Raw genomic sequence first — 57515 nt, 5'->3', positions numbered from 1 at the left:
ACAACCTGAGGAAATTCGGGAGGGCCTTGTGACAGCGATCGAAGTACCCCTCGTGGAGCCCGGCCGCGCCGCGGCGGACGGCGGCGCGCGGAGCGCTGCTCCTCTCGTGGGCCGGCTGCGGCGCGGCGTCGCGCGCTCGGCGCGGTGGGCTCCCTACCTGTTCCTCGCGCCGTACCTCGCGCTGTTCGGCCTCTTCGTCGTGGTGCCGCTCGTCCTCGGCGTGTGGCTCAGCCTCCATGACTGGGACCCGTTCCTGCCGACGAAGCCGTGGGTGGGGCTCGACAACTATGCCGATCTGTTCCGGTCCGGCTCGCCGATCCGCGGCAATTTCTGGCATGCGCTGCGGGCCACGGCCCTCTTCACGGCGCTGAGCGTGCCTGTCCTGGTGACGCTCCCGCTGGCCCTCGCCCTCGCGCTCAACCAGCGCTTTCCCGGCCGGTCGTTCTTCCGGGCCATGTTCTTCGCGCCCTACGTGCTCGGCGTGGCGGTCGTCGCCCTGATGTGGCGGCTGTTGCTCGACCCCCACATCGGCGTGATCAACCACCTGCTGGGCAAGGTGGGCTTGCCCGCCGACACGGGCTGGACGACGGCGGTGCCGTGGGTGTGGGTCTCGCTGGTCGGGATGACGGTGTGGTGGACCCTCGGCTATAACGCCGTGATCTACCTGGCCGGGCTGCAGAACATCCACCGGGAGCTCTACGACGCCGCTCGCATCGACGGCGCGACCCGCTGGCAGCAGTTCCGCAACGTCACCGTGCCGGGGCTCAGGCCGGTGTTCGTCTTCGTGGTGACCATGACCGTCCTCGGGTCGGCCAACATGTTCGGACAGGCGTACCTGGTCACCGGCGGCGGGCCTGGCAGCGAGACCCGCACCACCATCATGTACATCGCCGAGGAGGGGTTCCGGAACTACCGGCTCGGCACCGCGGCGGCCATGAGCTACGTCCAGGCCTTCTTCCTCGCGCTCGTGAACGTCGGCATGTTCCTCCTGTTCTTCGGGCGGGGCAGCGACGAGGAGCTCCACTGATGCTCCGGCCGCTCGGGCTCTTCGAGCGCACCTGCCCTGTCCGCCGCCGGCAGGTCGGAAGGGCCCTGTCGTATGCCGCGCTGATCGTGCTCGCCGTGGTCTACCTCGCGCCGGTGATCTGGATGGCGCTCACCTCGCTGAAGTCGCCGCCGGAGGCGACGGCGGTGCCGCCCACGCTGGTGCCCGCGCGGGCGACCATGGAGAGCTACGAGGCGCTCGCGGGCCCGAGCTCCGAGGCGCCGGTGTTCCGCTGGCTCCTGAACAGCATCGTGGCCGCCGCGGCCCACGCGCTGCTCGTGCTGGCCACGGCGGCGCCGGCGGCGTACGCGCTCGCGCGCATGGAGTTCCGCGGCAAGCGGCTCGTGCTCGCGGCGATCCTCTCCACGCTGTTCATTCCGCCGATCATGTTCCTGCCCGCGAACTACCTGATCGTCAGGGCCCTCGGCTGGCTCGACAGCCTCCCGGCGCTCGTGGTGCCGCCGGCCGCCTCGGCGTTCGGGGTCTTCTTCCTGCGCCAGTTCTTCCTCGGGCTCCCGCGGGAGCTCGAGGAGGCGGCGGCGCTCGACGGCGCCAGCCGACTCGAGGTGTTCTGGAAGATCGTGCTGCCCCTGTCCAGGCCGGCCCTGGCGACGCTGGCCGTTCTCAGCTTGCTGAGCAACTGGAACGACTTCCTCTGGCCCATCTATGTGCTGTTCAACCCGGAGAAGCTCACGCTTTCACCGGGCCTCGCGCTGCTCCAAGCGGCCCACGCCACGGACTACGCGCTCGTCACGGCGGGCGCGGTGGTGGCGAGCGTCCCGATCCTCGCGGTCTTCATCGCCGCGCAGCGTTACGTGATCGAGGGCGTCGCGCGCACCGGCCTGAAGGGGTGAGCGGAGCGCGGGCTGAGGCGTCCCCTCAAATTCTTCGGAAAATTCACAGGGAGGCGGGGAGACGGGGAGGGAAATCTTCAAAATACTCCCCGTCTCCCCGCCTCCCTGTTCAATTTCTCCGATGAAAAGGGCTGCACATGAGGGGATTCCTCAGGAGCGCAGGGCAGCGCAACGACGCGGGTGCAACGACGCGGGGCACAACGGCCTGAGACCACGCGAGATGCCGTGAAACGCCGCGCAACGTGAGCGAGATGGCGACGCGGCGGAATGGACATTTCCTGTCCGCGCACGTCCCCAGCGTTGCTTGACCTGGAGTCGCTCTCGGGGGAAACTATCGGTCCACGGCGGCTGACGGCGCCCCCTGCGCGCTGCCTCGTACCGCGTTGTGAAGGCTCGTCCCTGGTTTCATGAGAGAAGAAACCACAGAGGCACAGAGGGCACAGAGGAGAGAAAGAAAGACTCTGTGTCCTCCGTGTCCTCTGTGCTCTCTGTGCCTCTGTGCCTCTGTGACTCGTCTCCTTCTCCATCACGGAGCCGGGGACGAGCCCGGGCGACGCGGTAGACAGACGCCGCGAATCGCCTGTTGCCACGGACGACCGGCGTGCTCTTGGCTTATCTTTTCTTACCTCTTGCCCTGGTGGTTGAATGACCGTCGTCTTCTTCTGGTTCCTTCAGCGCGGTCTCCGCGCGAGCTCGGCCATGAGGCCGAAGAGATCGAGCTGGCCGGGCGGCGCGAGCCGGCCCCCGCTGAACTCGCGGTAGAGCGTGTGCACGTTCACCGCGATGCGCTCGGCGTCGCTCCAGCTCGCGTAATCGCCGAGCGCTATATCGCGGGCGGCGTCGGCCGGGGACATGCCGGCGTCATAGCGGCGCCGCGCCTCGTCGCGGATGTACACGAGGTAGTCGCGGACCGCGCGCACGCCCTTCCGGTCCGTGAGGGGGCCGTGTCCGGGCACGATGACGTCGACGTCCGCCGCGAGGATGGTATCGCAGGCCTTGATCCAGTTGCCGACAGGCCCTGCCCACATGATCGGCGTCACGTCGATGAAGAGGATGTCGCCGGTGTAGATCACGCGGTCCGCGGGCACATGCACGAGCAGGTCGCCCTGCGTGTGCGAGGGGCCCACCTCGATGAGGCGGACCTCCTTGTCTCCGACCGCGAGCGTCAGCTCTCCGTCGAAGACCCGGGTGGGCGGGGTGGGGGCGATGCCGTCGAAATCGAAGGCGCCGAAGCAATGGAGGAGGTAGTCGCCCAGCGGGCCGGCGGCGCCGCTGCGCGCCTGTCGCATCACCGCCGCGAGCATCGGCGCGGGGACCTCGTCCATCTCGGCGGCGCTCGCGCGCGTGGCGACGATCGTCGCGCCGGCGACGAGCGCGTTGCCGTAGCAATGGTCGCCGTTCGCGTGGGTGTTCACGATCGTGCCTATCTGCGCCGCGGCGGGGGTCGCCGCGCGCATGGCGTCGAGCATCTCGCGCGTGTGCTTCAGGTCGAAGAGCGTGTCGACGAGCAGCGCCTCGCCGCCGGAGGTGACGAGCCCCGCGTTGCTGAGCCCCCAGGTGCCGGCCGGCTGGAGATAGGCAAAGCAGCCGTTGCCGACGTCGTGCAGCCCCTGTTCATACCGCCATTGGCCCATGGATATCCACCTGTGCCCGAGCGCCCCTGTCCGCGTCTCCGGGCCTCGAAGCGTAGGTCATCCGCCGGCCGCCTTGGAATCGAAATCGACCCGTCCGGCGGCGTCGCTGACGCGTGCGGGCGCGGCGCGCGCGTGGCGCGAGGCGGGCACGCGTGGCGCAGTGGCGCAGTGGCGCATCACCGCGCGCGCCGCGCGAGCAGGGGAGGGCGAGCGGGGGACCGGGGGGGCGCGAGCGCTGGCTGGAGCGCTGCTACCAGGCGTAGGCCTCCGGCGCCTCACCGCCGGGGCCCGGGAAGATCTCGTCGAGCCGCTTCATGTGCTCCGGAGTCAGCTTGATCTCGAGGGCGCGCAGGCTGCCGTCGAGCTGCTCGGCGGTGCGCGGACCGATGATGGGCGACGTCACGACCGGGTTCTGGAGCAGCCAGGCCAGGGCCACGTCGGCCGGCTTCTCGCCGAGGACGGCGCAGAACGCCTCGTAGGCCTCCAGCCTGGCGCGGTTCTTCTCGATGCGCGCCTGCGCGTCGGCCGAGGCGCGCCGGCCCTCGCGCGCCTTCTGGAGGGCGCCGCCGAGCAGCCCGCCGGCGAGCGGGCTCCAGGGCAGCACGCCGAGGCCGAACGCGCGGCACGCGGGCAGGAGCTCCAGCTCGACCATGCGCGCGGTGAGGTTGTACAGGCTCTGCTCCGAGACCAGGCCGAGGAAGTGCCGCTTCGCGGCGAGGCCGTTGGCCTGGGCGATGTGCCAGCCGGCGAAGTTGCTGCTGCCGACGTAGAGGACCTTGCCCTCGCGGACGAGCTGCTCCATCGCCTGCCAGATCTCGTCCCAGGGCGTCTCACGGTCGATGTGGTGCATCTGATAGAGGTCGATATGGTCGGTCTGCAGGCGGCGCAGGCTCTCCTCGCACGCGCGGCGGATGTGGTAGGCCGAGAGCCGCCTGTCGTTCGGGCCTTCGCCCATGAGGCCGTAGACCTTCGTGGCGAGGACGATGCGGTCCCGCCGCCCGCCGCCCTGGGCGAGCCAGCGGCCGATAAGTTGCTCGGTGACGCCCTCTCCGCGCTTCCGGCCGTACACGTTGGCCGTGTCGAAGAAGTTGATCCCGTGCTCCAGGGCCCGGTCCATGATGGCGAAGCTGTCGGGCTCGCTGGTCTCCGGGCCGAAGTTCATCGTGCCCAGGCAGAGGGGGCTGACCTTCAGGCCAGTGCGTCCGAGGTTGCGGTAGTTCATGGGCGCGGAGAGTAGCAAGCCGGCGCGCGAGCGGGCCATGCGCGCATGCTGAACGCGGTGTAAGGCTCCGCCGGAGCCGCGCGGCCATGAGCCGGCTCGACGGCGGCGGAGCCGACGCGGCGGGGCCATCGGAGCGGAGCCGCGCTTCAGGCCCCGTCGGGGGGCGGCGAGCGCGCGATGTGACGGCAGCTCGCGGCCAGCGCGGCGCGTCGCTTCCTTGATGCGCTGCCGTGCTTCACATAGGCTCTTTTCGCCGGCGTGAGGAGACGACCATGTGGCAGCACGAGGACACGGAGATCGAGCACTCGGAGGACGTCCACGACGAGGCGCGCGGGCTGCGCGGCGTCCGGTTCGCGATCGATATCGGTCCCATTGACCCGCTCGACGCTGCCGCCCTCTATTGGGATCAGCACGGCCAGGCGCGTGAGCTCTTCCCCGGCGCCGAGTGCGCGATGCAATCGGGATCGTACCGCGAGCCGAGCTTCGTTCTCCGGATGAGCGTGCCGCTCCCGGGCGCCGGGGCCCTCATGCAGACATCGCGGTACTCGGCGCAGCGGGTCTCGCCCGATGTCGTCGAGGTCAGCGTCGATGCGTTCGAGGAGAACATGCTGTGGTCGCGAGGGCTCGGGACCTACCGCTTCTCGCCGGGCGCGGGCGGGACGACGCAGCTCGAGGTGACAAGCCTCTACGCGCCCAGGGTGCCGATCAAGGTCCTGAACCAGGCGTCACTCGCCGCGGCCCGCGCGCACCAGCGGCGCTACCTGTCCGGGCGCCGCCCGACGGCCGAGGAGAGGGAGCAGTTCCTGGCGGCGATCGGCGTCGGGTAGGGGCTCCCAGGGCGGGTGCGGGCGGGTGCGGGCGGGTGCGGGGGCGGGGCGGGGGCGGGGCGGGGGCGGGGCGGGGGCGCGGCGGGCGGGGTGGAGGTCGACGCGCGGATCAGCCGCGGCGCTTGCGGTGGGGCGGTGACGGCGGCTCGGCGCGCGGCGTCGCCGCCGCCAGCACCGCGGCCTCGCGCGCGGCGAAGCGCTGCTGGAGGAAGTCGACGAACAGCCGCGCCCGGGCGGGCAGGAAGCGCCGGCTCGGGTAGATGACGTTCACGGCCGAGCTCGGCGCTGGAAGGTCGGTCAAGAGCGGCACGAGGCGCCCGGCGTCGATGTCGGCGGCGACATCCCAGATCGATTTGAAGGCCAGCCCGTGGCCGGCCACGGCCCAGTCGCGCACCAGGTCGCCGCTGTCGGCCATGAGCTGGCCGGAGGGGCGGACGGTGTGGAGCCCCTGCTCGGTGCGGAAGGTCCACGCGAGGGGGCGCATGCCCGGGCGCTGCAGCACGATGCACGCGTGCGCGTCGAGGTCCGCGAGCGTGCGCGGCCACCCGCGCCGCGCGAGGTAGGCCGGCGCGCCGCAGACGACGCGGCGGCTCCGGGCCAGCCGGCGCGAGACGAGGCGCGAGTCGGAGAGCGCGCCGATGCGCACGGCCACGTCGACCCCGGCCTCGAACAGGTCCACCACGCGATCCGACAGGCTGATGCGCACGCGGAGCTGCGGGTGCGCCGCCGCGAAATCGGCCGCGGCCGGCCCCACCCACTGGCGGCCGAGATCCACCGGCGCCGACACGTGCAGGAGGCCGCGCGCCTCGGCCTGTCCGGCGGCTACCGCGAGCTCGGCCTCGCTGACGTCGGCGAGGATGGCGGCGCAGCGCTCGTGGTAGGTCGCGCCCTCGCTGGTGAGCGTGAGGCGCCGCGAGCTGCGCTGCAGGAGGCGCACGCCGAGCGCCGTCTCGAGCCGCGTCATGCGCTTGCTCGCCACGGCCGGCGAGAACCCGAGCTCGCGCCCCGCGGCCGACAGGCTGCCGCTCGCGACGGCGCACACGAACAGCTGCATGTCTTCCAGCTCGACCATCGCGCGCGCTCCAGCGAATCGGGGGCAGGGTAGCTCGCGGCGGCGCATCTTCAACTTCTTGGAAAAGCTGGTTCGTTGATCACGGCCGTTCTCATCGCTGGCGGAAAGGATCAAGGTGGTCCTGCCGCCGCGCCGGGGCCGGCCTCCGGTGCTTGTGCCGCGGGGCCCGCTGCGCCCGGCGCGGCGACAGGACCCTTCAGCCTGGCAGCGCTGCCGGTCTTCGCGCTGGAAGGCAGTCAAGGCTCGTTGTTTTAAGGAGACATGTCATGAGAAAGCCCGTCTTGATCAGCGCCCTCTCCCTGTCGCTCTTCGTCGCCGCGAGCGCCTGCTACGTGCAGGGCGCCGGCGCGGAGGACCTGCCGGCGCCGCGGTCGCTGGTCGTCGACGCGAGCCTGCCGAAGGCGCAGGCCGACGCGGAGATCCTCGCCGCGCGCCGCTTTTACGCGTTCTGGAGCACCGGCGACACGAGCTACCTCGACGCGGCGATCGCGCCGAGCTTCACCGATCGTACCCTGCCCGAGGGGCGCCCCCAGGGCCCGTCCGGCCCGGCGTTCGCGTCGAAGGGCTTCCGCGCCGCGGTGCCGGACCTGACCTGCGAGGTGGAGCAGCTGATCGTCGCCGGCGACCGCGTGGTGGCGCACCTGCGCTTCCGGGGCCACTTCACCGGCACCTTCGGCGACAGGAAGGGCGCCGGGCAGCCCGTGGACTTCATCGCCACCGACATCCTGCGCGTGCAGGAGGGGCGCATCACCGACAACTGGCACATCGAAGACAACCTGACGCTGTTTCAGCAGCTCGGGGTCGTCGCGCAGTGATGAGCCGCGTTTCGTGAGAGCACCCACCGGCTTTGGCCATCGGGTCTCTCGGCCGGTACCCGAGCTCTTCCGCGGGAGCGAAGCCTGCCTGGCGCCGCGCGGACTCAACCTCGAATCGAGCTCTACCGTTCGCGGAGCGCACGGGGCTCAGCCTTGATCCGGAAGTCAAGCGCCTCGTGGAGCCGGAACACCGTATAGCCATGCTGCACCGCGTCGGCTGTATCGATAGATCCCATGCGATCCGCTCCCGCGGGAAAGCGACACTCTATCAATAATTGTCCCGACACCGGGGGGGCAAGTCCCATCTTGACCCCCTGTTTCTTGACGGGTAATGTTCAGAGCCGGTCGGCAACCCGTCGGCGTTGCTTGTTTGTGAATTCCGCGCAGGGGCGACTTGGAGCGCGAGCAAACGTTGAACTTGGACTGGCCTACGGTCGAACCACGGATGCGATCGCTCGGACCGTGTACCGTGCGCTGAATTTGTCTTAACGAAAAGAGCGGAGCCTATGAGAATCAGAGGAAGCCATATCTTCTTGTGTTCCTTGTCCATTGCCGGGCTGCTGGCCATCGGCTGCGGCGGTGACAGCTCGAGCGGCACCACCGGGGGCGACACGGGCACGGGCGGCGCGAACTCGAGCGGCGGCACCGGCGCTGGCACCCCCACCAGCAGCGGCGTTGGCGCTGGCACCCCCACCAGCAGCGGCGTTGGCGCTGGCACCCCCACCAGCACTGGCGTCGGCGCTGGCACCCCCACGGGCACTGGCGCGGGCGGCGGCACCACCAACCCGGACGGGAAGCCCACGCCGGAGACCGCTGGCGTTCCGGGTAAATTCCGGGTCAAGCGCGACAACGGCCGCCTGACGGACAACGGCACGGAGTTCCAGGTTCGCGGCGGCAACTGGTTCGGGCTCGAGGGACAGGACGATCTCGAGCGACCCGGCGCCATGGAGCTCTTCATCGGGTCGATGTGGTGGGCGGAGAACTCCGCCCCGCGCACCATCGAGAAGACGATGAAGGAGCTCACGAGCTCTGCTCTCAAGTTCAACACGATCCGGCTCCCCATCGCGCCGCAGACCCTGATCGAGGGCCACGAGGACGGCGATTACAGCATCATGACCCCCCGGATCAAGAACAACGATCCGGACGTCTACCCGTACGCCAACGCGTACGAGGCGTTCACGGACTTCCTCAAGCAGGCCGACGCGAACGGGCTGTACGTCATCATTGGCATCCACTCCTGCTCGAACCATATCGGGTGGCGCAAGGGCAGGCTCGACGACGCCCCGCCCTACGTGGACAGCGCTCGCGAGAACTACGATTACAACGCGGACGCCTACAACTGCAAGACCGGCGAGGACGCCTACAACTACGACAAGTGGCTCGCCGACATCCGCACGATTGCGCAGCTGCCCAAGAAGCTCGGGATCGACAACATCCTCGGCATCGATTGCTTCAACGAGCCGTGGAAGTACTCCTGGCCCGAGTGGGCGGATATGGCCAAGGCCTGCTACGACACGATCGCGGCCGAGAACGACGACATCATCGCGGTGGTCCAGGGCGTGTCGGGCAGCCACCAGATCCCGGGCAAGGAGGGCCTGGAGCTGGAGCCGGAGCCCCACGGCGATGAGAACCTCAACCCGAACTGGGGTGAGAACCTGACCGGACAGGCGACCTACCCGATCCAGATCCCCAGGGATCGCCTCTGCTTCTCGCCCCACACCTACGGGCCTGCCGTGTTCGTTCAGAAGCAGCACGTCGATCAGTCCAAGCCCGAGTGCGTCGGGCTCGAGGACGAGGCGGCCGCCGCGGCCAAGTGCGGGCTGATCACGGAGCGGAGCAACGCAGCTGCCGTCGCATTGCTGGAGAAGCAGTGGGACGAGCACTTCGGGTACCTGCACGACCAGCAGTTCTGCGTGCTGACCGGCGAGTACGGCGGCGTGAAGGACTGGCCGAAGAACGAGATGGATCCGATCCTCGCCCAGCAGTGGGCGCACTTGCCTGCTGGCAAGCGCTACGACTGGGAGTGGCAGAACATGTACACGGACTATCTCATCAAGAAGGGGATGACGGACTTCACGTACTGGTCCATCAACCCCGAGTCGGGTGATACGGGTGGTATCTACGGCCACAAGTACACCGATGCCGACAAGTCGGGCTGGGGCACCTGGACGGAGCTCGACTCGGAGAAGGTCGAGATGCTGGCGCGTCTCAAGTAGACCGAGTCGCGGATCATGAAGACCGCCCGCAGGCCTGGACCTGCGGGCGGTTTTTTTTTGCGGGCGGAGCCTGTGACCGAGGCCTCCGCCGTTCCGGCCCGGGAGCTTGCGGCACAGAGGAGGTCATCGGCGAACGTCGCCGAGCCGCGGCGCGAACGCTTTGCCGGGGGGGCCGCGGCTCCGGTGCGCCGTCGTGCGGGCTCGCCCAGGCCGTGTACCCGCCGAGGCGAACGAGCAGCGCGGTCGCGGTCGTGGCCGGGATGCCGGGGGCCTCGCTGCGCCCCCTGGCGACCCGGCGACCCCAACCTGGGTCGGCGGGGGCGACCCCAACCTGGGTGGGGCGGACCCGAACCTGGGTGGCGGACCCTAACCTGGGTCGCTTCGAATCGACCTTAACCTGGGTCGGGTCGCCCAACTTGGGTCGGGTCGCCCCGCTGGACCGAGGCGCAACCACGGCCGGGGGGATTCCAACCTGGGTCGGCTGGGCTTTGGGCTTCGAATTGACCTTAACCTGGGTCGGGTCGCCCAACTTGGGTCGGGTCGCCCCGCTGGACCGAGGCGCAGCCACGGGCAGCGCTGCGCCGTCGGCGGATGGCGGCGCCTGGCGGACACCGGCGGCCGCCACCTACCGAGTCGGGCAAATCCTTGAAACTATTCACGCCGACTCACGGCACGGCGCGTGTCTATGCGCTCCGGCGATGAGCCAGCCTCGTGAGATCGCTCCAGGCACGACCTACCTGATCACCCGCCGCGTCCTGCGCCGGCATTTCCTGCTACGCCCGGATGCGGCCATGAACCAGCTGTTGGTTTACGCTCTCGCTGTAGCGGCGCGCCGCTATGGCATCGAGGTTCATGCCCTTTGCGCGATGTCGACGCATCTGCACCTCGTCGTGACCGATGTGCGGGGCGTCCTGCCGCGCTTCCTGCAGTTCTTTCATCGCTTCGTCGCACTGGGCACGAAAGTGCTGCGGACATGGGACGGGCCGGTATGGGACCATGAGCCCACAAGCGTGGTGCGGTTGTTGACGCGGGCGGCCGTGGTGGAGAAGATCGCGTACGTGCTCGCGAACCCAGTCGCTGCTGGCCTGGTGCGGCATGCAAGGCAATGGCCGGGGATCAAGGTAGATGTCAGCGAGCTCGGTTGTGGCGTGCTGCATGCGACACGTCCCTCGGCGTATCTCGACCCAAAAAATCCGCAATGGATCGAGGACACGACGCTCCCGCTCGCGCTACCGCCGGTCGTCGAGCAGGAGCACGCAGAGGGCTTCCGCCATCAGGTAGCCGACGAGCTCGCGCGCCTGGAAGGGCGAGCCCATGCGGAGCTGGAGCGAAAAGGGCTCCGTTTTTTGGGTGCCGAGCAAGCCAGCAAAATCTCTCCCTACGAGCGAGCCACGAGCTTCGAGGGGCTGCGTGATCGCAATCCGACATTCGCGGTCGGTCGTGATCAGGGCGATGCGTGGCGAATCGCTGCTGCCGCTGTGAGTGCGTTCCGAGCATCGTACCGGGCGGCGCTCGAACGATGGCGTACTGGCATACGCAATGCCGTTTTCCCGGTGGGGACGTGGTGGATGCGGACGTTTCACGGTGTCGATGTGAACGACATGGCGCTTGCGGCGTAAGACCGCCCGGCGCGACAGCAAGTCGGGCAGGGGCGAGCGACAGCTTCGACGCGACGTCGTGGCGGACGTGCGTTCGCAGGCGACCGAGCTGGTGGCGGATCCTCGATGCCGCATTGCGGGCATGAATTGCCACATGTGGCAGTACGAGATCCAGATTACCGAAGGTTCCGCTTGGACGGCGGGACTGCTCGGCGCGGGGGAAATATATATATCAATGGCTTAACCGGGACCGTGGCGGGGCGCGCAACCTGGTTCGGGTCCGGGTCCCCCAACCTGGTTCGGGTCTCCCGCCCGGCCCGCCCCGGCCCGGCCCGGCCCCGGCCGTCCGGCCCGCCCCAACCTGGTTCAGGTCTCCCCAACCTAGTTCAGGTCTCCCCAACCTGGTTCAGGTCTCCCGGGTTCAGGTCTCCCGGTTCAGGTTCCCCGACCTCCAGGCCCGAAACGGCGACCGCTTCTGGGTGGCGGCGCTCGACGTGACCGAGGCCGCCGCGGTTCGCCGCGTCGTCGATCCCACCTTCTCCGACGGCGGACGCATCGACGTCGTCGTGAACAACGCCGGCTACGGCCTCTTCCGCGCCGCCGAGGAGGTGAGCGACGAGGAGATCCGGGCATCAGATCGACACCAATCTCATCGCCTCGATCCAGATCATCCGTGCCGCCCTGCCGCACCTGCGGGCCCAGGGCGGCGGCCGCATCCTGCAGGTGCCGTCGGAGGGCGGGCAGATCGCCTATCCAAAATTCAGCCTGTATCACGCCACCCAACGGGTATCGAGGGCTTCATCGAGGTAGTCGCCCTGGAAGTGGCGCCCTTCCCGGTCGAATTCACGATCGCGGAGCCGGGCCCCTCGCGGCCGTCCCGTCGTACAGCCACGCTGCACCCGCCGGCTGCCGCTCGAGCCCCCTGCGCGCCGCCTTCGCAGGAAATCGTCGATGTAATCCATGATGCATCCGCGCCTCGGAGCGTCGCGCATCAGCGTCACCTCAATCGTCGACCACCCCGATTCGCCAATGCAGTCCTCCCCACGAAACGCCGCTGTCACGGGCACGACCGTCGGGAGTTTGCCTCGGCGACTCCACGAAACACTTGATTCCAGCGCGCCACCGTGCGGTCCTATGCTGAGGGGATACTTCGCTCTACCCCGATTACAAGGAGGTCAGGATGCTCCCACATTACCACCCACGCTCTCCCAGTTCCCTGCTCATCGCGACCGCCATCCTCGTGTGCCTCGTCGCCGCGCGCCCGGCGGAGGCGGCTCCGTCATATACCCTCTTCGAGAGCGGCCAGGTCCGACCGCTCGCGCTCTCACCGAGCCGCACGCTGCTCCTCGCAGCCAATACCCCCGACAACCGCCTGGAGATCTTCCGCGTCACGTCCGGTGGGCTGGCACACCTCTCCTCCGTGAGCGTGGGCCTGGAGCCCGTCGCCGTCGCCGCGCGCAGCGACAGCGAGGTCTGGGTCGTCAATCACCTCTCGGACAGCGTCAGCGTCGTCGACGTCTCGTTTCCCTCGCGACCTCGGGTCGTGCGCACGCTCCTCGTCGGGGACGAGCCGCGCGACATCGTCTTCGCAGGTCCCGGGCGCTCACGCGCGTTCATCACCGCCGCCCACCGCGGCCAGAACGCGCCCTTCGATCCGCAGCTGACCACGCCCGGGGTCGGCCGCGCGGACGTCTGGGTGTTCAACGCGAACGCCGTCGCGAGCGACCCGTCGCTCGGAGGTGCGCCCCTCACGATCCTCACCCTCTTCACCGACACCCCACGCGCGCTCGCGGTCAGCCCGGACCTGACCTCGGTGTACGCCGCCGGCTTTCACACCGGCAACCGCACGACCGCCGTGCACCGCGTGCTCGTCGAGGAGGGCTGGGGGCTGCCGCCGCCGCTCACCAATTTCCTCGGCGAGCCGCAGCCGCAGACGTCGCTCATCGTTCAGCACGACGGCGCCCACTGGGTCGACATCGCGGGCCGCAGCTGGGACGACGAGATCAGGTTCTCGCTGCCCGACAAGGACGTCTTCGTCATCGACGCCACGGCCAATCCCCCGAGCCAGCGCCCGGGCAGCGCAGGCTTCTACACCGGCGTGGGCACCATCCTCTACAACATGGCCGTCAACCCGGTGAACGGGAAGATCTACGTCTCCAACACCGAGGCGTTCAACCTGGAGCGCTTCGAGGGCCCGGGCACCTTCGCCGGATCGAGCGTCCGAGGACACCTGCACGAGAGCCGGATCACCGTGCTGGGCGGCGGCTCGGTCGCGCCGCGGCACCTGAACAAGCACATCGATTACACGACGTGCTGCGCTCCCGTGCCCAACCCGGAGAACGCAAAGAGCCTGGCCACACCGCTCGACATGGCGGTGACCCATGACGGGTCGAAGCTGTACGTCGCCGCGTTCGGCTCGAGCAAGATCGGGATCTTCAAGACGGCCGAGCTGGAGAGCGACACCTTCACGCCGAGCCTCGCGAGCCAGATCCCGGTCAGCGGCGGCGGGCCGAGCGGGCTCGCGCTCGATCAGCCGCGCGGCCGGCTCTACGTGCTCACGCGCTTCGACAACTCCATCTCGATCATCGACACCGCCGCGCGCGCCGAGATCGCGCACCTCGCGCTCCACAACCCCGAGCCGCCGAGCGTGGTCCGCGGGCGGGTGTTCCTCCACGACGCGAGCTTCACGTCGAGCCACGGCGACTCGTCGTGCGCGAGCTGCCATGTCTTCGGCGATCTCGACAGCCTGGCGTGGGACCTCGGCAACCCGGACGACACCACCCGGACGAACGCTGGGCCGTTCACGAGCATCAACCCGCCGTTCCCCGCCGACACGACGCTGAAGCCCATGAAGGGGCCGATGACGACCCAGAGCCTGCGCGGGCTCGCCAACCACGGTCCGATGCACTGGCGCGGCGACCGCACGGGCGGCGACGACGAGCCCACCGCGCAGCCGGACAGCGGGGCCTTCGACGAGCGCGCGGCGTTCAGGCGGTTCCAGGTCGGCTTCACGAACCTGCTCGGCCGGCACGCCCCCATCCCCGAGGACGACATGGAGGCGTTCACCGACTTCATCCTCCAGATGACGTATCCGCCGAACCCGATCCGGAACCTCGACAACTCACTCAACCCCGATCAGCAGGCCGGGCGCGATCACTTCGTCCGCGAGGGCGTCGACGGGACGTTCTCGTGCGCTTCCTGCCACAGCCTGGATCCCGACGCGAACGCCGATACCGGCGAGCCTTTCCCTGGCTTCTTCGGGACGGACGGCGCGAGCGTCGGACAGGAGAACGGCCAGAGCTTCAAGAATCCGCACCTGCGCAACCTGTACCAGAAGGTCGGCATGTTCGGCATGGCCGCGGTCCCGAGCCTCTTCTTCCCGGGGGACAACGGCTTCATGGGCGACCAGATCCGCGGGTTCGGGTTCATGCACGACGGCGTGATGGACACGCTCTTCCGCTTCCATCAGGCGATCGGGTTCGAGGAGAGCGGCTTCACGCCGAACGGCTTCCCCCTCGACGCCTCCGGGGAGATCCTGCGCAGGCAGGCCGTGGAGTTCATGCTCGCGTTCGACTCGAACCTCGCGCCGATCGTCGGGCAGCAGGTCACGCTCGGCGCGCACAACGCGGCGGCGGCCTGGCCGCGCATCGACCTCCTCCGCCAGCGCGCCGAGGCCGAGGAGTGCGACCTCGTGGCGAAGCTCCCGTTCTTCCTCGAGGAGGTCGGCCTGCTCTACGCAGGAGGTGGCCAGTTCATCACGGACCGCAGCGCGGCCGCGCCGGTGAGCGATCTCGGGCTGCGCTGGTTCTCCGTCCTCACCGGGCACCCGGTGACGTACACGTGCATGCCGCCCGGCTCGGGCGCGCGGTCCGGCGTCGATCGCGACAGCGATGGGATCCGCGACGGCGACGAGCGCGACGCCGGCACGGACCCAGCGGATCCGTCGAGCCCCGGGTGAGCGAGCGCCGCGCTCCGGTGCGCGGCGCGACGGGCGCGGCGCGGCGCCTCAGCCGCGCCGCGTCCTGCTCATGCACCAGCGCAACGCCTCCTTCAGGCTGCGCAGCGTGCACACCTGCGAGAGATCGAAGCCCAGGCCGACCATGGTCTGGGCGACCGGCGGGCGGATGCCCGTGACCACGCCCCGGCAGCCGAGCAGCGTCAGTCCGTTGATGATCTTGATCAGGTGCTGAGCCGTCGTCGTGTCGACCGAATCGATCCCGGTGAGGTCGAGGATGGCGAAGGACGCCTGCCTCTCCACGACGGTCGCGAGCAGCGACTCCATCACCATCGCCGCGCGATCCGCGTCGACCGCGCCGATCAAGGGGACGATGAGCACGTCCTGCCAGACCTCGATGATCGGGCTCGAGAGGCGCGCGATCGACTCCTGCTGATCCTGGGTCAACCGCAGCTGCTCCCGCAGCTGCTGCTCGACGTGGCGCTGCTGCGAGACGTCCTCGCTGATGGCGCCGACGCCGGTGATCACGCCGAGGACGTCCTTCTGGGGAACGAACCTCGTCCGCCAGATCCTGTCGTGCCGGATCTGCTCGATGTTCGCGATCACCCCGGAGAGGGCTTGCTGGAAGGCCGCGCGCACCTCCTCCGTGTCGCCGCAGACGGCGAGCACGTGCTTACCCATCTCGTTTCGCTCGGTCGGGGCGAGCTGCGCGAGCGCCCCGCCCTGCGCCACCACGCAGGTGCCGGCCTTGTCGAACGCCCGGATGACGATCGGCATGCTGTCGATGCACGTGCGGAGCAGCTCCGCCTGCGCCGCGAGGGTGACATCGTCGGCCAGGTTGATGCCGAACACCTGGACGCCTTCGATCTCGCCGTCGTCGCCGCGGCGGGGCGCGTAGTGCACGATCCAGTGGACGCCCTCGTTCACGGTGTCCATGCGGATCGACTCGCCGGCGAGGACGCGCTTGCAGAGATCGAGGACCTGCGAGTCGGCGCCGTAGAGGTCGAGCATCTTCATTCCGACGAGCTGACCTGGCTTGATCCCCAGGTGGGCGAGCCCGTTGCCGTCGGAGACGTGGAGGGTGCCCGCCCGGTCGCACCACCAGATCACCGCATCCATGGTCCGGAACACGTCGACGAGGATGCGCGCCTGGGTCTCCCACGCCTCGCGATCGGGCTTCACGGCGGCCCAGAGCCCCGTGTCGTCGGCCCGCCACAGCGTCCATTGCAGCGGGACGATGTTGCCGCGGGCGTCCACGAGGCGCGCCGCCGCGGAGACGCTGCTTGCGGCGGCGCGCGCGGCCTCGATTCGCGCTGACAGCTCGCCGCGGTCGCCCTCGTGTACGCGCTCGAGGAGCTGCCCGGCCGGACCAACGCGCTGCTCCCAGGCGGGGTTGCAGGCGAGGACCTCCCCCGCGCCGGAGAGCAGCGCGAGCGGCGTGGGCGTGCCGTTCAGCAACGTCAACCATGAGATCGAGGCGAGTTTGTCGTCCATTGCTTCCCTGCAGCAAGGCCAGAGATCGAGAGCCTCGGCGCGTCCTCCTCAAGCGTCACGTGATGGGTGAACGAGCTATCTCGGAGGGCGCCATCACCAGGTGCGAAGAGGTAGGATGTCGCCCTGATCCTGGTGCCGAGACGATCGAGCCTGGCGACAAGGCGAGCCGTGCACCGTTGAGTACCATTTGATCCCGCAAGGATGCCAGCCTCATCCGCAGAAGCTCCGGGGTGGATCGTGGTTCGGCCCAGCCTCGCCCGGGCGGCGAGGGCCCGCTGCCCCGCGGCCTGTCCGAGGTTCGACCACCCCGCCAGGACAACCATCACAGCGGAGCGGCGAACAGTCCTCGGCATCCTGATGGATGCGAACCAGGTGAATCGCTGTCGGCTCTGGCAAAGAACGAAAGCTATTGCGCGTGCGACGTGCGTCACCGGGGCATCCGCCGATCGGCGCTGGCGGCTATCGCAGCGTCATCCTTCGGTTCCTTGCCCTGGTATCCCGGCGCGGCGGAGATCACATGCGACCAGATGGGACCACTGCGTCTCCATCGCGGACACAGATCTTCTGATATTTTACCTACCTGGCACTCGGTATAGCAGGAGCGCGGGATGGGCGAAACAGGATTGTGGGGGTGCACACAGGTGGCGCCGTCCCTGGCGGGCCGCGGGGCCTGGGCGATCCGACGGCATCCCCCCCGGGTGGAGGTCCACGTGTCGCTGGCCGGATCATGGATCTCGGACGTGCTGGGATGCCCATCGTTCCTGCTCGAAACGACGGACACCCAGCCGTCCGGCAGACGGTCGCCGCCCCCCGACCTGGATGGACTCACCCCCGACCCGGGTGGGGTCTCCTGCACCGGGGCCTGGGGGCGAGCTCCGCCGCCGCAACCCGGGTGGGGTCCGCGAGCTTCTCGCTTCGTCAGTGCGGCACGAAGACGTTTTGCTGGTGGGTCAGCTCCTTGAAGACGACCTCGACGAAGGCGTCGGCCGAGACGAACCCCTTGCCGAGCTCATCGTACTTCGCGAGCACCTTGGCGTCCTGGATCTGCTTCAGGGTCCGCTTCTTCTTCACCTCGGCCTCGACGAGCCTCACGCAGTCCTTGAGCGTGGCCGAGAGCTTCTTCATGTCCTCGACCCCCGAGACCTTGCCGTGCCCGGGGATCACCTTCACGTCAGCCGGCAGCTCCTTTACCACCCTGTCGATCGCGGCGATGAGCCCCTTCACGCTGCCGCCGCTCACGAGATCGACGAACGGGAAACCATAGGTGACGAAATCGTCGCCCATGTGAACGACGTTGGACTTCGTGAAATAAACGACGGCGTCTCCGTCGGTGTGCCCGCTCGGGATGTGGATCGCGCGGATCTCCTCGCCGTTCAGGTGAATGGAGATCTTGTCCTGGAACGTCACGACCGGGAGGGCCTCCTTCGACGCCGGCGGGATCGCGTCGATCGTCTTGTCGCCGACCGTGGCCTTCGGGCCGCCGCTCACGAGGCGCTTTCGTACGTTCTCGTGCGCGACGATGGGGGCACCGGCGCCGAAGATCGCGTTGCCGCCGGTGTGATCGAAGTGCCAGTGCGTGTTCAGGACGAACCGCACCGGGCGATCGGTGATGCCCTTGAGTGCTGCCTTGATCTTGGGCGCGAGGGGGGCGAACTGATCGTCGACGATGACGATGCCGTCGTCGCCGACGGAGACGGCGATGTTCCCGCCGGAGCCCTCGAGCATGTAGACCGCGCCGGCGACCTTCTCCGCCTTGATCTCGACCTTGGCGAACTGGTCGTCAGCGGCCGGCGGCGGGGCCGCGGAGGCGCTCGCCGCAGGAGGAGCGCTCGTTGCGGGCGGCGCGGGGGCTGCGCTCGCCGAGACCGTGGGGGTCGGCGGAGTCGGGGCCGACGCCGGCGGCGGCGCAGGCGGGGGAGGGGCGCCGCAGCCCGTGAGAAATCCAAGAATCCCGAGGAGTGCAATGTTCGTCTTGCGCATGCTTGTTCTGTCTGGACGAATTCTTCCAGCCGGGCCTGGACGTCAAGGGGGCGTGAGCGTCGGCCGCGTCGGTCGCCAGACCCGGGAGCCAGGCGCAACGCGGCGGGGATTCCGAATTGTGTGCTTCCTCACGCATGAGCATGAGCACCTCAACCTGGGTCGGTGCGCCCTCACGCGTGAGTACCTCAACCTGGGTCGGTGCTGGGCACGCGTGAGCACCTCAACCTGGGTCGGTGCTGGCCACCTCAACCTGGGTCGGTGCCGGGCATCTCGGGCATTTCAACCTGGGTCGGTGCCTGGGTACCTCAACCTGGGTGAGTGCTGGCGGGCGGAGGGAACCTCCGGATGCCGGTGGGCAGGGCACCTCAACCTGGGTCGGTGCTGGCTGGGCAGGCAGGGCACCTCAACCTGGTTCGGGTCGCCAACCTGGTTCGGGTCGCTGCGCTGGGCGCCCATGCGCCCTGGGTCTGCCCCATCCCCACCTCCGGATGCCGCAGGAGTGCGGCACCGGCGCGAGATGCCGCTGCCGGTGGATCCCGCGTCGGTCATGCGGCGCCGCTGGCAATGCCGATCAGTCCGCGGTGCTGCTCCGGCCCCTGGCGGGGCTGGCCCCAATCAGAAGCAGATCCCGAACTCGGTGTAGCCGATGTCGGTGCAGAATCCGCCGTCGGCGCACGGTGATCCGAGGCTGCTGGCCGGGCAGAGCTCGATGCAGACGGCGCCCGTTCCGTCGAGATCGCCGCACAGCGCATTGGCGACGCACCAGCGGGCAGGGTCGTCACAGGCGCCTCCGACCGGGATGTCGCCTTCCGCGAGGCAGAGCGGCTGTCCCGCCGCCACCTCTCCAGGAACACACCACTCGCCGCCGCTGCAGCCCGCGCCGAACGGCGTGCACACACCTCCGACCTCGGTCACCTCGATGGAGATATCGAGCTGACCATCCCCGATGGTGATGATCGTGCCGTCCGTCTGGAACTGGTACACAAGCGCCGTGGTGGCCCCATCGTAGATGGTGAATAGCGCAGGGTTGCCGGAGACGAGCGTCGCCTGCACGGGCACGAACGTGCCGCCGTCGTCGCGCTCCAGGACCCAGCCCGACTCCAGGAAGCTCGTGTAATCGCCGACGGGCAACGCCGCCGTGAGCGCCGTCTCGCCCGGATCGCCCGAGCTGCTGAGATAGGTGACGATCGGCCCCTGCAGGGTGAAGACCGCGTTGCTCAACCGGTACACGCGTCCGTTGGTCTGCGTCACCAGGGACATGCTCGCGCGGCCGGTGATCTCCGCCTCTTCCGTGCCGTCCGGACCGCTGGTACATGCCGGAAGGAGCGGCGCTGCCGCAAGAAATGCCGCGAACCCGAGCTTGACAAGTGCTGATCGCCTCAATTGGGACCTCCTGGGATGGAAAGCACCGCCGAGCATAACGGATGTCAACCACGCGGGGGCACGCGAAGCAGGAATCGGATCGCCTGGACGGCGCCATCCCGACCAGACGGTGATCGCTCACCCCTGAGGGGATGAGCCGCCACGGCCCATCGCTTCCGAGACCGGCGCGTCGGGCTCGCACGCGCCCCGCACGCCCTCAGGCGCCCGGCCCGCTCGCGGCGCCGGAGCTCATCCCACGATCTGCGCCCCCGTACACTGTGTGTCCTTGGCATGGCCAGTGCAGCATGGCGCATTGGCCATCCGGCCGTTCTTCACCCCATGGAGCTCGCGAACGTCATGTACCGTTTCAACAACATGGCTGTGCGACGGGCCCACCCGCGCCATCCTCGTGGAGCCCGCCGAGGCGCGGTGACAGACAGCTTGAGTGTCCCCGGCCGCAGGAATGACCGTGGGCGAGGAGCGCGAACATGGTAAGCTCGTCGAAGCACCTGTGATCGGTCCCCACGGATGAGGAACGAACGCGAGTCCATCGCCGGCATGGCGGCCTTCCTCGCCTCGGTCGAGGAGGGATCGTTCTCCGCGGCGGCGGAGAAGCTCGGGCTCACCCCGTCCGGGGTGAGCAAGCTCGTCTCCCGGCTGGAAGAGCGCCTCCGGGTCCGGCTCCTCCAGCGCACGACGCGCCGGATGCAGCTCACGCAGGTCGGCAAGTCATATTACGAGCGCGCCCGGCGCATCTTCGAGGAGCTCGACGCGCTCGAGCGCGAGGTCGAGAGCCACGACGACGCGCCGCGCGGGACGCTCCGCGTGACCGTGCCCACCGTGCTTGGCCATGTCCGCGTGCTCCCGCTGGTCCTGTCGTTCCAGGACATGTTTCCGGAGGTGAAGGTCGAGCTCCTGCTCAACGACAGGGTGGTTGATCTCGTCGAGGAGAGCATCGATGTCGCCGTCCGCATGACGGCGAGCCCGCCGCTCTCCTTCGTGGCGCGCAAGCTCGGCGACGACGCGCGCGTGCTCTGCGCCAGCCCCGCCTATCTGTCGCGCCGCGGGCGCCCGAGCCGCCCCCGCGACCTCGCGGACCACGATTGCATCGTCTTTCTCGCCGGAGGCGCGGTCGACGACACGTGGCGGCTCAAGCCCGACGCCCGCTCGGGCGCGGTGGAAGGCGTGCGCGTGAGCGGCCGGTTCCAGGCGAACAACACGCTCTCGCTCCGCGAGGCGGCCCTGAGCGGGCTCGGGATCGTCAACCTCCCGAGCTACCTCGTCGGCGATGATCTCCGGTCCGGCCGGCTCATCGCCGTGCTGGAGGGCTTCGTCCCGGTCGAGCGCGCCATCTATGCGGTGTACCCGCAAGCGCCCTTCGTCCCTGCGAAGACGCGTGAGCTCGTCAGGCACCTCATCGAAGGGTTCGCGCCGAGCGCGCGCGACGCCGCGGCTGCCGCTCGACCGGCCGCGCGGCAGAAGCCGCGGTGATCTCGCCCTCGCGAGGTATCGAGGCCGAGCTCCCGCGAGCGTCGCGCGGCGCGCACGCTGCTATTGCGCTCTCCGCCGCGGCCAGGTCGCCGCGGCGTTCAACCTGGTCGGGCGCTGCTTAGGAGGAGAAGCGGGCGATCAGGTTGGCGAACTCTTGCTGGACGACCTCGCTCAGCGGGCCGAACGAGACACCTTCCGACATGCGGAAGTCGCGCACCCAGACGAGCTCCGTGCGATTGCCGCAAGGGCGTAGCGTCAAGGTAGATTCGAGCTCCTCGATCCCGAGCGACGGCTCGATGAGCCGGTACTGGAATCGGTGCTCTTGCTGGTCGCGATCCACGACGAGCAACCGGATCTGGCCACCGTCGAGGATGAAATTGAGCTCATCACCGACGGACTTGCCGTTGCCCACGACCCAGTGCAGGTCGGTGGCATTCGGCAGCGCGATCTCGAAGAAGGTCTCGAGCGAACCCAGCTTGGCCCAGACCTTACCGACCGGAGCGTCGAGCAGGACCTGTTGTTCGGAGCGATAGCGGTCCGGTCCGGTGTTGGTGATGACAGCTTGCGTGGGGAGATCGCACACGAGCGCGGCGGACTGTTCAGCCGTTTCCTCGGCCGTCGCCTCCAGCGCGCAACCCGCGATCATCAAGCTCGAGCCCACGATAGCAGCCGTAGAGGCCGCGTTCTTCAGTCGTGAAATCACTGCTAGACTCCCTTCGATCTCGATCGCCTGCGCCATCGTGCCGTCAGTGGGCAACGCGTACGCCCCCTACCGGGCACGGGACCTGGCCATGTCGCAAGGCGCTTCATGGCGGTGCGCGTACGTCCATTCAGATTTTCCTGGCAATCAAGAAAGTCGCGCGAACGATAACATGAGAAGAGCGTCGTGCAAGACCTGAACGCTTGATAGGGGCATCCGACCCGGTTGGCTGCGCAGGGGAGCCGCCCGACCCGGGTTGGCAGTGGAGCGACTGACCCGGGCCGGGTGCGCGGTTAGGTTGGGGGAGCGCAATGGGCTCGACCGAGGGTGGCGGCGCCGGGCGGGAGCTGGCGGCCGCCACCCGCCGAGCGGTGCAAACGCGTCGAAATATTGCCGAAGGCTCTGCTGAACCGAGTGAGAGCGTTCCGCACCGGCAGGCGTACATCGCTACCGGCCAGCGCAACCTGGGTCGGGTCGTCGAAGTCAACCTGGGTCGGCGATGGTTACAGCCTCTTACACAGCTTTACCCGGCGGCGCTGCCCTGAGAAGGTCGCAGAGGAGCCGGTGCACGCCCCGCGTGCGCAGCGCCATTGCATCGGGCTGCGGAGGATCTCGATCGCAGCGAAATTTTCCGCGGCGGCGGCCCGAGCCGGGTTGAGCCATGGTTGTTGGCGGCCCAACCTGGGTCGGGTCGCCCCAACCTGGGTCGGGTCGCCAACCTGGGTCGGGTCGCCCCCGGGTCGCCAACCTGGGTCGGGTCGCCAACCTGGGTCGGGTCGCCGGTCGCCAACCTGGGTCGGGTCGCCAGTCGGGTCGCCCCCCAACCTGGGTCGGGTCGCCCCCGGGTCGCCAACCTGGGTCGGGTCGCCAACCTGGGTCGGGTCGCAGGGTCGGTCGCAGTGTTCGCGGTATGACGAATCGCCGCAGATTCAGCGCCTTAGCGCCGCACGGCTCGCCCATGATGCCGGTGCAGCGTGTACCCTGTAGCCGGTCCGCAGAGGTTCGTGGGAGGGCGGCCTGGTTGTGGACAGGAGCCGTTGAGCATGGGTCAGGGTGGCCAGGGCGACAGAGTTCCGGTGCCGGATCAGTGGGACGAGCTGCCCGGCACCGCAGGGCACGCCAGGCGAAGGACCGGCCTCTCTGCCCCGGATGCGCGCCGGGCCGAGGTCCCGTCGCCCCGCGGTCCGGAAGCCCACGCGGGAGCCCGCCCCCGCACCGTCGGCATCATCGCCCCCTTTCTCGCCGGCCAGTTCTGGGGGCCCGTCGTGAACGGCATCCATGAGTCGGCGCAGCGGCGCGGATACCGCACGCTGGTGCTGCGCGGGACGCCGCACGAGGTGCAGGCCCCCTCGCTCGCCAGGGAGCAGGTGGACGGGTGGATCGTCATCATCGAGCTGCACGGCCTCGAGGAGCTCGCGCGCGCCGGGGTCCCGTTCATCACGGTCGGCACCCGCCCCGCCGAGATCGACTGCCCGGCCGTGATCCCGGATAACCGCGGCGGCATCCGGAGCGCGGTGCTCCACCTGATCGGACACGGACACCGGCGCATCGCGTTCGTCGGCAACTTCGCCGCGTACGACGTGCGCGAGCGCCGCGACTCCTACATAGACACGCTCGCCGAGGCGGGGCTCCCCTTCGATCCCGATCTGATCATCCCGTGCGACAACAACTTCTACAGCGGGGGACGCGCCGCCGCGCCAGCGCTCCTCGCGCGGCGGCCTGCGTGCACCGCGGCGGTCTTCGGGACGGACAAGAACGCGCTCGGGGCGATGTCTGCGCTGAAGGCGGCGGGCGTCCGCATCCCCGAGGACCTCGCGGTCGTCGGCTTCGACGATGTCGTGGAGGCGCAGAGCGCAGATCCGCCGCTGACCACCCTGCGCCAGCGGTTCGAGATGATGGGTCACGCGGCGTGCGATCTCATCACGTCGATGATCGCCGGCGAGGCCTTCCCTCGCGAGGGCGTGCACACCGCCAACGTGCTCATCCAGCGGAGCTCGTGTGGATGCAACGTGATCCAGAGCTTCCTCGACAGCGAGGACACCCCCTCTCAGGGGGATGTCGACGGTCTCCTCGCCCGGCAGATGGTCGAGCTGCTCCTCCTGCCCCGGTCGCTGCCTCCGGACACCCCGCCGGCCGCGGTGTGGCCAGACGTCACGCGGGTGATCGACGCGTATACGGCCGTGCTCCGGGGCACCGCGCCGCCCCCCGCTGCCGAGCTCGAGCGCGCCTATCGGCAAGCCCTCGACGTCACGCCCGATCTGGGGACCTTGATGGCGATGGTCCGACTGCTGTGCCAGTCCCACGAGCGGCGCGGCGTGCCCGTGGACGCCGCGGCGAGGCGGCGTGTCGACGACTTCCTGGCGCTGTCGTGCCTCGCGGTCGCGCGGCTCCGGCTGGAGGCCGAGACGCATCACGTCCACCAGCTCGGCGCGCTCGCGAGGATCAACCACGACGTGAGCTTCGCGCTGCTCGGCGGCACGCAGCAGGAGTCCCGATCGCTGGCGTGGCTCGAGACGACCCCCGTGGTCTGGAGCTCCCTCGCGTTATGGGACGACCCGGAGACGCGCGCGAGCCTCGTCGTCGCGGGCGCTTACAGCCGTGATGGCAGCCCGACCCCTGCGATCGGCAGCCGCTGTCCGCTGGAGGCGTTTCCGCCCGCGGAGGTGCTGCCGCCCTCGGCCGCGGACGGCACGTTCATGGTGTTGCTCCTGCCGATCCGCTCTGCCCAGCGCGACTGGGGGATCCTGGTGCTCGTCGGCCCGACCGTCGTCGCGATGACCGGGGACGAGGGCACTGTCGCGCTCTGGGGGACGCTCCTCGGCGCGGCCCTCGAGCGCGACGCGCTGCTGGAGTCGCTGTCGGCGCAGCACGCTGACCTTCAGAAGGCCTATGAGATCGAGCGCGCGCTCTCGGAGACGGTGCGTGAGCTGGGCTGTCCTATCCTCCCGCTCCTGCCCGGCATGCTGCTCGTGCCGCTGACAGGCATGTTCGACGGCGGCCGCGCCCAGCAGGTGCTCGAGAAGGTGGCCGAGGGGGTGAGCCGGCACGAGGCGCGCTGCGTCCTGATCGACATCACGGGCGTCCCGTTCGTCGACGCGCAGGTCGCCCACCTGCTGGGCATGACCAGCCGCGCGGCGGCCCTGCTCGGCGCGCGGGTCCACCTGGTCGGCGTGCGACCCGAGCTCGCGAAGAGCCTCGTCGACGTCGATCTCGGCGAGCTGACCACGTTCGCCTCGCTGTCGGCGGCGCTCCAGAAGCTCGCGCCGGCCGGGGGGCGCGCGCTCCAGGCGAGGCCGCGCTAGGTTGATCGACGGCACCATTCGCGACGTCCACAGCATGACCGTGAACAGCTCGTTCACGACGACGGGCTAGCCGACGGCGCCTTGGCGCGCGGCCTCTGTGGCCGTGCAGGCCAGCCTCGCTCCCAGCCGCGGCGCTCAGCGCGGGGAAAGGAGCCAGGCGCGGGCGGCGTCGATGTCGTCGAACTGCGCCTGGACGAGATCCTGGTCTTCGAACCTGAACACCGACCGCGTCAGCGACATGCGCGCTACCGCCGAGTGCGGCAGCACGTAGGCTATCTGGCGCACCCCCAGGGCCGCCGTGCGCGGAAGCCAGCTCTCGTTGGCCCACCGCTGGTCGTCCTGCGTGGTGGGCCCGGCGCGGCGGCAATCCCCGAGGCACCGGGTCGCCTTCCTCTTGCGGACGAGATCGAGCGCCGTGTCGAGCGCCGAACGCAGCTCCTTGCTGTCAGCGAACCCCTTCCACTCGACCACCACGGCCTGAACGTCGGCATCCCAGGAGATGGTGGCCCAGCGCTCGTCGAAGTGGATCAAGCGTTCCTCCTACCTCGACCATTCTAACCGGAAAGTCCGCCGATGTCGCGGGCGTCGGGCCACCCGTCGCCGCGCGGATCCCCGGCGCTCCTGGCCGCCGCGCCCCGACCGGCCGCGGGCGAGCGCCCGCCGGCCGGCAGAGGTCGTGTACTCCCTGGGGTACTGCCCGCGCCGCCGCTCACTCGGCGCGCACGTTGTCGATCTGGAAAGTACCGCCCTTCAGGTAGACCCAGATCCCGGTGACCTGGGTGAGGTCCAGCTCGACGCCCTGCGGGCACTCGATGCCGCTGATCGCGGCCTTGATCGTCTTGCTGGCGTTCGCGTTGGTCCACGTCCAGAGACCGCCCTGACACCAGGCCGGATCTCCTGTCTCCCTGCCAATCTGAACGGCGATCTCCCCGGAGGTCCCGGTCTCTCCCGTCTTGACATCGAACTTGAACACCGTGTGCCCGCTGAGGTCGAGGGGCTCGGCCAGCGCGCGACCGAACCAGTTGCCGTCCGTTGGGGAGACGACCTCCAGTCCGTGCTCGCCGTCGGTGTGGAACAGCTCGGACTGGCTGACGGTCCCGCCGGTATCGACGTTGGCGATGCCCCAGCCCTCGGTGCCGGACTCGAACGAGAAGAGGGTCTGCTCCGGAGTCGTCGGCTCGGCGCTCGCGCCGCACACCAGCAGGGGCACCGCCCAGTCCGCGTGATCGCCGTCGCTGGCGTCGCCGGAGTCGGTCACGAGCCGCAACCACGTGGCGCCGGCCAGGTCCGCGGTGAGCGTCTTCGGCCCGTCATCCCCCGTCACGACCCCGCTCTCGGCCGCCACCTCGTCGTCGGCGTAGATGGTGAACGACGCCGCGCCGGCCGCCCCGACCTCGTCGTCGATCCCGACGTCGGTGGTGAGCGTCGAGCAGCGCCCGCCGAGGTAGTAGACGATCTCGCTCGAGGCGTGGGTGCCGAGGCCCCTCGTGTAGACCTTGCCGCCGAGGGTGATCAGGTTGCCGTCTTCCGGGGTCTCGCCGCCGTTGCTCATGTCGAGCTCCACGGGACCGACAGCGTTCTCGGAGGTGACCGGAAACAGCTTGCTCAGGTGCGTCGTCCCGTCCAGCGGCGGCGCCACGACCACGCTGAGGAGCTCGCTCGAGAAGGATGTCTCACCGCCCTCGCCCCAGGTGTAGGCCGTCGTCACGAGGATCGTGTAACGGCCCGCCGGCGTGCCCTCGGGCACCACGATGCTCCACGTCGTCTCCAGCGATGCGTCGCTGCTCAGGAGCTCGCTCGTGCTGGCGTCCTCGGCGGTGACCTCCCAGCCCTCCGGCGCCGTGACGCGGACCGCGACGTCGGCGGCGTCGCTGATGCCCTGATTGGTCGCCTTGGTGGTCAACGTCGCGCCGTCGGCGAGCCCGGAGATCAGGGTGCCCAGCTGGGCTCCGAGGCTCACCGCCGGCGCCAGCGTCTCGGGCTGCGGCGTGGGGCTGACCCGGTACACGAGCGTGCCGTGGGCGGGCACGCCCGCGGCGATGACCTCCTTGCTGTGCGTGCTCTTGCCGGTCCACACGTCGTCGAGGCGGTAAGCTCCGGCGTCGTCGAGCCCGGCGTCTGTCGCAGGAACGCTGATCACCGCCAGGGAGTCCGTGGAATTGTAGAGCGCGATCGCCCGGGTGCCGTCGGACAGGGGCCTGGCGAGCACCATCAAACCGTCCTGCTCCGCCACGATGGTCGCCTGCTCGCCGAGCGGATCCTGGTCGATCGCGATGATGTCCTTGTTGCTCAGGATGGCCAGCGTCTCCTCCGTGGCCGTCCGCAGATCGGTGCCGATGATCAGCGGCGCGGCCATCATCGCCCACATCCCCATGTGCGTGCGGTACTCCGTCAGCGACATGCCGCCATTGCCGATCTCCAGCATGTCGGGGTCGTTCCAGTGCCCGGGGCCGGCGTACTGCGCGAGCTTGACGTTGCTCGCGATGATCGAGCGCAGGCTCGACCAGTTGTCGCTGATGTCCCCGGTGGTCCGCCACAGGTTCCCCACCCCGACGGCCCACTCCCAGGGCTGGGACTGGCCCCACTCGCAGATCGAGTACACGATATCGCCGCCAGCCTGGTCGAGCGCCTCGCGCATCGCCGTGTAGCGCCGGACGTAGTCCTCGCGCGAGCCGTCCGACTGGTTGTAGCAGTTGTCGTATTTCAGGTAGTCGACGCCCCACTCGGCCCACGTCTGCGCGTCGATCTCCTCGTGACCGAGGCTGCCGGGGTAGCCCGCGCACGTCTTGGTGCCAGCGTCGCCGTAGATCCCGAGCTTCAGGCCCTTGCTGTGCACGTAGTCGGCGAGGCCCTTGATCCCGGAAGGGAACTTCTCGGGATCGGGCACCAGCCTGCCGTCCTCGCCGCGCTCCTTGAGCGACCAGCAATCATCGATGTTGACGTACGTGTAGCCGAGCTCCTGCAGCCCGGAGGACACGAAGAAGTCCGCCGTCTCCTTGATGAGCGCCTCGTTGACGTCGCAGCCGAAGGCGTTCCAGTTGTTGAACCCCATGGGCGGCGTCAGCGCCAGACCATCGATGGGGTCCGGCTGGTTGTCGCCGCCGCCGCCCTGGTTGCCGCCGCCGCCGCCGCTGCCGCCGCTGCCGCCCTCGTTGCCGCTGCCGCCGCTGCCGCCCTCGTTGCCGCTGCCGCCGCTGCCGCCCTCGTTGCCGCTGCCGCCGCCGCCCTCGTTGCCGCTGCCGCCCTCGCCGCCGGGACCATCATCGCCCCCGCAGCTCACGGATCCAGCAGCGAACATGGCCAGGAGAACGGCCGTGATCGCACCCGGCGCATGGCGCGCGCGTCTCTGTATCATGTCTGTAAACCCTTTCGGTGACGGTCCGCGACGGGAACCCCGGTCGCTCACGGTTGAGCCTGGGACCCTGTTCCGACAGGCCTGGTCGCCGGTGGCCCGGTCCCCGTGTCCTCAGCACATCGCATTCAGTAGCAGCTCGAGCCTGAACCGGTTCACCACAAAGGCAAATACTGCTGAGGGTAAATATTTCCCATCGCAGCGTCGCGAGGGGAGGGCCCGCCGGAGATGCTTCAGGACCGGCGCTTCGAGCGCGCGCGCCGGCCGAGCGCGTGGGCCACGCCGGCCTCCAGCGTCCCGAGCGTGGTGATCCCGCTCAGGTCGGTCCCGATCTCCACGAGGGCGCGCGCGACCTCGGGCGAGATGCCGGTGAGGATGACCTCCGTGCCCAGCAGGCGGGCCGCTCCGGCGGTCCTGAGCAAGGAGCTCGCGACCTGCTCATCCATGCTCCGCACGCCGGTCGTATCCAGGATGGCCACCGCGGCCTGGTGCGCCGTGATGCCCCGGAGGAGGGTCTCCAGGATCTGCTCGGATCGGACGCTGTCGATGGTGCCCACGAGCGGCATCACGACCAGCCTGGCGGCGAGCGGGATGAGGGGCGTGGAGAGCTCGCGGATCGCCCTTTGCTGCGCCGCGATGAGGTCCTCCTGCAGACCCTGCCGCTCCTGCTCGACGCGCCGCTGCTCGGTCAAGTCGCGGATGATGGCGCCTTCGGCGTCGATCTGCCCGTCCTCGTCACGGATGGGGAACGTCGAGATCTCGCCGGGGAAAGTGCTCCCGTCCTGGCGGCGGCAGGTGGCGAGGGCGCGGATCGCGCCGGGGGGCGCGCCCTCCTGGCGGTGCGCGCCGAGGCGCGCCAGGCTCTCGTCGTCGATGAGCTCCAGCAGCGGAGTCCCGACGCCCTCCTGGCCATACCCGAACATGCGGCGGAACGCCGGATTCGCGTACGTGATCTGGCCGCGCTCGGCGACCACGATGCTGTCCGGCGCGTTCTCGGCCAGGGCGAGGAAGGTGCGCAGCCTGCTGTTCAGCGACTGCACCTCCTGCTGCGAGCGCAGCTGCGCAGTCACGTTCATGCCATGGAAGACGATCCCGAAGATCTCGCCGCTCTCCCGGCGGAGGGCGGAGTAGTGGAACGTGAGGAAGGTTTGCTCCGTGGCGCCGGGGAACGTGAAAGGGACGTTCGCGGCGACGAGGGGCTCGCCCGTCGCGAAGACACGATCGAGCGCCACGGCGACGCGCGGGCCCAGGGGCGGCGGGATGACGTCGATCAGGCGCCTGTCGAGCGGCTCATAAGAAGGCTCGAGGGCGCGCCACGCGTCGTTCACGATCTTGAACACGTGCTCCGGGCCGGTCATCACCCCGATCGCGGCGGGCATCCCCATGATGGCCGTGCGCAGCTCGTCCCGCTCCAGGCGCGCGTCGTCCCGCGCCCGTGTCATCGCCGCGATCTGCTCCCGCAGATCTGCGAGCTCTGCCGTGAGATCCTCGACGGAGGTCATGCGCCAGCTCTATCACAACGCCGCAGGGCGCGAGCGCGCAAGCAGCGGTTGTGGGGGACCACGTCGACCGGCTGTCGGTGGGATATGCGTCGCCGCCGCGGTGGCGAGGTCGGAGACCGCGCCGCGGCCGGCGGGCTTGCCGCGCACGCCCTGACACGTGATCACCTCGGCCCGGACGTGGCAGCTTGCCTGGTTCCTCCTGCGCTCGCTCCTCGTCTCCGGCAGGCGCCTGAACGGCGAGGTGGCCGTCTCGATGATCGGCGCGAACCGGCGCAAGCCCGCGGGGAGAGGCGACGTCGACGGGCGCGGGACACGGTCGAGGCGCGTTCAGCCCTTCCAGCGGAGGCGCTGCCCGGAGGCGGAAGCCTCAGCGATCGTGTCGACCAGGCGATGGAGCTTCAAGGCGTCACGGAACGTCGGCGCGAGCGAGGTTCCTTCCGCGAGATCCTTCGCGAAGGCCGCATAGACGTGCGCTATCTGATGCGCGTCGTCGGACAGGCTCGATCTCGGGGTCCAGGACAGGTGCTCGGGCGTCGGGATCGGCTGGAGCGGCTGCCCGTCGCCGCGGGCGCCCGAGATGCTGAGATCGTGAGACAGGACGAGATCGCCCTCGGTGCCAGTGAGGGTGCAGCTCATGACGGGGCCGTTGCGCTTTCCGGTCTCGAAATGGGCCGACAGGACCGCGCCGTTCGCGAGCGTCCCGGAGATGAGCGTCTGGTCCGGCGCCGTCACCGGCAGGACCTCGCCCGTCTCGATCACCGTCATCTCGTCGAGCTGGCGGGCGACGACGCTGGACAGGCTCTCGAGCTCGCCGACCGCGGCGAGCACGGTGTCGAGGAAGTGCGCGGCGAAGATCGTGAGCACGTGCGCGCCGTTCTTCTCGTCGGCCGAATACGCGTCGGAGCGCGCGCGCCGGGCGCCGGCGAGCGGCGACGCGACGTGGATCGTCACCGAGCGCAGCTTGCCCACGTATCCCTGGGCGATCAGATCCCGCAGGTGGCGCACGCTCGGCGCGAGGCGCCGCTGGAGCCCGATCAGGGTGCGAACGCCGGCGGCCTCGGCGGCTCCGGCCAGCTCGGTGGCCTCGGCGAGCGAGACCCCGAGCGGCCACTCGCAGAACACGTCCTTCTTCGCGGCGACGGCGGCGCGGACATGCCGCGCGTGCTCGGGCGCGCGGACGGAGACGACGACGAGATCGACGTCGGGGTGCTCGATCAGCGGCTCGGCGCGGTCGAACGCGTGGCGCGCCCCGAAGCGGCGCGCGCTCTCGTCCGCGCTCGCCTGCCTCGTGGTGCTCACCGCCGCGATCTCGTATGCGTCGAGCGACGCGAGCGCGGGCAGGTGCGTCGCCAGCGCCCAGCCCCTCTCCGGGCTCGCTCCGATGATTCCGACGCGGATCTTGCTGGGGTCTCTCGTACCGCTCATGAGCTCTCCTTGACGAGCCTTCCGAAGTAACCGGAGGTGTACTCCGTTTATATGCGGAGGGTTCATCCGTTTGCAATGCCTCGAGCGCGGATTTCTCCGGAGAGGCGCCCCTCTGCTCGAAGGAGGCGCTGCGCAGGGGCGCGCAGGCGGGCGCGCAATGGGACCTCGAGCGGGCCCCTCGTCACCGCCGGCGATGTGTTGTCGGAGGGCGGCGCAGGCGCGCGCTGCCGGCGGCTGCCGGCAGCGCGGGAGGGCTGCATGCATGGCCGCGACGGCATGGCCGCACGACCGAGCGGCGGCGGTGAGCGCGCGGGGGCGTCAGGGGACGGCGGCGCCGGGTCTCGCCGGCGCGGAGCGGCGCCGCGCTCCGCCGAGCGGGCTCACGGCGCGTCGAAGCGATACGGGGTCGCCCGCGCCGATGCGCGCTGGCCGAACTCGTCGCAGAAGGCGGTCAGGGCGCGATAGCCGCTCGTGTCCAGCATCTTCCGGAACTCGAGGTGCGTGACGAGGCAGAACGTGCAGACCTCCATGTAGCTGACGTCGCGGTCCTGGGGCAGCGCTGCGCGGGCCGCCTCGATGTTGTCGTCGAGCCAGGTGAGCATGTTGAGCAGGCTCGTTTGCGGCTTCGTGAGCTGCGCGTCGTCCTTGGGCGTCCCCGCGAGCTGGCTCATGATGAGCGTGACCTCGGTGGCCATGGCTTGCGTGGCGAGCTCCTGCGCGTTCGCCGCCCGCGCGTCGGTGAGGTGCTCGGGCCAGACCACGTGCCGCTTCGCCGGCGCCCGGCGGGCGAGCTCGCGGCAGATGTTGAGCGCACCGAACCACGCTGTCGCCCCCGTTCGCAGGATCGGCAGGCGGAGCGCGGGGTTACCGGCGTAATCCGCGGCGTTCACGGAGCGCAGGTCCGGGACGACCTCGAGGGCGTAGGCGACCCCGAGCTCCGAGGCGAAGATGCGGGTGACGCGCGTGAAGTGGGAGCTCGAGCGACCGACGAGCGTGGGGGTGTGGCCAGGATCGGGTGTGGGCTCGGTCACCAGATCCAACTAGCACAAGCCCGGCGCGCGGGCCGGGATGTTTGAAGGCCATCGGGGAGGGGACGGCCGAGGTCCGACCCAGGTTGGGGCCGCGGCGGCCCGACCCAGGTTGGGGACGCGGCGGCCCGACCCAGGTTGGGGACGCGGCGGCCCGACCCAGGTTGGGGCCGCGGCGGCCCGACCCAGGTTGGGGCCGCGGCGGCCCGACCCAGGTTGGGGACGCGGCGGCCCGACCCAGGTTGGGGCCGCGGCGGCCCGACCCAGGTTGGGGACGCGGAGGCCCGACCCAGGTTGGGGACGCGGGGGACGCGGCGCCGCCGGAAGGCCTTCAGGGCGCGAACCTGGCGAGCACCACGTCGTTGGCTCCGGCGGTGGCGAGCGGGCCGCCGCCGAAATCCAGGCTCCCTTCAGAGGTGCTCTCTCAGAAGCTACCTACCACCTGGACGCCGAGGCCGTCGCGGCCGAGGCGGGAGGGCAGAGCGCCGAGGAAGCGCAGCCCGGAGCGCGCGACGTCCTCGCGCACGAGCGTCGTCTTCGGGAACAGGATCCCGCTCGCGAGCAGCGCGAGGCCCGCCGCCTGCAGGACGCCGTCGGTCACGAAGAAGGCTCCGCCTTCGCCCCCCTGCGCCGCGTGGATCATCGGACCGGCCACCGGAATGATGAGCAGCTCGGCGCCGACAGCAGCGCCCGAGACCGACATGGGCGTGTAGGTGATGCCGAAGATGGTCGCTCCCGCGGTGATCAGCCCGCGACGCGCGTTCGTTTCGAGGCGATAACCCGGTCGGATCGGGGTGCCCTCCTCGTAGTCGAGCACGATCGGGTCCGCCGCGGTGAGCACGGGGCGCGCCTTCACCGCCGTGAGCGACGCGTCGACGACCTTGCCTGCCCTCACGGAGATCGTTGTCGGTGGCGTCCCGACGCCGTCGGCTCCGGACAGCACGATCACGTGCGTGCCCGGCTCGACCTTGCCCTCCCAGGGGGTCCTGCCCACGCGCACGCCGTCCAGCGCGACCTCGAGCCGCTTGCCCGTCTTCTCCGAGATGCGCACGCGCCCGTGCGTCTCGATGGCCTTGAGGCTCGCGGTGACGCGCGCCGTCTGTCGGCCGAGGACCTCGACGCGCGCCTCGAACGGCTCGAACCCGTCCTTCTGGATCCGCACCGCGTGCGCGCCCGCCGCGACGCGCAGCGGGGCCGAGAGCGGCAGCTCGGCGCGGCGCTGGCCGTCGACGGTGACCACCGCGCCCGGCGCGCCTCCCTCGATCGCGATCGCGCCGACGAGCTCGCGTAGCCGCTCCACCTCGGCGAGCGCTGCCTCCTTCGCGTCGGCCGGGAGCACGGTCCCGAAGTCGGAGAGGAGCGACTCGAACATCTCGAGCGCCTCGGTGGTGCGCCCGAGCTTCTGCAAGCAGCGCGCGGCGACGGAGGTGGCTCCCCACGTCGGGTAGAGCCGCCGCGACTCGAGGAACTCGGCCGCGGCGGCTTCCCATGCCTCGGCCCTGTACATGCGGAGGCCGCGCTCGAAGCGGGCCTCGGCCTCGGCCTTCGCGCTGGCGGTGGCGGCGGTGGGCGCGCTGGCCGCGGGCTCCGTGCGTCCGGCGTCCTGCGCGAAGAGCGGCGCCGCCCAGGCGGCGAGGAGGAGCGCGGCGATCGAAGCGACGCGTCGGGGAGAGCAGATCCGGTTTCGCATGGTCGAGGACGCGACGCCCGCAGCTTACAGGAACCCTGTCCCTTTCCCGCAACCTTGCGCGTGCGCTGCCGGCTACTCGAACGAGCTCGGGACGAGCGGATCGGCAGGCGGCCTCGGCGCCTCCGGGGGCGTCTTCTCCGCGGCCGGTCGGCGTGGCGGCTGCGGTCTGGCGCTCGGCGCGCCGCTCGGTCCAGCCGTGGCGCCGCTCGGTCCAGCCGCGGGGCCGCTCGGTCCAGCCGCGGGGCCGTCGATCGTCATCGTCGGCGGAAACGCGCCGTTCTCGGTCACGACGACGTTGCCCACCCGCTCGACCCCCGCGCTGACGAGGCGCACGCGGTGGTTGCTGCCGAGCACGCCGGCGATCTCGACGAGCCCTTCGCGCACCTCGACGGGCGCGCCGTCCACCTCGACGGCGGCGTCCCTCGGGGCCACGGCCAGGACGACGCGCCGGAGGGCGCCGTCCGGGGCGACGGACGCCGGACCGGCCGCCTCGGCCGGCGCCGTCGGCGCCTCGCTGGCCGCCGGCGCGACGTCGCCCCCCGGGGCCGCCGCGCGCGGCGCCGCGAGGTACACGACCGCGCCCGCGACGCCGAGGGCGAGCAGGACAGCCGGCGCCCGGGACCACGCCGCGGAGGGGCCCGACGAGGCGCTGCTCGCCGTCCGGCTCGCGAGCGGACCGCCGGACGACGCGCTCACGGTGCTGGCGCGCCCGCTGTCCCGCGGCGGATCGCTCTGGCTGGCCTCGCCGGCCCTCGCGAGGCTGCTCCGGTGCGGCGCGGCGCCGACGTCGAGCCTCGGCGCGACCACGGCGCGCTCGCTGTCCGTGGCGGTCACGAGCAGCTCCTGCCGCAGCGCGTGGCCATCCGGGAGCAGGGGGAGCATCGCCTCGAGCATCTCCGTCACGCTCTGGAAGCGGTCGCCCATGTTCAGCTGGAGCGCGCGGTGCACCACGGCGGCGACCTCGCGCGGCACCCACGGGGCGACGTCCTGGATGGGCGGGGCGGGCTCGGTGCAGATCAGGACGAAGAGGCGTGCGATCGAGGCGATGTGGTGATGAGGCGCGTTCCCCGACAGCGCGGCGTACAGGACGACGCCGAGCGACCAGATGTCGGTGCGGTAATCCACGGTCCGGATGTCCTCGATCTGCTCCGGCGCCATGAAGAGCGGCGAGCCGAGCATCTTCCCGGTCGTGGTCAGCCCCGTCGTCATGCCGCCCTCCGACGGCTTGATCTTCGCGATCCCGAAGTCGAGGAGCTTGACCACGACCTCCCCCTCGCCGGAGCGCGCGAGGAACAGGTTCGCCGGCTTGATGTCCCGGTGGATCACCCGCGCCTCGTGCGCCTTCTGCAGGCCGAGGCACGCCTGGACGATGATGCGCAGCGCGACCTCGGGCCGGAGCGGCCCGAGGCGGTGCAGCAGCTGCCCGAGGTCCTCGCCGTCGAGGTACTCCATCACCAGGTACGGCGCGCCGGTCACGGGGTCCGTCCCGGCGTCGCGCACGTGGACGATGTGCGGGGTATCGACGCCGGCCGCGGCGCGCGCCTCGCGCTGGAAGCGGCCCAGGGCGGTGGCGCTCTCCCGGCGCTTCTGCCCGCTGATGAGCTTCACGGCGACCTGCTCGCCTGTGTCGAGCTGCTGTGCCTCGTAGACGCAGCCCATCCCGCCCTCGCCGATCAGGCGGGTAAGTCTGTATTTCTGGTCGACGATCTGGCCGTCCAAGCCGGCTCAGGGTAGGGCGAACGGCGCCTGGCTGCAAACCGACGCGTGCGCCGAGCAGAGACCGAACGCCCGCGGCCAGCCGGGCGCCGGGAGCCTCGGAGCCTGGGCGCGAACCGGGACCGCGTCCGGCGCTGGCCTGTCACAGATCGTCCTCGTCGGCCGATGACGGAGCATGACCTCACGCTCCTGGGCATGGCTCGCCGCGCTCCCCCTCCTGGCCTGTGGCTCGCAAGGCTCGCAAGAACTCGCCGCCGCCTCTCGCGGGGCCCGCCTCGCGCCGGCATCGGCGCCCGCGCCGACCCCCGCGCCGACCCCCGCGTCCGTGCCGATCCCCGCACCCGGGTCTGCTCCAGCACCGCTCGCCGAGCCCGCGCTCGTCCCGGTGCCGTCCAATCCGATCGTCGCCCGCGCGCGCCTCGAGGTCGCCCGCGCGGTCACCTACGATCCCGCCTGGGTCGCCATCGGCTACCCCGGCGGTGATCCGGCCCCCGATCGCGGCGTCTGCACCGACGTCGTCATCCGCGCCGTCCGCGCCGCGGGCGTCGATCTCCAGAGGACGATCCACGAGGACATCCTCGCGCGCCCCGCCGTCTATACGACGGTGAAGCGTCCCGATCGTTCCATCGATCATCGCCGCGTCACGCCGATGCTCACCTACCTGCGCGCCCACGCAACGTCGCTCCCGACGACGTTCGATGAGGCCGCGGTGGGCACATGGGAGGCCGGCGATATCGTCGTCTGGTCCTTCGCGCCGTGCCCTTCGTGCACGCCGGATCACGTCGGCATCGTGAGCGATCACAAGGGCCCGCGGGGCATCCCGCTCGTCCTGCACAACATCGGCCCGAGGCCGAGCGAGGACGACCACCTCGACGCCTGGACAGTGCTCGGTCACTTCAGGCTCCGCGGGGCGTCGAGGCCGGAGCGGATCGAGAGAGCTCGAAGCAGCGCCGACCCGTGAGGGTGCCCGGAGCGGTCCGACGCCACCGCCGGCGCCGGCGGTCGGGGGGATGGCGGCCACCCATCCCCACGATCCTGGAGCGGGTCAAGGGCGCGGCACCAGCACGGTGATCGCGGGCTCGTGGATCAGCTTGCGCCCGTCTCGCTCCACGGCCTCTTCGTTCAGATAGACCAGGAGCTGTCTCTTCACATCGTCCGACATGGCGCTGAAATCGGTCTGGTAGATGAAGTCCAGCAGGGCTTTCCCGGTGGTCGACTGGTCGTCGAAGCACAGGGTCACGTCGATGGTCTCGTCGTGCTCCGCCGTCTCGTACTGCAGGCCCAGCCGTTCCATGATGCCTTTCAGGCTCTCGCCCGTGATGAGCCCCGCCTCCGATGCCGTCCAGTAGCCTTGATAGCCCGTCAGCGCGACGTACTTCTTGATCAGCGTGTACATCTGGCCGTGATCGTGGTCGACCGTGATCACCAGGATGCCGCCCTCGTTGAGCATGCCGAGCGCCTCGCGGGTGAGCCGCTCTTCTTGCCCTGGCATGTGATAGATCGAGTGCATGTAGAACACGCAGTCGAACCGCTCGTCCGTCTTGAAGTCTTCGATCCTTGTCGCGCGCACGTCGAACTGTACCCCCGCCAGCCCTGGACGCCGCGTCATGGCGGTGAAGTGTTCCCGGTGAATCGCGTTCGGCTCCAGCGCCACGTAGCGCACCGAGCCGCCTTCCGGTGCGACGCGCCTGAGCAGCCGGGCGACGTCGGCGTCGACGTCGCCGGGCCCGGGACCCACGCTCAAGATCGACAGGTCTCTCCTGCCGCTCGCCACGATCTTTCGAAGGTGCGGATCCATCAGGTCGAGCGTGCCTCGATGGTCGTAACGGCGGCTGTCGAAGAAGATGCGCCATGCGGTCGCATACGCTCGATCGGCTTGAATCTGGCTGTCTGTCATCGCTGTCGTCGACCTCGTTGGTGATGCGTGGCTCGTCTTGGCTGCAGCCTCGGCCGCGCTGATCCGGACAGGGCGGTCAGACGAGCATGCGTCTCAGCGCGCCCTGACGACCCGTCTCCCCTTGCGACCCGCGGCCCGGCGCAGGTCGAGGTGCCGAGCCGATCGCACAAGGGCTCTCTCTGTCAACCAGCGCATGCAGCATGGTCGTACAATGAAACGCCCGCGACGAGGAGCTTGACTTTCGGAACGCGTCTGAACTTCTTATCCCCTGGTGCTGAAGGGGGCGCTCGAGGATGCCGGTACGGAGGTGTGGGAGCCGCTCCATCGCTTTCGCTTCGAGCTGCCGGGGGAGGCGATCGCTTCGAGAGTACCGGTGTTGGCTCGAGGCGAGGGCGTGCTCGAATCCGCCTTCGACCACGACCGGCGCGACCGCATGGGAGACCTGCTGCGCGTCAAGTGGCGGGTGACGAGCCCAGCAGGAAGATCGCAATGACCACGACCGATGGATTCAAGATCGACGTTGCCCTCGTGAGCCGGCTGATCGCCGCGCAGTTCCCGCAGTGGGCCGACCTGCCGATCAGGCCGGTGGCATGGGATGGATGGGACAACAGGACCTTTCACCTGGGCGAGCGCATGAAGGTGCGGCTGCCGAGCGCGGAGGGCTACGTCGCCCAGGTGGAGAAGGAGCATCGCTGGCTGCCACGGCTCGCGCCGCTCCTGCCCCTTGCCGTTCCGGCGCCCCTTGCGCTGGGACGCCCCGGCTTCGGGTATCCCTGGCCATGGTCGGTCTATGGCTGGATCGCGGGCGAAACCGCGTCGGTCGAGCGGATCGCCGACCTCCCGGGCTTCGCGACCGAGCTCGGTCGCTTCCTTGTTGCCTTGCAGCGGGTCGACGCCGCAGGCGGCCCCCTGGCCGGCGAGCACAACTTCTTCCGCGGCGGGCCGCTCTCCGTGTACGACGCCGAGACGCGCCAGACCATCGCCGCGGTGGCCGGGGAGGTCGACGCGGGCGAAGCGACGGAGGTGTGGGAGGCTGCGCTGGCGGCCAGGTGGCGGGGCCCGCTGGTGTGGGTCCACGGTGACATCGCCGTCGGAAACTTGCTGGTCAAGGAGGGAGGCCTCCGCGCCGTCATCGATTTCGGCAGCTCCGGCGTGGGGGATCCGGCTTGCGACCTGGTGATCACCTGGACCTTCTTCGCGGGCGAGAGCCGCGACGCATTCCGGGCGGCGGTGCCGGCCGACGGCGCGACCTGGGCCCGCGCCCGCGGCTGGGCGCTGTGGAAAGCGCTCATCACCTTCGCGAGGAACGGGCGCTCCCATCCGGCAGAAAAATCGCCTCGCGATGTCATCGCCGAGGTGCTGGCCGAGCACCGGCAGCAGCGCGGTTAGCCGCCAGCGACCCCGAGCCAGGTTGGAGCGACCCGACCCAGGTTGGAGCGACCCGACCCAGGTTGGAGCGACCCGACCCAGGTTGGAGCGACCCGACCCAGGTTGGGGCGACCCGACCCAGGTTGGGGCGACCCGACCCAGGTTGGGGCGACCCGACCCGACCCAGGTTGGAGCGACCCGACCGAGGTTGGAGCGACCCGACCCAGGTTGGGGGCAGCGTCGGTCCCGGCCAGCGACGCACTGCCAACCTGGGTCGGGCGCTCGAGCCGCCGCGGAATACACTCCCCCTGCATGTCCCACCCATCGCTCACGCCATCCGTCCCTACCGAAACCGGCGCGCTGCTCGAGCGCGCCCGTCGGGTGGCGGCGCTCGTGCTCGCTCCGGCGGCGAACGCCACGGATCAGGCCGAGACGGTTCCTCGCGAGAACCTCCGCGCGCTCGCGGACGCCGGTCTCCTCGGGATCGCGACGCCTGCGCGCTACGGCGGTCACGGCGTCCCGGCGCGGGTTGCGCGCGAGTACGTGGAGATCCTCGCCGGCGCCTGCGGGGTGACGGCGTTCGTCCAGATCCAGCACGCCACCGGCGCGTGCCCGCTCATCGCGCGAGGCGAGAACGAGGCCCTCAAGGAGCGCGTCCTGCCTCGCTTCGCCTCCGGCGAGCGCTTCTGCACCGTGGGCTTCTCGCACGTCCGCCGCCCGGGCCCGCCGATGGTCAGGGTCGAGCCCGATGGCGACCATGTTCGCCTTCACGGCACCGTGCCCTGGTTGACCGGCCACGGGATCGCCGACGACGCGGTCATCGCCGGCACGCTCCCCGATGGCCGCCTGACGTACGTGCTGACATCGCTGCAGGCCGGGGATTCGATCGTGCCATCGCCGCCGCTCCGCCTCTGCGCGATGGACGCCTCGGCCACTGTGTCGCTGACGCTGCGCGACCTGCGCGTCGGCCCCGAGCAGGTGATCGCCACCGTGACGCGCGAGCAGCAGACCGCCCGCGACCTGGCGGCCATGCTGACGCCGTCGGCGCTCTCGCTGGGCGTGGCCGGCGCCGCCGCCGCCCTGCTCGCGGAGCTGGCCGGGCGCCGCGGCAGCGCACACCTTGCTGGCGCCGCGCGGGGGTTCGAGGACGAGCGGGAGGCCGCCCGCGCCGAGGTCGACGCCTGGGCGGACCGGCCGGAAGCCGAGGGATACGGCGAGCACGCGGTCCGCATTCGCGCCTGGTGCATCGATCTGGGCGTCCGGGCCGCGCACGCGGCGGTCGCTGCGAGCGGCGGCAGCGCCAATCTCCTCGACCACACGGCGCAGCGCCTCTTCCGCGAGGCGATGCTCTATTCGCTCACGGCCCAGACGCGCGACCTGCAGACCGCGACGGTGCAGCGGCTGCTCGATCGAGGAGGCCGCGCGACGGGCCACGTGGGGCCATGAGGGCGGTTTTCCGGTCGCGCGGCCCAGGTCGAGCGACCGGAGCGCTCGGGTGATCAGCCCTCCGGGAGCGGGATGAACTCGGCGTCGTCGCCGGGGATCCTGGGGAAGCGGCCCTCGCGCCAGTCGGCCTTCGCGCGCTCGATGCGCTCCCTGGAGCTCGCCACGAAGTTCCAGTAAATGTGGCGCGGCCCGTCGAGCGGGGCGCCGCCGACCAGCAGGAGGTTCGTCGTGCCGACCGCCTGAACGGCGGCGTGCGCGCGCGGGCGCAGCACGAGCATCGCGCCCTCGCCGAAGCGCTTGCCGTCGCAGTCGATGGCCCCGTCGACCACATAGACGGCGCGCTCCTCGTGCTCGTCGTCGATCGGCAGCGTCGCGCCGGCGTCGAGCTTCGCGTGCACGTAGAGCGTCGGCGACAGCACCCCTGTGGGCGCCTTCGCGCCGTACGCGGTCCCGGCGATGACGTGCAGCTCCGCGCCGGGACGGCTCACGACGGGCATCGTCGGGCGCGGGTGATGCTCGAAGCGCGGCTCGATCTCCTCGTCCTCCAGCGGCAGCGCGACCCACGTCTGGATCCCGTGCATCCGCGCGCCGCGCGCCCGCACCTCGGGCGCCGTCCGCTCCGAGTGGACCACGACCCGCCCGGCCACCATCCAGTTCACGTCGCCCGGCCGGATCGACTGCTCCGAGCCGAGGCTGTCGCGATGCACGAACTCCCCTTCGAGGAGATACGTGATGGTCGCGAGCGCGATGTGCGGGTGTGGCCGGACGTCGATCCCCTGGCCCGGCGCGAAGTCGACCGGACCCATGTGATCGAAGAAGAGGAACGGCCCCACGTGCCGCCGCTGCGTCGAGGGGAGCGTCCGCCGCACCGTGAAGCCGCCCAGATCCCGAGGGCGCGACTCGATCACGAGTTCGATCACCCCGCTGTCTCCGCCCAGGCACTCCGGTTCCTTGTCGGGATATCGGCTCATCGAGATCTCCTGCTTCTCATGCCTCGCCGGAGGCCACGCTGGCCCCAAAGGAGCCCTTGAGGGGTGCATCCTCGAGTACCACGTCCGCCACGTCGGCCACCATGTCCGCCGTGGGCCATCGGCCTGTGGGTCGGCCAGCGCGCGGCAACGGCGGCGCGGTGCGCGGTCGAGCCACCTGGCTCAGCGGTCCGCGGGGCTCGAGCCGGGCCTCGAAGGCATCGCCTCGCCCCCCGCGCATGCCCGGATGAGCCCGGCCACGAGCGGCGGCAGCTGGCCGGCGAGCGCGGCGCGCTCCGGCTGGAACAGCGTCGCGACGAAGAACGGATGTCCATCCAGCTCCACGGCGCGCACATCGCCGGCGTCGTCCTCCGCGCTGACCCGCAGCGCGCTCGAGACCAGCGCGGCCTGGAAGTCCGGATTCAGGCCGTAGCGGCAGCGGTACCCCTCGGTGGCCTCCGCGCAGCCGTAGGCCTGCGCGATGCGGGTACCCGCGCGGAAGCGGACGGCGCCGGTGGCCTCCACCAGGGAGCATTCCAGCGGCGCGATCACCGCGCGCTGCGCCTCCGGCGCCGTCTCCGCGTGCTCGGCGTCCGACCAGCCCAGCACATTGCGCGCGTACTCGATGACCGCGTGCTGGAAGCCGCCGCAGGTACCGAGGAAGGGGCGCCGCTGCTCGCGGGCGAAGCGGATCGCGCGCAGCGCGCCGTCCATGCTCCGGTACGGGCTCGCCGGCACGCACCAGAGGGCGTCGTAATGGGCCACGCGGGAGACGTCGGTCACCTCCTCGGTCGGCACCCATTCGAACGAGAGCGGCGTGGCCAGCGCCTCTCCCGCCAGCCGCAGCGCCGCCGGGATGGCCCGGTGGGCGGTCACCGCATCGTCGCGATCGCCGACGAGCCCCAGCTGAATCATCGCCGTCATGCGCCCCACTATAGCGGCCCGACCCGGGTCGGGGTAGCAAGCCCGGGCTGGCGTGGTGCGGCCTGCGGTCCGACCGGAATCGGGGCGTCGAGCGACACGAGCAAAGCAATCACGAGGACGTGGCCGAACCACCGGACACCCCTCTTGAGGCGCATCGGCCAGCGCTGCTGGCCAGCTGTTTGCCGGGCAAAGGGATGATGCTAGCCTCCCGGACCATGAGACGTGACAGCCCTGGCTCCCCGACTCGGCCTGAGTCCAGCGAAGCACGAGACTACTTGATCCGGCAGCTCGAGACAGCATGGCAGCTGACCAGCTACCACCTCGAGGGGCTCACCACCGAGGAGTGCTTGTGGCGCCCTGCTGACGCGGGGTTGCACGTCCATCAAACCCCGGATGGCGAGTGGCGCGCCGACTGGCCGGAGCACGAGGGGTATGATCTCGGCCCGCCGAGCATCGCGTGGCTGACGTGGCATCTCGGCTTCTGGTGGTCCATGGTGCTCGACCACTCGTTCGGCGAAGGAGCCCTCACGCGCGAGGACGTGACGTGGCCCGGCAGCGCCGAGGGCCTGCGCGCGTGGATCGGCGAGCTACAGCAGCAGTGGCGAGCGGTGCTCGAGCAGGCCACCGACGACGATCTGCGATCGGCGCGGCGGACACGATGGCCTTTCCAGGATCGTCCGTTCGGTGACGTCATCGCATGGGCCAACGTCGAGCTCACGAAGAACGCTGCCGAGATCGGCTACGCGCGCTTCCTCCACGCACGGAGGCCGCGCAGCTAGTTACGCGTGTCGGGGGCAACGGCGGGTACGGAGGTGGTGGCCTCGGAGGCCGTCGATCGGGATCGCGGCGAGCGAAGAGACCGTGCGCCGGCAGATCGCGCGCGACCGCCGCGGGCCGCCGCGGGCGAGCAGCGGGATCACACGTTCATAGGTCCACGCGCCGTGCCAGGCGCCGTGCACGAGCACGAAGGCGGCTTCGGGAGGGACAGAAGCCATCGTTCAACTCCATTGGTTCTTGTGAGGATACTCCGCGCAAAGCCGCTCCGAGACGTCACGAATCTGGTTCGGCGGTAGGCGGCTGACAGCCACGGCGCGCGACGTCGCGACCGGGGCCCTGTCGAGCCGCCGTCCCAGCGCGATCCGGCGTCCGGCAGCGGAAGTAGCTCGACTGCGTGAGATCGGGGGGGGATCCCTGAGAGGTGGACCGAGCCGCCCCGATCCGGTAGGCTGATGATGCTGGCTCGTCGTGGGGTCGGCGCATTGCTTCGAATCGGGGGTGCCTCTCTTGTTGCTGACACGACTTCGTGACCAGTTTCTCGAGCGAGACGAGAAGCCGACGCCCGCGGCTCACGTGGTGGCGGCGCGCCGTCACCGAGCGCGCCCCCGCCGGCGGACAGCTGACACCGAGGAAAGCTGATGCTCATGACAGAAGAAGTCGAAGAGGTTCTCGGGTTCTGGTTTCCGGAGCGGATGAGCGGTGACAAGGAGGAGCTCACTCGCCAGGTCGAGTGGTGGTTCCGCGGCGGCGCCGACGCCGCCATCCTGGAGCGGTTTCCGCCGCTGCTGGAGCGCGCTGCGCGTGGCGAGCTCGACGGCTGGTCGAGCGCGCCGCGCTCCCGGCTGGCGCTCATCCTCGTGCTCGACCAGTTCTCTCGCACCGTGTACCGGGGGACGGCTCGCGCGTTCGCGCAGGACCCGAGAGCGCTCGCCCTGGCGCTCGAAGGGATCGAGATCGGTCATCACGCGGCGCTGGGGGACCCTTGGCAGAAGACCTTCTTCTTGTTGCCGCTCGGGCACTCGGAGGACCTCTCCAACCTGGATCGAGCGGTCCAGCTCGCCGAGGAGCTCGTGGGCACGGTGCCCGCGGAGTTTCGTTGGTGGTTCGAGTTCTCCGCGAACCAGGCCCGCGGGCATCGCGACGTGATCTCGCGGTTCGGTCGGCATCCGCATCGCAATGAAGCCCTCGGCCGGCAATCGACGCCGGAGGAGCTCGAGTACCTGGCGAGCGGCCAGCTCGTCCATACGCGCCCCCTGCCGCGCTAGCGGGAGCGACAGCGGTAGAGCGAACAGCGGCGACGGCTCAGCGGCACCAAGGGGGCCAGGCCACGGTCGCGCGCCTCGTCACGGCCCCACGTCGCGCTCACAACAGGTCAGCTAACATGGTCAGCTCGTGGCCGTCGCCGACCAGGTGGACGCGTTCATGATAAAGATACAGCTCGATGCGAACAGCGGGATGGTGCCCTGTTCCACGCTTGGAACGCGGCCGTTCCAGATCGCCGCCTGGCGCCGCTCCGTGTATCGCCACATACTCCGGAAGTGATCCTTGAGCCGTTGCGGGGCGGGTTTCGTAAACCCGCCTCCGGGTCTCCCGCTCCGGCGGTCCCCCCGCGGTATTCGACCCGGTGTGCCCATGGCGTTGCTCGGAGACGCCGTCGCCGAGCATGCCGTGATCACAAGGCCCGTCAATCTGCTGCTGACGAGCGCCTGGTTGACGTCGATGCGGCTTGTAGCCGCCTGGTGGGGCGGACTTCCTCGGCGTGAACGATCTTCATCACAGAACCATGATGTGGAGACAGAATGAAGAAGAAAGAACTTGGTAATAAGTTAGGTCTCGTGGTCTGCGCCGGCGCCGCGCTCGGCCTCTCCTCTGCCTGCTTGGGCGCCGACGCGTCGGACGGGCCGCTCGAGTCGCAGTCGGCCGAGGCCGAGATCATCGGCGACGAGAGCGAAGCGGCGATCGCCGGCGGCCCCGCCGACGAGGTCGTGCTCTACGATCTCCCGGGCTTCTCCGGCGTCTCGCAGAGCTTCGGGATCGGCCGTTACAATGTCGAGGACCTGACGATCATCGGCAACGACCGCGCGAGCTCGATCAGGGTCCCTGCCGGGCTCCGGGTCACGGTCTTCTTCAACGCCAACTTCGATGAGGGGGCGTACGTCTACACCTCGGACACGGACCTCGTGGCCGCTGGCACGAACGGCGTGTCCGTGAGCGCGAACGACATCATCTCGAGCATCGTCGTCTCGCGCGCCTCGGACCCGCAGCTGGATGTGGTCACCTTCTACGAGAACGCCAACTTCTCGGGCGAATCGTTCGTGTACAGCGTCGGCGGCAACTTCCTTTTCAACGGCCCATGGAACTGGCGGATCAGCTCCGTCCGCGTCCCCCCCGGCTTCAAGGTGACGCTCTATGACGGGTACTTCTGGACCTCGCCGAACTCGCGCGTCTTGACCGCAGACGCGAACCTCGCTCCCCTCGGCTTCGACGACGAGACCCAGACCTTCATCATCGAGCGCTTGTAGGAGAGAGCGCGCGCGAGCGTGGCCCGGAGCAGCCGGGCCTCTCCCGAGCCGCCGTCATTTCATCGCCCTGTCCAGGGCCGTGATTGGTTCTGCCCGCACGTCGACACCATCCTGGCGGTTGCAGCTGTAGGGTTGCTCAGCGCTGCCCATCCGGGGACCGGGGCGTCCAGCCCCAGCGCGAGCGTCGACCAGGGGACGGCAGGTCCCTCTCACCGTCGGAGCCGATGATGATCTCTCGAATGCGCACAATTTATGTGGGGCCTGTAACGCTCGTCGGGCTGCTGGCGGCCGCGGGCTGCGGATCGGGCGCCGGGAGCGATCCGGCGGGCAGCGGCGGCTCGGCCGCGGAGGGCACGCCGTCGAGCGGCGACTCGGGCGTGGGCGGCGCGCTCCCAGGCGCGAGTGGGTCGGGCGTGGGCGGCGGCGTCGCGACCGGCGGTACATCGGGCGCTGGCGCGCCTGGATCGAGCGGCTCAGGCGGCGCGGGCACCGGAGGGGCGGCGACGGGCGGAGCAGGCTCCGGGGGCGAGGGCACAGGCGGCACGGGCGCCGGAGGGGCGGCGACGGGCACCGGAGGGGCGGCGACGGGCGGGGCCGGCGCCGGAGGGGCAGGGACGGGCGGCAGCGGCGATGGTGATGCGGCCTATCCCTGCGATGGAGACACGGGCGGTTACAACGCCGTCGTGACGAGGTCCGGATCCACCTGGGTCGCGCAGAACGGTGCCCGCGACGTCTACAGCGGCGGGGACATGCGGGCCGCGGTGCAGGCGGCGCTCGACAGCTTGAGCTCCGGCCGCACCACCAAGGAGAGCGTGCTGGTCCAGGGCTCTGGCACCATGACCGCGGGCTCGCGGCTCAGCGTGCCCAGCTTCGCCGTGCTCAACGTCTGCGGCACGATCGACGTCACCGGCGGCGGCTCCGGCGACATGGCGCCCATCTATGCGCGCGGCCGGACCGATATCGAGATCCCGAACGTCACGATCACCGGCACCCCGGTCTACGCCATGTTCTTCCGCGACGTCGAGAACCTGCGCCTCGGCCACGTCGAGCTGCGTGTCTCGAGCGGCCTCGGCGTCCGCGTCGACAACCACGGGCGCTCGAACCGCGCCGACAAGGTGACGAACATCGAGATCGATCACGTCTACGCCGAGGGGACCGGATCTCACGGCGTCGAGACCTATGGCGTCGACGACCTCCGCATCGGCACCGTCATCGCCCGCGACACAGGGGAATGTGGCCTCCTCCTGAACGACACGACCAACGCCGAGATCGGGACGGTGGACGCCGTGAACGCGGGCGCTGGCACCGGCTACGCGGCGTTCCGCCTCGCCAACCGCGCGGGCCGCGTCGGCAGCGGCTACCCTACCAACATCCACGTCGGCGAGGTCATCGCCCGCGGCGGCGGGCGCGGGATCTTCTGCGTGTCCGAGAGCGGGGGCGTCACCATCGACCGGATCGACCTCGCCGACACGGGCAGCAACTCGATCCTGCTCGAGAACTGTCACAACGTGAACATCGCCGCTGAGTCCGGGACCGTCACCGGCGGCGGCGACATCCGGCTCGCCGCGCGCGCCGAGTTCGAGAACTCCTCGGACATCACGATCCAGAACCTCGCGATAACGAACACCGACGTGAACGAGAGCCCCTGCGCCACGAACAGCACCTTCCGCAACCTCACGCTGATGAACGCGCGCGACAACAGCTGCGACTGACCTGGAACAAGGCGTCGAGACAGCGGAGCGGAGGACGCCGCGCCTGCATCGCGAGCGCGCGCAGCGCCGGAGCAGGCGTGGCGGAAGGGCAGCAGCAGAGCCCAAAATGAAGCGCGCCCGAGCTCCCTCGGGGAGAGCTCGGGCGCGATCGTCACGTGATCGTGGCGTCGATCAACCGCCGCGGCCGAGGAACTCCATCAGCCACTGCATGGCCGGCCGCATGGTGTTGTCCTGCCGCTGGATGCCCGTGTTGTCCCGCCACGTGGTGCCGACGATGTAACCCCAGAGCGTGATGCCCTTGATGGAGGGGTGATTCCAGTACATCGTGAACTGCTCCTCCATCACCCGCTTCTGCTGGTTGTCGTCCGCGATGCCGATGTCGTACTCCGTGATGTACAGGGGCTTGCCCAGCGCTGCCATCTTGTCGATGTAGCTCTTCACGGTGCTGGTGTTGATCTTGTACGCGTCGTGGGCCTGCGCGCCGAGCGCGTCGACCGGGGCGCCCGCGTCGATCACCGCCTTCGCGATCCTCATGAAGTTGTTGTGGTCGTTCTCGTACTCGATGTTGTTGTAGTCGTTGAGGATCAGGACCGCGCCCGGGCAGAACTCGCGAGCCCACTTGAAGGAGTTGACGATCCAGTCCCAGCCGCTGGCGCCGTCGCCGCCGATCCCGTTCTTGTAGGAGGGCGTGGTGTGGGGCGGCGGCTCGTTGACGACGTCGATGTACTTCGTGTCGGGGTAGCGCTCGCAGAACGACTTCATCCAGTCCCGCACGGCCGACTGCTGCTCCGTGCCGGAGAGGCGCCCGACCCAGTCCGGCTGCTGGCTGCCCCACACGAAGACGTGGTGCTTGAAGATGATGTTGTTGTCCTTCGCGTACTTGTAGATCGCGTCGAGCTTGCTCCAGTCGCGGCTCCCGCGGGACCTCTCGACGGAGCCCCACTTGCCCTCGTTCTCGGGCGTGATCTGGTTCCAGTACCGGGCGAAGCCGTCGCGCACCGCGCCGCTCGTCGTGATGTTGCCGACGAACTTCTCCTCGGGCTCGGAGCCGCCGGCGCCGGTGGTCGCGCTGCTCGTGCTCGCCGGATCGCCGCCGCCCACGTTCGACCCGCCCGTCCCGGTGCTGGTCGTCACCCCGGCGCCGGTGGTGCTGCTCGTGACGCCGGCGCTGCTGCTGGTGGTGGTCGCTCCAGGTCCGCTGCTGACCGTCGTGCTGACGGTGGTGCTACCGCTCCCCGCGCCGCCCGCGCCGCCCACGCCATCGTCGGTCCCGTCGCCCCCAGAGCAGCCGAAGAGCGTCGCCATTCCGAGCGCGATCCCGGTCGTGCCGCACAGCCATCGAGAAGAAAGGTTCTTGTTCATGTTGACTTCCGCGAGTTGTGTAGTTCCAGGTCCTTGGAGCGGTAGAGCCGGTGGGCAGCATCACGAACCGGAGCGCACGCGCTCACCGATGCGCACGCCAGGCGGCACCTCGGCACCTACAATTCCCGCCACCCCTGAAAGTGATCAAAGGTGCCCGAAAGCCGTCGTAAATTCCCTGCTGATGAGAAATGTGCAGCCATGGTGTGTTGCAGCCATGTAGCAACTCTTCACCCCGAGAAGAGCGTCGCGGGCACCCTCGCGTCGAGCGCGTGCGTCATCGACGCGGTGGATCGCTCAGAAGTATGGGATGGGGTAGCACTCCTCCAGCACCACGCCTTCGCGGCGCACAGGGTGAGGAGGGATCGATGTCGAAGATCGCACTCGTTACAGGCGCGAACCAGGGCCTCGGTCACGCGATGGTCGCCCGTCTCTGCCAGGACCTGCCGCCGGGCAGCACCGTGTACCTCGGGGCGCGGGATCCGGAGCGCGGCGAGGCGGCCGTGGCGCGCCTGCGCGAGCGAGGCCTGCAGCCGTCGCTGGCCCGGCTGGACGTGACCGACGACGCCAGCGTCCAGGCCCTGGCGGAGACGGTGGCGCGCCGCCACGGCGGGATAGACATCGTGCTCTCGAACGCCGCCGCGCGCATCGTGAAGGAGCTGCCGCAGGCGGTCCAGGTCCGCACCTTCATCGACACGAACAACCACGGCACCTACCGGATGATCCGCGCCTTCGGACCCCTGCTCCGCGACGGCGGCCGGTTCTTCGTTGTCGCGAGCTCCTTCGGCTCCCTGACCAGGCTGGATCCGCGGCTCCACCACCTCTTCGACCCCGCCACGCGATCTCTCGAGGACATCGAGCGCGTCATGGACGAGTACGTCGAGCTCGTCGAGCGCGGCGAAGCAGAGGCCCACCACTGGCCGGCGTGGATCAACATCCCGTCCAAGATCGCGCAGGTCGCCTCCATGAAGGTGGTTGCGCGCCAGCGACAGGCCGAGGCCGCGCAGCGCGGGCTCATCATCGCCGCGCTCTGCCCGGGGCTCGTGGACACCGACGCGTCGCGCCCGTGGTTCGACGACATGTCGTCGGCGCAGTCGCCAGAGGATGCCGCGAAGAACGTCCTCTGGATCTGCACGCAGCCCGTCGAGTCGCCGCAGGTCCACGGTGAGCTCGTACGGCATCGCCAGATAATCCCCTGGATGTGACGCGGTGGCCGGGGCGCGGGAGAGCCGCGTCCCGCCGGCTTGACGGAAGCGTAACAGATCGGTTACGTTTTGACCGGTGGACGCGGTTGCCCAGGCGCTGGCGGATCCGATTCGACGGGAGATCTTGCGGATCTTGCGCGACAGCACCGCCTCGGCCGGCAGCATCGCCAGCGCGTTCACGGTCAGCCGCCCGGCCGTCAGCCGGCACCTGCGCGTCCTGCGCGAGGCGGGCCTCGTGCGCGACGTCCTGCGCGGTCGCGAGCGCGAGTACAGCCTGGAGCTCGGCGCCCTCGCCGAGCTCGAGGCGTTCCTGCGAGAGCTGCACGGAGCGAGCCCGTGGCACCGCCGGTTCGACGCGCTCGAGACCGAGGTTCACCGCGTGGGCCGACAGCGGCGCATGACGATCACGACCCCGTCCCGCAACGACACGAAGCGCAAGAAGGAGACAGCATGAGCCCCCGACCCAACGGCAGCGTCCGAGCCACCGCGACCGGCGCCGATCTCGTCATCACGCGCAGCTTCCGCGCGCCCATCGAAGACGTGTGGCAGAGCGTCACCGCCTCCGAGAGCACGGCGCGCTGGATCGGCCCCTGGGAAGGGGAGGCGGGGCCCGGCAAGACGGTGCGCCTCCAGATGGCGTTCGAGAAGGGCGCGCCGTCGTGCGACGTCTCGATCGACGCGTGCCAGCCGCCGCACCACCTCGCTGTCTCGATGAAGGATGATCACGGCGACTGGCGGCTCGAGCTCTCGCTCGCGGCGAAGGGCGAGACCACCGAGCTCACCTTCGTCCAGCACCTCACTGATCCAGCGCTCGCCGGCGATACAGGGCCGGGTTGGGAGTACTACCTCGACATGCTCGTCGCCTCCCGCCTCGGCCAGCCGCTGCCCGACTTCGCCGACTACTATCCATCGCAGCGCGCTTACTACCTGGGCGACGCGCGCGCGCAGGAGTAGCGGCGGCGCGCGGGCCCGGCGCACGCGCGCCGCGGGCTCGCGGACGGCCGCGTCCGGACCGGCGACACTACATTTCGAGCTCGAACGCGCCGCGGAGCCCAGCCCCGCCGCCTCGGTGAATACCGCGAGCGGGTTGCCGGCGAAGGGCCTGTCCGTGAACACATCGCAAAGCCGGTACGCTAGCGTGCGCATGTTCACCAGGTTATCCCCGCAGGGCCGTGTCGTGAAGCTGCAGGCGCGTGATGATCTCAGCGCGCGGCGTACGCCGATGCGGATGACGTCGACCAGATCGGTCCGGTCGTCCATGTCGCCGGCAAGGCCGAGAGGTTCGACTCGGCGCTGCTCTCCGAGGTGTACGCGCCCTCTTCCCGATCGCGGAACCTCGGGGTGCCTCCGCCTTCGGGACCGAGGATCGCTATCCAGTACGCCTGGCCGGCGACGATCGACACCGGCGGCACTTCCACCGCGTGCCACCCAGGGTAGTCGTACACGTACTGGATCGTACCCTGCGTCAGCAGCGTGCCCGGGTGGCCGCCACTGTCCGTGTAGAGGCCGACGACGACGTTCACGGCGGTGTTCGAGTCGTCGATGTACAAGGTGAGCACCGACGCCGTGCCCGAGGTCGTCGCGGTGTACTGGAACGCCTCCGCGGAGCCGTCCGGATTGCTGTCCGGGTTGCCCTCGATGGTCCCGTCCCCGATGAGCGGGCCTCCAGGGCACGCCGTGTCGGGGTTCGCTTTGATGCCTCCGCCGCAGTCGCGGAGCGAGCCGCGGCAGACGCCCTCTCCGCACTCGTCGGGCTGGGGGTCGCACATGATGTCGGCGACCAGGCAGCCGCCGTAACAGCCGCAGTAGACGAAGCCCTCCTGGCACATATCGCAGCTGCGCGCCGGACACGTGTCGTCGGCCGCGACCCAGAGCCCGCAATCGCAGTACTTGTAGCCGTCGCAGACCGACGGTTCGATCAGGCCTTCGGCGTGCGTGCCCTTGTCCTGGATCGGGTCACGGCTCGCGCCCGTCGAGCTGGTGCATCCGGCGCCGAGCCAGCAAGCAAGCGCCAGTCGTGCGGACCATCGCACGGCGCGCGTCGCCACGTTGGAATTCATCGTCATCCTCCATCACGGCGTAGCCTCGTGAGTCGCCGTGAGTCGTCGCGGATCCTGGGATCCCGAACAGGTTGAAACCCCGAGAAAATGAACCACAGAGGCACAGAGGGCACAGAGGGCACAGAGTTTTTTTTGTTGGTCCTCTGTGTCCTCTGTGCCTCTGTGCCTCTGTGGTTCAAATCTCTTCCTCCTGAACGTTTCAAGCTGATCGGTGCTCCAGCAGGCATCCATGAGGGAGCCACCCGAGCGGTCTCGATGGAACCGCTCTTCTCGGCGCGTCAGTGAATGCTGCTTTGGCAAGCATGTCAACCGCCGCTCGTTGGTGAAACATTACTTAACAAATCGTGGTCGCCATGAGCGGGCCGCCTGGACACAGCTCACCCGGCGCCGCCGGCCACAGGGCTCCTTGCAAATCGTCCATCACAGCTGGACCGTCGCAGAGCTCACGGCACCGGGATCATTTCACCTTCCGGGTGTGCCGGATCGGCCGTCTCCGCCCACGTGTTGTTCTGCCAGAGGAACCGCTCCGGGGCGGCGGCCTGCACCGCCGCGTCGGAGGTGCCCTCTCGGTCGGCGGAGATCAGCCCGTAGAAGAAGCTGTCGCCGTGCTGGTTCCCGACGAACCGGACACGCGTCGGCATCCCGCTGCCCTGCTCGCGATCGTAGAGGGTATAGTTGCCGCCGTCGATGAAGTTGTCCTTGATCAGCACATCGTCCGTCGGGCCGAAGTCGCAGGTGATGTTGATGGCCGCGGTCTCCTCGCCGTCGTGCTCGATGCGATTGCGGAGCACCGAGGTCGGCTGGCTCGTCCCGTAGATCTCGATCTGATCGCGGTGCGCGATGCCGTCGTTGGGGATCGGGTCGTGGAGGTAGTTCTCCTCGACGCGGCCGCCGCTCAGGCGCATCCCGTTTTCCTGTTGCGATACGTCGTTGCGCCGGCATACCCCGTCGCCGCTCGTCGTCACATCGATGCCGATCGTCCCCGTGGCTCCGCCATGGATCGTGTTCCACTCGACGCGCCAGCCCGAGGGGTTCGTCTCGTACCCGATCCAGATCCCCCGCGCGTCGACCTCACCGTCGAGGTCGACGTCGCAGCAACGGACGGTCACGTCGTCGGCGAGGATCTTGATGGCCCCGACGATACGCTTGTTCTCGATGACGGTCCCTGCCACGTCGACGATGTACGGCCCGTCGTAGTCGGTGAGCTGACCGCAGGGCAGCCCCGCCGCGACCGCCCCCGCGATACCCGTGTTCGCGGCGCCGACGTCGCGACCATGGGCCACGTCGCCGCTGCCCCCGCCGGCACCGCCGCTCCCGCCGGCACCGCCGGCACCGCCGGCACCGCCGCTCCCGCCGGCACCGCCGCTCCCGCCGGCATCGCCGCTCCCGCCGGCACCGCCGTTCCCGCCGACACCGCCGCTCCCGCTGGACGTCGACGTGCTCTCTGCCCCCGAGGAGCCAGGCTCGCCGTTCTCCGGCTCCGAGCAGGCGATCATCAAGGCAAGCGGCGCAGCCAGCAGGAGAGCGGAGGCCCTCGTTCGTCCGTGCATCCTCGCAAACTACCGCTCGCCCGTCCGCGTGGGAAGCCTGGTGAGCCGCGTCGGGCGCTGTCCGCCGACCAGCGCCCGATACGGGAAGCGCGCTTTGCGATCGACTCACACCCCGAGGTACGCCCTCCGCACTTCCTCCTTCCTCGCCAGCTCGCTCGCCTCTCCCTCCAGGTGGACGCGCCCCTCCGCCAGCACATAGGCATAGTCGCTCACGGCCATGGCCATGGCCACGTTCTGCTCGACGAGGAGCATCGTCAGCCCCTCGGCCTTCAGCCGGCGCAGCGACTCGAAGAGATCCAGCACCAGCCGGGGCGCGAGGCCCAGCGACAGCTCGTCGAGCATCAGCACCTTCGGATCCGCCATCAGCCCGCGCGCGACGGCGACCATCTGCTGCTCGCCGCCGCTGAGCGTGCCCGCCTTCTGGCCGCGGCGGTCCGCGAGGCGCGGGAACATCTCGAAGACGCGCTCCAGGTTGCGCCGCAAGCCCGGCTGCGCCCGCCGCGAGAAGGCGCCGAGCTCGAGGTTCTCGTGGACCGTCATGTCGGCGAACAGCTGCCGCCCCTCCGGCACCAGCACGAGCCCCTCGCCGGCGCGGGCGTGCGCCGGGAGGCGCGTCACGTCGCGGCCCCCGAACATCACCGAGCCGCCCCACGCCGGGAGCAGCCCCGTCACCGCGCGCAGCAGCGTCGTCTTGCCAGCCCCGTTCGACCCCACGAGGGCCGTCAGCTTCCCCGGCTCGAGGCGGAGCGTCACCCCCCAGAGGATCTGCACTTCGCCGTAGCCTGTGGCCAGATCAGTCACTTCGAGCGCGGCCGCCATCCGAGCCTCCTGCCAAGAGATCCTGCGCGAGCTTCGGGTCGCCGAGGTACGCCTCGATCACCTTCGGATCCGCCGCCACTTCCCGCGGCTCCCCCTCGGCGATGAGCTTGCCATAGTCGAGGACCACGATCCGGTCCGAGAGGCTCATCATCGCCTGCATGAGGTGCTCGATCATCAGGATCGTGACGCCCTGCCCGCGGATGTGGCGGATCGTGTCGATCATCCGGGCCACCTCGGCGGGGTTCAGGCCCGCGAGGACCTCGTCGAGCAAGAGCAGGTACGGCCGGGCCGCGAGGGCGCGGGCCAGCTCCAGCCGCTTCTTCTGCGCGACGTTCAGGCTGCCAGCCAGCTGCGCGGCGCGCTCGCCGAGGCCCACCAGGGCGAGCACCTCGTCCGCCACCCGGGCCGCGGCGCCGCGCCCGTGGTGCTCGCGGCCATAGCAGGCGCCGAGGATCACGTTGTCGCGCACCGTGAGGTCGTGGAGCGGCCGCACGATCTGGAAGGTGCGGGCCAGCCCGAGGTGCGCCACGCGGTACGGCGGACGGCCGGTGATGTCCTGGCCGCGGAACACGACGCGGCCCTGCTCGGGCGCGTGCACGCCGCTCACCACGTTGAAGAGCGTTGTCTTGCCGGCGCCGTTCGGACCGATGAGGCCGACGATCTCCCCTTCCTCGACGCCGAACGTGACGTCGCTCAGCGCCTGCAGGCCGCCGAAGCGCTTCGCTATCCCCTGGACCTCCAGCATCATTCGAGCACCCCCCGCGCGCGGGGCAGCCGCGCGCGCAGCCAGCCGACGACCCCGGAGGGCACGAACAGGACGATGAGCAGGAGCACGCCCCCCGCGAAGGCCAGGTGAAGGTCCTTGAAGAGCGGGGTCGTGAGCAGGAAGCTGCGGAGACGGTCGTACGTGGCGGCGCCCAGGACCGGCCCGAGCGCCGTCCCCGCGCCGCCCAGCATCACCATGACGAGCGTCTCGATCGAGGTGTGCAGCCGGAAGGCGTCGCCCGGCTCGACATTGCCGTTCTTGAAGAAATAGAGCGTGCCGACGACGCCAGGGAAGAACGCCGACAGCACGTAGGCGAGCGTCTTCAGCCGCGGCGTGTTCACGCCCATGACGAGCGCCGCGTCCTCGTCCTCGCGGATGGCGAGCAAGCCGAGCCCGAACCGCGAGCTCTTCACGAGCAAGCTGAGCGCGACGACGACCACCGTGACCCCGAGGAGCAGGGCGTACGTGAGCCAGAGCGCCCTGGCCGGGCCGCCGTACTCGCCGTACACGGAGAAGTTGATCGACAGGCCCGTCGCGCCCCCGAAGAGAGAGACGTTGTTCACGAAGGCCCGCGCCGCCTCGTTGATCCCGATCGTGGCCAGGGCGAAGTAGGCGCCCCGGAGGCGCAGGATGGCGAGGCCGAGGACGCCCGCGAGCGCGGAGGCGGCCAGGCCGCCGGCGAGCATCGCGAGGTAGAGAGAGACCCCTTGCTGGCTCAGGAGGTAGAAGCCGGTGTACCCGCCGAGCCCGAAGAACACGATGTGGCCGAAGTTCACGTAGCCCGTATACCCGAGCAGGAGGTTCAGGCTCGAGGCGAGCGTGACGAACGTCAGCAGGGTGAACATCGTCTCCCGCAGCGTGTCGCCGCGCGTCGCGAGCGGGACCACGCCCAGCGCCACGACGAGGAGGGGCGTCAGCCAGAAGGCAGGGTGTCGATGGGCGTTCATGTGCGGGCTCCCAGGAGGCCGCTCGGGCGGAGCAGCAGCACGAGGACGAACAGGGCGAACTCCACCACAGGCACCCAGCTCACGGGGAGGAGCATGGGGATGAGCCCCTCCAGCGTGCCGAGCAAGAGCCCTCCGACGAGCGCCCCGAGGGGGTTGCCGAGGCCGCCCAGCACGCCGATGACGAACGATTTGAGCTGGTACGACTCGCCGCTCAGGATGGTGAAGGGGAAGAACGTCGCGATGAGCCCGCCGGCCACCGCCGCGAGCATCGTCCCGAGCCCGAAGCTGAGGCCGAGCATGCGGGAGGCGGGGATGCCCATCAGCTCCGCCGAGGCGCGGTTGCTGGCCACGGCGCGGATCGCCTTGCCGAGCCGCGTCCGGCGGAGGAACAAGGTGAGCGCCGCCGCGACGAGGACGGCCATGAGCGCCGCCATGAGGCGCGTGCCCGGGAGCGACACAGGGCCGAGCCGCGCCGTGCCGAGCGAGTAATCGATGTTGCGAGGCGTGGTGGTCAAGAGCGCCGTGCCCAGACCGATGAAGATCATGTTGACGGCGAACGTGGCCAGCAGGGTCGTCAGGTGGTGCGGCGCATGGATCACCCGGTGTACGGCCACGGGGTAAATTATCAGCCCCAGCAGCAGCCCCGCCGCGGCCACCGCGATGAGCCCGACGTAGGGGTTCAGCCCCAGGTGGGTGAAGAGAAAGTGGCTGGCGAACATGCCGAGGGCGATGACCGCGCCGTGGCTCAGGTTGATGGCGCGCAGGACCCCCCAGATGAGCGTCATCCCCATCGCCGCGAGGCCGTACACGAAGCCGAGCATGAGCCCGTCCACGAGCGACGTGAGCAGCTGGCTGGGCCCCGCGGCCGCCTGATCGCGGGCGGGATACAGGGGCTTCGCCGTGCTGGCCTCCGCC

45 protein-coding genes and 3 pseudogenes (2 of these 48 running past the window's edge) are annotated in these 57515 nt (G+C 69.9%); 22 read left to right on the top strand and 26 right to left on the bottom strand.

Annotation, left to right across the window (positions count from 1 at the left end):
- The 3 genes in view from WME89_RS34665 to WME89_RS34655 are tightly spaced (each overlapping or abutting the next) and all read left to right on the top strand, a layout consistent with a single transcriptional unit that may run on beyond the window.
- Nucleotides 1-32, top strand: partial view of an ABC transporter substrate-binding protein gene (locus WME89_RS34665; protein WP_438003923.1) — the 3' portion only. 1345 nt of this gene lie to the left of the window's left edge; only the last 32 of its 1377 coding nucleotides appear in the window; its start codon lies off the left edge, out of view; its stop codon occupies nucleotides 30-32.
- Nucleotides 29-1027 carry a carbohydrate ABC transporter permease gene (locus WME89_RS34660; RefSeq protein WP_438003922.1) on the top strand — a complete coding sequence of 333 codons (999 nt, stop codon included), beginning with the start codon at nucleotides 29-31 and terminating at the stop codon, nucleotides 1025-1027. The genes WME89_RS34665 and WME89_RS34660 overlap by 4 nt, the downstream gene beginning before the upstream one ends.
- Entirely contained in the window at nucleotides 1027-1899 is an 873-nt protein-coding gene (locus WME89_RS34655) for a carbohydrate ABC transporter permease (RefSeq protein WP_438003921.1), read from the top strand. Before WME89_RS34660 ends, WME89_RS34655 begins: the two co-directional genes overlap by 1 nt.
- Nucleotides 1900-2570: 671 nt before the next feature.
- Here WME89_RS34655 and WME89_RS34650 read toward each other — a convergent pair.
- Both WME89_RS34650 and WME89_RS34645 read right to left on the bottom strand, forming a co-directional pair.
- Nucleotides 2571-3533 carry an MBL fold metallo-hydrolase gene (locus WME89_RS34650; RefSeq protein ID WP_438003920.1) on the bottom strand — a complete coding sequence of 321 codons (963 nt, stop codon included), beginning with the start codon at nucleotides 3531-3533 and terminating at the stop codon, nucleotides 2571-2573.
- Between the two features lie 250 nt (nucleotides 3534-3783).
- On the bottom strand, nucleotides 3784-4755 hold the full coding sequence (locus WME89_RS34645) for an aldo/keto reductase (RefSeq protein WP_438012011.1): 972 nt from the start codon (nucleotides 4753-4755) through the stop codon (nucleotides 3784-3786).
- Nucleotides 4756-5027: 272 nt separating this feature from the next.
- Here WME89_RS34645 and WME89_RS34640 point away from each other — a divergent pair, with 272 nt between their 5' ends.
- Nucleotides 5028-5582: a hypothetical protein gene (locus WME89_RS34640; RefSeq protein ID WP_438003919.1), complete on the top strand. Its 555-nt coding sequence runs from the start codon at nucleotides 5028-5030 to the stop codon at nucleotides 5580-5582.
- Between the two features lie 109 nt (nucleotides 5583-5691).
- Here the strand turns inward: WME89_RS34640 and WME89_RS34635 are convergent, their stop codons facing one another.
- Nucleotides 5692-6654, bottom strand: coding sequence for a LysR family transcriptional regulator (locus tag WME89_RS34635; protein ID WP_438003918.1), 963 nt, complete (start codon nucleotides 6652-6654; stop codon nucleotides 5692-5694).
- Between the two features lie 266 nt (nucleotides 6655-6920).
- Between WME89_RS34635 and WME89_RS34630 the strand changes: the two genes are divergently transcribed.
- From WME89_RS34630 to WME89_RS34610, 5 genes and pseudogenes are all read left to right on the top strand, one after another.
- On the top strand, nucleotides 6921-7469 hold the full coding sequence (locus tag WME89_RS34630) for an ester cyclase (RefSeq protein ID WP_438003917.1): 549 nt from the start codon (nucleotides 6921-6923) through the stop codon (nucleotides 7467-7469).
- A gap of 506 nt (nucleotides 7470-7975) precedes the next feature.
- Entirely contained in the window at nucleotides 7976-9685 is a 1710-nt protein-coding gene (locus WME89_RS34625; RefSeq protein WP_438003916.1) for a glycoside hydrolase family 5 protein, read from the top strand.
- A gap of 698 nt (nucleotides 9686-10383) precedes the next feature.
- The gene (locus WME89_RS34620; RefSeq protein ID WP_438003915.1) at nucleotides 10384-11304 is read left to right on the top strand and encodes a transposase; all 921 of its coding nucleotides are present in this window, start codon (nucleotides 10384-10386) and stop codon (nucleotides 11302-11304) included.
- A 380-nt stretch (nucleotides 11305-11684) separates the two neighbouring features.
- A pseudogene (locus WME89_RS34615) lies at nucleotides 11685-12156 on the top strand (SDR family NAD(P)-dependent oxidoreductase); the annotation flags it as partial.
- Between the two features lie 307 nt (nucleotides 12157-12463).
- Nucleotides 12464-15241 carry a hypothetical protein gene (locus tag WME89_RS34610; protein WP_438003914.1) on the top strand — a complete coding sequence of 926 codons (2778 nt, stop codon included), beginning with the start codon at nucleotides 12464-12466 and terminating at the stop codon, nucleotides 15239-15241.
- Between the two features lie 48 nt (nucleotides 15242-15289).
- Here the strand turns inward: WME89_RS34610 and WME89_RS34605 are convergent, their stop codons facing one another.
- From WME89_RS34605 to WME89_RS34595, 3 genes are all read right to left on the bottom strand, one after another.
- Nucleotides 15290-16732 carry an STAS domain-containing protein gene (locus tag WME89_RS34605; protein ID WP_438003913.1) on the bottom strand — a complete coding sequence of 481 codons (1443 nt, stop codon included), beginning with the start codon at nucleotides 16730-16732 and terminating at the stop codon, nucleotides 15290-15292.
- A 918-nt stretch (nucleotides 16733-17650) separates the two neighbouring features.
- Nucleotides 17651-18712: an MBL fold metallo-hydrolase gene (locus tag WME89_RS34600; protein ID WP_438003912.1), complete on the bottom strand. Its 1062-nt coding sequence runs from the start codon at nucleotides 18710-18712 to the stop codon at nucleotides 17651-17653.
- A 615-nt stretch (nucleotides 18713-19327) separates the two neighbouring features.
- Nucleotides 19328-20095 (bottom strand): hypothetical protein, encoded by a 768-nt coding sequence (locus WME89_RS34595; RefSeq protein WP_438003911.1) that lies wholly within the window; start codon nucleotides 20093-20095, stop codon nucleotides 19328-19330.
- Nucleotides 20096-20602: 507 nt separating this feature from the next.
- Here WME89_RS34595 and WME89_RS34590 point away from each other — a divergent pair.
- Entirely contained in the window at nucleotides 20603-21565 is a 963-nt protein-coding gene (locus tag WME89_RS34590; protein ID WP_438003910.1) for a LysR family transcriptional regulator, read from the top strand.
- Between the two features lie 118 nt (nucleotides 21566-21683).
- Here the strand turns inward: WME89_RS34590 and WME89_RS34585 are convergent, their stop codons facing one another.
- Nucleotides 21684-22304 (bottom strand): SRPBCC family protein, encoded by a 621-nt coding sequence (locus WME89_RS34585; protein ID WP_438003909.1) that lies wholly within the window; start codon nucleotides 22302-22304, stop codon nucleotides 21684-21686.
- Nucleotides 22305-23308: 1004 nt separating this feature from the next.
- Between WME89_RS34585 and WME89_RS34580 the strand changes: the two genes are divergently transcribed.
- Nucleotides 23309-25567, top strand: a complete 2259-nt coding sequence (locus WME89_RS34580) for a substrate-binding domain-containing protein (protein WP_438003908.1) — start codon at nucleotides 23309-23311, stop codon at nucleotides 25565-25567.
- 135 nt (nucleotides 25568-25702) lie between these two features.
- Here WME89_RS34580 and WME89_RS34575 read toward each other — a convergent pair whose 3' ends face one another.
- The 7 genes from WME89_RS34575 to WME89_RS34545 form a co-directional block, all read right to left on the bottom strand.
- Nucleotides 25703-26098 carry a hypothetical protein gene (locus WME89_RS34575; protein ID WP_438003907.1) on the bottom strand — a complete coding sequence of 132 codons (396 nt, stop codon included), beginning with the start codon at nucleotides 26096-26098 and terminating at the stop codon, nucleotides 25703-25705.
- A 178-nt stretch (nucleotides 26099-26276) separates the two neighbouring features.
- A complete protein-coding gene (locus WME89_RS34570; protein WP_438003906.1) occupies nucleotides 26277-28922 on the bottom strand; it encodes an NPCBM/NEW2 domain-containing protein in 2646 nt (881 codons plus the stop codon).
- A 230-nt stretch (nucleotides 28923-29152) separates the two neighbouring features.
- A complete protein-coding gene (locus tag WME89_RS34565; RefSeq protein ID WP_438003905.1) occupies nucleotides 29153-30421 on the bottom strand; it encodes a PAS domain-containing protein in 1269 nt (422 codons plus the stop codon).
- Between the two features lie 327 nt (nucleotides 30422-30748).
- Nucleotides 30749-31846 (bottom strand): Gfo/Idh/MocA family protein, encoded by a 1098-nt coding sequence (locus tag WME89_RS34560; protein WP_438003904.1) that lies wholly within the window; start codon nucleotides 31844-31846, stop codon nucleotides 30749-30751.
- A 380-nt stretch (nucleotides 31847-32226) separates the two neighbouring features.
- Nucleotides 32227-32877 carry a glutathione S-transferase N-terminal domain-containing protein gene (locus tag WME89_RS34555; RefSeq protein ID WP_438003903.1) on the bottom strand — a complete coding sequence of 217 codons (651 nt, stop codon included), beginning with the start codon at nucleotides 32875-32877 and terminating at the stop codon, nucleotides 32227-32229.
- A gap of 421 nt (nucleotides 32878-33298) precedes the next feature.
- Entirely contained in the window at nucleotides 33299-34564 is a 1266-nt protein-coding gene (locus tag WME89_RS34550; RefSeq protein ID WP_438003902.1) for a PEGA domain-containing protein, read from the bottom strand.
- 72 nt (nucleotides 34565-34636) lie between these two features.
- The gene (locus WME89_RS34545) at nucleotides 34637-36283 is read right to left on the bottom strand and encodes a protein kinase domain-containing protein (protein WP_438003901.1); all 1647 of its coding nucleotides are present in this window, start codon (nucleotides 36281-36283) and stop codon (nucleotides 34637-34639) included.
- 172 nt (nucleotides 36284-36455) lie between these two features.
- Here WME89_RS34545 and WME89_RS34540 point away from each other — a divergent pair, with 172 nt between their 5' ends.
- Nucleotides 36456-37241: a DUF1287 domain-containing protein gene (locus tag WME89_RS34540; RefSeq protein ID WP_438003900.1), complete on the top strand. Its 786-nt coding sequence runs from the start codon at nucleotides 36456-36458 to the stop codon at nucleotides 37239-37241.
- 84 nt (nucleotides 37242-37325) lie between these two features.
- Here the strand turns inward: WME89_RS34540 and WME89_RS34535 are convergent, their stop codons facing one another.
- Nucleotides 37326-38177 carry a class I SAM-dependent methyltransferase gene (locus tag WME89_RS34535; RefSeq protein ID WP_438003899.1) on the bottom strand — a complete coding sequence of 284 codons (852 nt, stop codon included), beginning with the start codon at nucleotides 38175-38177 and terminating at the stop codon, nucleotides 37326-37328.
- Between the two features lie 271 nt (nucleotides 38178-38448).
- On the opposite strand from WME89_RS34535, the gene WME89_RS34530 reads away from it, so the two are divergent.
- From WME89_RS34530 to WME89_RS34520, 3 genes are all read left to right on the top strand, one after another.
- Nucleotides 38449-38670: a hypothetical protein gene (locus tag WME89_RS34530; protein ID WP_438003898.1), complete on the top strand. Its 222-nt coding sequence runs from the start codon at nucleotides 38449-38451 to the stop codon at nucleotides 38668-38670.
- A complete protein-coding gene (locus WME89_RS34525; protein ID WP_438003897.1) occupies nucleotides 38667-39566 on the top strand; it encodes an aminoglycoside phosphotransferase family protein in 900 nt (299 codons plus the stop codon). The genes WME89_RS34530 and WME89_RS34525 overlap by 4 nt, the downstream gene beginning before the upstream one ends.
- Nucleotides 39567-39857: 291 nt before the next feature.
- On the top strand, nucleotides 39858-40991 hold the full coding sequence (locus WME89_RS34520; RefSeq protein ID WP_438003896.1) for an acyl-CoA dehydrogenase family protein: 1134 nt from the start codon (nucleotides 39858-39860) through the stop codon (nucleotides 40989-40991).
- A gap of 53 nt (nucleotides 40992-41044) precedes the next feature.
- Here WME89_RS34520 and WME89_RS34515 read toward each other — a convergent pair whose 3' ends face one another.
- Together WME89_RS34515 and WME89_RS34510 are read right to left on the bottom strand one after the other, a co-directional pair.
- A complete protein-coding gene (locus WME89_RS34515; protein WP_438003895.1) occupies nucleotides 41045-41962 on the bottom strand; it encodes a pirin family protein in 918 nt (305 codons plus the stop codon).
- Between the two features lie 180 nt (nucleotides 41963-42142).
- On the bottom strand, nucleotides 42143-42874 hold the full coding sequence (locus tag WME89_RS34510; RefSeq protein ID WP_438012010.1) for a CTP synthase C-terminal region-related (seleno)protein: 732 nt from the start codon (nucleotides 42872-42874) through the stop codon (nucleotides 42143-42145).
- A 224-nt stretch (nucleotides 42875-43098) separates the two neighbouring features.
- Between WME89_RS34510 and WME89_RS34505 the strand changes: the two genes are divergently transcribed.
- A complete protein-coding gene (locus tag WME89_RS34505; protein WP_438003894.1) occupies nucleotides 43099-43662 on the top strand; it encodes a DinB family protein in 564 nt (187 codons plus the stop codon).
- Nucleotides 43663-43729: 67 nt separating this feature from the next.
- Here the strand turns inward: WME89_RS34505 and WME89_RS34500 are convergent.
- Nucleotides 43730-43878: pseudogene (locus tag WME89_RS34500) on the bottom strand (peptidase M13); the annotation flags it as partial.
- Nucleotides 43879-44298: 420 nt separating this feature from the next.
- On the opposite strand from WME89_RS34500, the gene WME89_RS34495 reads away from it, so the two are divergent.
- From WME89_RS34495 to WME89_RS34485, 3 genes are all read left to right on the top strand, one after another.
- Nucleotides 44299-44925 (top strand): DUF924 family protein, encoded by a 627-nt coding sequence (locus WME89_RS34495; protein WP_438003893.1) that lies wholly within the window; start codon nucleotides 44299-44301, stop codon nucleotides 44923-44925.
- 534 nt (nucleotides 44926-45459) lie between these two features.
- Nucleotides 45460-46182, top strand: a complete 723-nt coding sequence (locus WME89_RS34490; RefSeq protein ID WP_438003892.1) for a beta/gamma crystallin domain-containing protein — start codon at nucleotides 45460-45462, stop codon at nucleotides 46180-46182.
- Nucleotides 46183-46421: 239 nt separating this feature from the next.
- The gene (locus tag WME89_RS34485; RefSeq protein WP_438003891.1) at nucleotides 46422-47894 is read left to right on the top strand and encodes a hypothetical protein; all 1473 of its coding nucleotides are present in this window, start codon (nucleotides 46422-46424) and stop codon (nucleotides 47892-47894) included.
- A 171-nt stretch (nucleotides 47895-48065) separates the two neighbouring features.
- Here WME89_RS34485 and WME89_RS34480 read toward each other — a convergent pair whose 3' ends face one another.
- Nucleotides 48066-49256: an endo-1,4-beta-xylanase gene (locus tag WME89_RS34480; RefSeq protein WP_438003890.1), complete on the bottom strand. Its 1191-nt coding sequence runs from the start codon at nucleotides 49254-49256 to the stop codon at nucleotides 48066-48068.
- 365 nt (nucleotides 49257-49621) lie between these two features.
- On the opposite strand from WME89_RS34480, the gene WME89_RS34475 reads away from it, so the two are divergent.
- The 3 genes from WME89_RS34475 (at nucleotide 49622) to WME89_RS34465 (ending at nucleotide 51412) form a co-directional block, all read left to right on the top strand.
- A complete protein-coding gene (locus tag WME89_RS34475) occupies nucleotides 49622-50458 on the top strand; it encodes an SDR family NAD(P)-dependent oxidoreductase (protein ID WP_438003889.1) in 837 nt (278 codons plus the stop codon).
- Nucleotides 50459-50534: 76 nt separating this feature from the next.
- A complete protein-coding gene (locus tag WME89_RS34470) occupies nucleotides 50535-50912 on the top strand; it encodes a metalloregulator ArsR/SmtB family transcription factor (RefSeq protein WP_438003888.1) in 378 nt (125 codons plus the stop codon).
- A complete protein-coding gene (locus tag WME89_RS34465; RefSeq protein ID WP_438003887.1) occupies nucleotides 50909-51412 on the top strand; it encodes an SRPBCC family protein in 504 nt (167 codons plus the stop codon). The genes WME89_RS34470 and WME89_RS34465 overlap by 4 nt, the downstream gene beginning before the upstream one ends.
- A gap of 93 nt (nucleotides 51413-51505) precedes the next feature.
- Here WME89_RS34465 and WME89_RS34460 read toward each other — a convergent pair.
- The 7 genes and pseudogenes from WME89_RS34460 to WME89_RS34430 all read right to left on the bottom strand — a co-directional run.
- Nucleotides 51506-51604, bottom strand: a pseudogene (locus WME89_RS34460) (phenazine biosynthesis protein PhzF); the annotation flags it as partial.
- A gap of 56 nt (nucleotides 51605-51660) precedes the next feature.
- Nucleotides 51661-52518, bottom strand: a complete 858-nt coding sequence (locus WME89_RS34455) for a hypothetical protein (RefSeq protein ID WP_438003886.1) — start codon at nucleotides 52516-52518, stop codon at nucleotides 51661-51663.
- A gap of 443 nt (nucleotides 52519-52961) precedes the next feature.
- The gene (locus WME89_RS34450) at nucleotides 52962-54014 is read right to left on the bottom strand and encodes a hypothetical protein (protein ID WP_438003885.1); all 1053 of its coding nucleotides are present in this window, start codon (nucleotides 54012-54014) and stop codon (nucleotides 52962-52964) included.
- Nucleotides 54015-54173: 159 nt separating this feature from the next.
- A complete protein-coding gene (locus WME89_RS34445) occupies nucleotides 54174-54887 on the bottom strand; it encodes an ABC transporter ATP-binding protein (RefSeq protein ID WP_438003884.1) in 714 nt (237 codons plus the stop codon).
- A complete protein-coding gene (locus WME89_RS34440) occupies nucleotides 54862-55632 on the bottom strand; it encodes an ABC transporter ATP-binding protein (RefSeq protein WP_438012009.1) in 771 nt (256 codons plus the stop codon). Before WME89_RS34440 ends, WME89_RS34445 begins: the two co-directional genes overlap by 26 nt.
- On the bottom strand, nucleotides 55632-56600 hold the full coding sequence (locus WME89_RS34435; RefSeq protein WP_438003883.1) for a branched-chain amino acid ABC transporter permease: 969 nt from the start codon (nucleotides 56598-56600) through the stop codon (nucleotides 55632-55634). Before WME89_RS34435 ends, WME89_RS34440 begins: the two co-directional genes overlap by 1 nt.
- Nucleotides 56597-57515: the 3' portion of an ABC transporter substrate-binding protein gene (locus WME89_RS34430; protein WP_438003882.1), read on the bottom strand. It continues 1244 nt past the right edge of the window; only the last 919 of its 2163 coding nucleotides appear in the window; its start codon lies off the right edge, out of view; the stop codon is at nucleotides 56597-56599. Before WME89_RS34430 ends, WME89_RS34435 begins: the two co-directional genes overlap by 4 nt.

Source organism: Sorangium sp. So ce321 (genome assembly GCF_051530195.1).
Classification (GTDB): domain Bacteria; phylum Myxococcota_A; class Polyangia; order Polyangiales; family Polyangiaceae; genus Sorangium.
Note: the sequence above shows the minus strand (reverse complement) of the source record. Positions and strands in the feature narration are given on the sequence as shown.

Excerpts from the sequence above, each read along its gene's own strand:
- WME89_RS34655 (WP_438003921.1), top strand. The coding sequence starts at position 1,027 with ATGCTCCGGCCGCTCGGGCTCTTCGAGCGCACCTGCCCTGTCCGCCGC.
- WME89_RS34650 (WP_438003920.1), bottom strand. The coding sequence starts at position 3,533 with ATGGGCCAATGGCGGTATGAACAGGGGCTGCACGACGTCGGCAACGGC.
- WME89_RS34645 (WP_438012011.1), bottom strand. The coding sequence starts at position 4,755 with ATGAACTACCGCAACCTCGGACGCACTGGCCTGAAGGTCAGCCCCCTC.
- WME89_RS34640 (WP_438003919.1), top strand. The coding sequence starts at position 5,028 with ATGTGGCAGCACGAGGACACGGAGATCGAGCACTCGGAGGACGTCCAC.
- WME89_RS34635 (WP_438003918.1), bottom strand. The coding sequence starts at position 6,654 with ATGGTCGAGCTGGAAGACATGCAGCTGTTCGTGTGCGCCGTCGCGAGC.
- WME89_RS34630 (WP_438003917.1), top strand. The coding sequence starts at position 6,921 with ATGAGAAAGCCCGTCTTGATCAGCGCCCTCTCCCTGTCGCTCTTCGTC.
- WME89_RS34625 (WP_438003916.1), top strand. The coding sequence starts at position 7,976 with ATGAGAATCAGAGGAAGCCATATCTTCTTGTGTTCCTTGTCCATTGCC.
- WME89_RS34620 (WP_438003915.1), top strand. The coding sequence starts at position 10,384 with ATGAGCCAGCCTCGTGAGATCGCTCCAGGCACGACCTACCTGATCACC.
- WME89_RS34610 (WP_438003914.1), top strand. The coding sequence starts at position 12,464 with ATGCTCCCACATTACCACCCACGCTCTCCCAGTTCCCTGCTCATCGCG.
- WME89_RS34605 (WP_438003913.1), bottom strand. The coding sequence starts at position 16,732 with ATGGACGACAAACTCGCCTCGATCTCATGGTTGACGTTGCTGAACGGC.
- WME89_RS34600 (WP_438003912.1), bottom strand. The coding sequence starts at position 18,712 with ATGCGCAAGACGAACATTGCACTCCTCGGGATTCTTGGATTTCTCACG.
- WME89_RS34590 (WP_438003910.1), top strand. The coding sequence starts at position 20,603 with ATGAGGAACGAACGCGAGTCCATCGCCGGCATGGCGGCCTTCCTCGCC.
- WME89_RS34585 (WP_438003909.1), bottom strand. The coding sequence starts at position 22,304 with ATGGCGCAGGCGATCGAGATCGAAGGGAGTCTAGCAGTGATTTCACGA.
- WME89_RS34580 (WP_438003908.1), top strand. The coding sequence starts at position 23,309 with ATGGGTCAGGGTGGCCAGGGCGACAGAGTTCCGGTGCCGGATCAGTGG.
- WME89_RS34570 (WP_438003906.1), bottom strand. The coding sequence starts at position 28,922 with ATGATACAGAGACGCGCGCGCCATGCGCCGGGTGCGATCACGGCCGTT.
- WME89_RS34565 (WP_438003905.1), bottom strand. The coding sequence starts at position 30,421 with ATGACCTCCGTCGAGGATCTCACGGCAGAGCTCGCAGATCTGCGGGAG.
- WME89_RS34560 (WP_438003904.1), bottom strand. The coding sequence starts at position 31,846 with ATGAGCGGTACGAGAGACCCCAGCAAGATCCGCGTCGGAATCATCGGA.
- WME89_RS34550 (WP_438003902.1), bottom strand. The coding sequence starts at position 34,564 with ATGCGAAACCGGATCTGCTCTCCCCGACGCGTCGCTTCGATCGCCGCG.
- WME89_RS34540 (WP_438003900.1), top strand. The coding sequence starts at position 36,456 with ATGACCTCACGCTCCTGGGCATGGCTCGCCGCGCTCCCCCTCCTGGCC.
- WME89_RS34535 (WP_438003899.1), bottom strand. The coding sequence starts at position 38,177 with ATGACAGACAGCCAGATTCAAGCCGATCGAGCGTATGCGACCGCATGG.
- WME89_RS34525 (WP_438003897.1), top strand. The coding sequence starts at position 38,667 with ATGACCACGACCGATGGATTCAAGATCGACGTTGCCCTCGTGAGCCGG.
- WME89_RS34520 (WP_438003896.1), top strand. The coding sequence starts at position 39,858 with ATGTCCCACCCATCGCTCACGCCATCCGTCCCTACCGAAACCGGCGCG.
- WME89_RS34515 (WP_438003895.1), bottom strand. The coding sequence starts at position 41,962 with ATGAGCCGATATCCCGACAAGGAACCGGAGTGCCTGGGCGGAGACAGC.
- WME89_RS34510 (WP_438012010.1), bottom strand. The coding sequence starts at position 42,874 with ATGATTCAGCTGGGGCTCGTCGGCGATCGCGACGATGCGGTGACCGCC.
- WME89_RS34505 (WP_438003894.1), top strand. The coding sequence starts at position 43,099 with ATGAGACGTGACAGCCCTGGCTCCCCGACTCGGCCTGAGTCCAGCGAA.
- WME89_RS34495 (WP_438003893.1), top strand. The coding sequence starts at position 44,299 with ATGCTCATGACAGAAGAAGTCGAAGAGGTTCTCGGGTTCTGGTTTCCG.
- WME89_RS34490 (WP_438003892.1), top strand. The coding sequence starts at position 45,460 with ATGAAGAAGAAAGAACTTGGTAATAAGTTAGGTCTCGTGGTCTGCGCC.
- WME89_RS34485 (WP_438003891.1), top strand. The coding sequence starts at position 46,422 with ATGCGCACAATTTATGTGGGGCCTGTAACGCTCGTCGGGCTGCTGGCG.
- WME89_RS34480 (WP_438003890.1), bottom strand. The coding sequence starts at position 49,256 with ATGAACAAGAACCTTTCTTCTCGATGGCTGTGCGGCACGACCGGGATC.
- WME89_RS34475 (WP_438003889.1), top strand. The coding sequence starts at position 49,622 with ATGTCGAAGATCGCACTCGTTACAGGCGCGAACCAGGGCCTCGGTCAC.
- WME89_RS34465 (WP_438003887.1), top strand. The coding sequence starts at position 50,909 with ATGAGCCCCCGACCCAACGGCAGCGTCCGAGCCACCGCGACCGGCGCC.
- WME89_RS34455 (WP_438003886.1), bottom strand. The coding sequence starts at position 52,518 with ATGAATTCCAACGTGGCGACGCGCGCCGTGCGATGGTCCGCACGACTG.
- WME89_RS34450 (WP_438003885.1), bottom strand. The coding sequence starts at position 54,014 with ATGATCGCCTGCTCGGAGCCGGAGAACGGCGAGCCTGGCTCCTCGGGG.
- WME89_RS34445 (WP_438003884.1), bottom strand. The coding sequence starts at position 54,887 with ATGGCGGCCGCGCTCGAAGTGACTGATCTGGCCACAGGCTACGGCGAA.
- WME89_RS34440 (WP_438012009.1), bottom strand. The coding sequence starts at position 55,632 with ATGCTGGAGGTCCAGGGGATAGCGAAGCGCTTCGGCGGCCTGCAGGCG.
- WME89_RS34435 (WP_438003883.1), bottom strand. The coding sequence starts at position 56,600 with ATGAACGCCCATCGACACCCTGCCTTCTGGCTGACGCCCCTCCTCGTC.